The sequence below is a fragment of the Anabaena sp. WFMT genome, assembly GCF_051781005.1.
Lineage (GTDB): Bacteria > Cyanobacteriota > Cyanobacteriia > Cyanobacteriales > Nostocaceae > Anabaena.
This window is the reverse complement of the sequence record NZ_JBPWOA010000002.1, coordinates 1-57,671: the sequence shown is the minus strand read 5'-3', so window position 1 is coordinate 57,671 and position 57,671 is coordinate 1. Positions and strand designations below refer to the sequence as shown.

Genomic DNA, 57,671 nt, shown 5'->3' with positions numbered 1-57,671 from the left:
TTATAAATACCATCCTTGTATTTTTCAGATTTCTGATATTTGCCTTTATCTTTAAATCTATCACTAGCACTATGATAAGATTCTAATGCTTGTATTATATTGATAAAACCATAATTTATATATAAATTAGGAGTATAAATTGTAGTCATAAGCAGTTGAAAAACTGGAGTATATTTTTCTTGATTATTTATCCACGCCGTAAAAATTTCTCCTAATCTATCTTCCATATCATTAAACGTAAATAGCATATCATGAAGAGATAATTTCGTTTCTGAATTACTTAGATTACCTCCTAAACCAAATAATATAATAATTTCCTGTTCCTGAAATTCTTCTTTATTTATATATCTTGGAACAGGGACATCTAATTTTCCCTCAACAGAAATTATTGAAGTTGGCTTCGACATTGCAAAGCTCAAGAAATCTCTAAAATGTATAAATAAATCAATACATTCACTAAGAGATTTGTTATCATAATTACTAATTGTTAAATATGTTTTTTGTTCAATATTAATTTTATAGTAAGCAGTACCAAAATACCTGTTTTCAAATTGATTAAACATTTGAAAACAGGTAATAGATATATCTAAATCATTTATTTTAGTTAGGTAAATATTTTCAAGAGGGTGAGATTTTATTAAAACTTGATCGTCTTTTTTTATGTATGGTGTTATTCCTGATTTACCAACCCATTCTCTAAAATAAGAATATTCTATAGCAATAGACTTGAACTTGATACTCTCTTCATTTGAAATGTGAATTTTCCTCAAAATATACTTAGCGTAGAAAACTAAAGTATGTGTACTTTCAACGAAATCAAAATTTGCAATTCTACCAGAGCATTTATACAGTGTAATTTCTTCATTATTTTCAATTAAACCAAGAATGATTATTTCTTCAGGTTCGATAAATTCAAGCTCTTTCATTCCTGCTTTTAACAAATTTTCCTGATCAGCTAGAATAACGTCTGATGTTATATCTTTTTCTACAGAACTTCCATCATAGAAAGATCCCATAAGTTCAAGTCTTGCGTCCCTATCAGATGAAAAGCTTAATGTACCTGGTATTCGTACTTCTGGTTTACTAGGAATCCACCATTGACCGAAACTAATAAAATCTTGCATTGTGATTATTGAATAGAGTGAATTTATTATCAGTAGATATTATAATTTATTTTGGATATCTAAGCTAAAGTCTATTAAAAGTATAAGAGCAAGTAGTGAAGAATAAATTACCCCTCACCACTCACCCTTATCATCTAACCCAGCAAACCTACGCTCCTACAGATTCCTTAGCTGCATACAAAACTTCAGCCGAAATATCCTTAAACCCACGCTCACGGGCAAACTTTTCGGTATTTCGCTTCACTTTTCCGCGCACAAAACCAGGAATCTTATTCAATTCTGCTTGGCCATCTTTTGTCCAATTCAAACCAGATTCAGCAGAAATTCCTTTGGTAATTACTTCTTTTGTATCGTGTCCACCAAAGATTTCTAACAGGTGATCTTCCATTCCCAAAGTGAAGGAATTGTAGATTAAATCAGTGATTTGATTTGTGCCTTCATAACCCATAAATGGTTTGTAACCAATGGGGAAATTCTGCACGTGAATTGGTGCTGCAATCACACCGCAAGGAATATCCAAACGTTTCCCAACGTGACGTTCCATCTGTGTACCAAATATAGCAGAAGGTTCAACGCGAGCGATCGCATCCCCAATTTCACCATGATCATCTGTAATCAATACCTCATCGCAATATTCGCTCACCTGTTCTCTAAACCAGTCAGCATCATACTTGCAATAAGTACCAGCCCAAACCACATGAATTCCCATTTCCCGCGCCAAAATCTTCGTTAAAGCAGCCGCATGGGTATTATCACCAAATACCACTGCTTTCTTCCCAGTCAAGTTCTGACAGTCAATCGAACGGGAAAACCAAGCAGCTTGAGATACATGGAGAGTTTGTTCGTTGATGAAGTTCTCATAGTCAACTTCAGCACCTTGGGCGTTAATTACCTGCTGAATTTTGCGGATACATCTTGCAGTTTCCACAACACCCATCGGCGTAATATCTACGTAAGGAGTCCCGAATTCTTCTTCTAAATATTTAGCTGTTGTTAACCCAAGTTCGCGGTAAGGAACTAGGTTAAACCAAGCTTTTGGCATATTCTTCAACTCATGAACCGAAGCACCTTCAGGAATGACAGTATTTACCTCAATTCCCAAATCAGCCATTAGCCGTTTCAGTTCGGTACAGTCGTGGTTATTGTGGAAACCAAGAGTAGAAATACCAAAGATGTTAACTGAGGGTTTAGCAGTTTTCCCTGCTGGTAGTTCCCCACGCTTGCGGGCTTTATCAATGTAATATTGAACGATTTGTTGTAGAGTCCGGTCTGCGGCTTGTAATTCGTTATAGCGGTAATGATTCACATCCGCTAACATTACGTCCCCTTTCGCTTCCAACTGCGCTCTTTCCACAAAGTTGTGTAAGTCTTCTTGCAGAATGCTGGAGGTACAGGTGGGGGTTAAAACAATTAAATCGGGGTGTTCTTCAGCATCTTTGCGGGTGATGTTATCTACCACTTTTTCTTGAGAACCACGCGCTAAAACGTTTCTGTCAACCACACTAGTTGTCACTGGGGTGAAGTCTCTTTCCCGCGATAGCATGGAACGCATGACATTAAAGTAGTCATCACCGAGAGGTGCGTGCATGATTGCATGAACGTTTTTGAAAGAACTAGCAATCCGCAAAGTGCCAATGTGGGCGGGGCCTGAATACATCCAGTAAGCCAATTTCATCCGGTTTTCTCCCTTTACAACTCAAATAACTATAAGTGCTTGATTATTAAATCGCTTCTGATTTTCTCAAACCTACTGACTATGAACAAATAAGGTTTGTTGCGGGGTTAGTTGGAATGGGGGACGCGAAAACCTAGTTACTGACTGGGTTATGGCTGCTGAATTAAACAATATCGATGTTGTTTAAGTAAATAAATCTTAATGATTTGACAAATATTTTTATCAATCAATTTTTAGCATTAGCGTTCCGCAGTAAAGCTTTCCGAAGGAATCGCCCAAATAGAGCTTTACATGACTTCCTTGATCAGTAATTCGCTAAAATATACACCATAGGGTTAATTTCGGCTTCATTACCCATTACAAAAATTATGGTAAAAATACCCTTTCTGGCTTCGACAATTCCTCCTTTGACAAACGGCGACAAACTCACTCGTTATGAATTTGAGCGTCGATATAATGCCATCCCTAAACCTAAAAAAGCTGAATTAATCGAAGGAATAGTCTATATTATGCCTGCTGCTCTGCGTTTTAGAAGTCATGGTCAACCTCATGGTCGAATCTTAACATGGCTTGGTAATTATGAAGTTTTAACTCCCAGTGTGGCATTAGGAGTTGAACCCACAGTGCGTTTAGACTTAGATAACGAACCTCAACCTGATGCAATTCTGATTATTACACCAGAAGCAGGTGGACAAACTCGAATCAGTGAGGATGATTATATTGAAGGTGCGCCGGAGTTAGTTGTGGAAATTGCTGCTAGTAGTGTAGCTATTGACCTACATGGCAAAAAACAAGCTTATCGCCGTAATGGTGTCAAAGAATATATTGTTTGGCAAGTTTTAGACCAAAAATTGACTTGGTTTTCTCTGACAGAAGGTGAATATTTAGAACTAGTACCTGATCAAGATGGAATTTTACAAAGTCGGGTATTTCCAGGTTTATGGTTAGCGGTAAATGAATTATTAATAGGTAATATGCAAGGTGTGTTGAATGTTTTACAAGCTGGTTTACAGTCTGTTGAACACACGGATTTTATACAGAAATTAGGTACTGATTAACCTATTGTTATGTTTCATTAAAAAGGTCTAATTTTGTTTGTTTAACTTCCATTTTTTTCGATTCCATTACCTGTCAGAGACAGGTAACGAGGTGAAAGTCTCTACAAAACTAATTTAAAGCTAATTTACTCACCCAAATTAATCGCCGGATTCCTACTAAAAAACCCCCTGGGCATCAACTTAAACCCAACTTGGTGTCGTGGCATCACAGGCCAATCTTCTGGGCGGGGAACATGAGTCATTCCCATTGTGTACCACACCACAACATCTTCACCAGTTAAAGGCTCATTATCAACAATATATTTTGGTAAACCTTCGCCTGGTTTTGCTTGATTAGGATAATCTCCACCTGCATACATTTCACTAGGTTTATATTTTGTCACCCAAAGATGATGAGTTGCAAAACCAGCTTTCTCGCGGATTTTCGCACCTTCTACAGCATACATAATTGTATTTCCTCCTGGCATCAACATATATGCAGGAGGAACACCTAAATTATTCTGTTTATCTGCACTAGCAATTATCCATTCTCGACTGTGTTTGATATCTAAATCACGGACAGCAGCTTTTTCTGTTTTTAATGGCGTGTCTTCTACAGTAATGGCATTTCCCAAGGGATTTTTATCACTTATGGGCAAAGCTTCAACATTCATTTCCATCACTGAATTAGCCTGACCATCTACATCTAAATCTAGACGATAGTTGAAGAAATGCTGGTGATTTACTCCAAATATATTCTGAGCTAATAATCTGCCAAAGGAATTATTTTGAGTTTGGATTTTGGCTGCTGTTCCCTGTGCCAAGACAATACCTGTTAACTCATTTTGTACTTCCAAAGTACCATCCTGGTGAAAAATCCAATTAATGCTGTAATCATAATTATCAACAGCCGTCGTCATCTTCATTACTAATTCACGACTGCGACGAACATCATTTTTTTGGCTGTTGTATTCAAAATGTTTCCAGAGTACACCATTGTCTCTTTCATAGACACCAATCACTCCGGGCATTGTATAAGCATCTCCTTCACCATTAGCAAATACGGCATTCAGTAAAACCCCATTTTCGGGAACTTCCTCACCTATTTCCATCTTGTTTGCTAATAAACCGAGGTTATATTCTCCGACATCAAAGGCGTTACGAAATGACCAATTAGGGTTAGAATCACCATAAGGAACTGCCATTTCTGATAAACCAGCACGATATAAAATTGGTCTGTATTTTTCGCCATCTTTGTAATTAACAAGATATAAAACCAAGCCTTCACGGGGATGCATTAAATAACGAAATTTCCAACCTTGCCAACTAATTTCGTTACCTTTAATTTTGAAGGTTTGACCATGAGATTGAATAATTTTTAAGGGTTTTGGTGGTGAAAGTAATTTACTGAAGGCTTTTAGATCATAGTCCCAATTTTCTTGAGAAATAGGAACTACACCGTTATCAACAAAACTATCAATTTCACCTTTGTTTAAATTAACTGTAACCAAAACTCCTTCAATGGGACGGGCATAAAAATTCGATAGTTTCCCTTTGTAATAAGATAATGCTCGACAAAGACGATTACCTGATTTTTCTTCTGCTGAGGTGAGTATTCCTCCTGTCCAGCAACTGATTTGCACTTGGTCAAAATCTGTAATTCCCCGCTTTTGCATAGCTTTTTGCCATTGAGGATCAGATTTAATAACTTCTTTTGCTATTTCATAATCTGTTGGTAAAATCGCAGGTTGTACACCTGGTTTTTCTTGCCAGGAAGTTAAGGTTTTGGTGGTGAGATCAACTGTTCCTGTAAAAGTTTTGTTGAGTTCACGTTCATAAACTAATAAAAAAACCTGGCGTGTAAATGACTTACCAGGTGTAAAATTCAAGACTTCTTTTTTATCCGGTTCTTGCAAAGCAATCATGGGAAAAAATGCTGTATCACTCAAGGTTTTTTCCTGTTTGAGTATATCTACAGCTTGATTGATTTCTATCTCGGTTAATGGGTTTAAAGGATGGGAAATAACAGATTCCTGAGCAGATAAAATGCCCATAAATCCCAGTATGGCAGTAGTGAAAACAATGATGGCAACAACTAGCCCAAAAAACCTTAGTCTCTGAATCATTAGTTTACTTAATTTAGAACTTAGTTATTTATTTCCCAAGTGCTAATAGTAAAACCGATAGATTCAGAAACTAATTTGCAAGTAATTGGCTATGCAGTAACCAAACGCCGTAAAGATTCAGCACGACGTTTTGCAGTGGCGTTATTAGGAGCCAATTTCAGTACTTCTTCATACATTTCCAGTGCTTGAGAATTTAATTTTTTCTTCTCGTAAGCGTGTCCAAGATTATTCAGGGCTGATATATAATCTGGTTTCAATTTGATTGCTTCTTTGTACTGACGAATTGCTAAGTCATATTGCTCTTGGGCAAAATAAACATAACCCAAACCGTTGTAAACTGGGGCAATATTCTCTTCTCCCTCTTCTTCAGCAGCTTTAAGAGCTTTTTGAAATAGGGGTATTGATTGAGTAAAGACCTTTTTTTCGGAATAAATACTGGCTAATTCGTAATATTCTTGAGCCGTACCTTTTTCTTTAGTTAACTTGCTTTTCAACTTGGAAAGAGAACTTTCTAGTTTGCGAGTTTTGAAAATTTCTCGAAAAACACTCACACCTGCAAATGCGAGCAGACCAACAAAAACTGAGAGATAAACGACGGCTAGATTGTTATCCATTGCCTACAAATACAAATATAAAAAGTGCTTTCTCTATCTATTATTCAACTTTCTGGGAAAATGGGGAAATAAAAAAATAATTCGTAATTCGTAATTCGTAATTCGTAATTCGTAATAATACCTTCTTCCTTCTTCCTTCTTCCTTCGCGTCCTTCGCGCCTTCGCGGTTCATTTAATCCATATTCTGCTAGTAAGGAAGTAACCCCCAAAATTGTGCGCGTTCTTTGAGCCAACCTGTAGCTGTGTAACGTGCGATCGCTTCATTTACCTTTCGCCTTAATTCATCGTACTGCAAACCCTTGGGCATCACAACTGATAAAGGTTGGGCTGATAGCTTGGTGGGTAATAGCCGATATTGGGGATATTCTTGCACCCAACCACTGAGGACGCTGGTATCAGCCGCAAAAGCATCAGCAATGTTATTTTCGATTTTTTCTCGTGCTTCTACGTAGGAATTTACGCCTACTAACTCAGCATTGGGTATAAAATACTTTACCCTGGCGATGGTACTAGAATTGTTGAGGACTGCGATTTTACGTTTAGATAAATCTTGTAATTTTTGAATAGATGTATCTTTTGTAATTATTGCCGCACCATCAATATAATACGGAACACTGAAGCTAACTATGCGGGAACGTGATTCAGTTGCTGTAACTCTGGCAATGGTGAGGTCTACTTGATTGTTTAAAATTACAGACAAGCGATCGCTATTGGCAACCGATTTAAATCTCACCGCATCCGGCTTACCTAGCAATTCCTCTGCCAAACGCCTGGCTAAATCAATTTCTAACCCTTGTAAATTGCCGTTATCATCCTTAAATCCCAAAGGACGCAAGTTATATTTAACAGCAATATTTACATAGCCTCGTTGCTGAATTTCCGGCAACGTAGCGGCTGATGCAGTCAACGATTTTCCCCCAAAACAAAGGCAGAAAACCAAAACAAAGGTAGCGGATAATACCAGATGTAACTGATTAATTTTTGACCACCTGTTACATCCGTTATTCATCCGTTGCCACCTTTATCCTTTAACTGCGTTTGCCATTTCTGCAACTTTAGCAAAGCTTGCAGGGTCAAGAACTGCCAATTGTGCCAACATTTTGCGGTTTAGTTCAATGTTAGCTTTTTTGAGATTACCAATTAACTGGCTGTAGCTTAAACCATGTTGTCTAGAAGCTGCGTTAATACGTGTAATCCATAGACGACGGAAATCACGCTTCTTCTTTTTGCGATCGCGGTAAGAACTGCGAAGCGCCTTCATCACCTGTTGGTTAGCGGTTCTAAACAGAGTTGAGTGAGAACCACGAAAACCTTTAGCTATTTTGAGAATTTTATTGCGGCGTTTACGAGCTACATTACCGCGTTTTACCCGAGTCATATCTTAACTACCTGTGATGTTTTACAAATAAGGGAGCATCAAACGTACATTGTCTGCATCACGTTCACATACAAGTGCAGACTGGCGCAAACCACGCTTTTTATTGGAAGACTTGTGTTCCAGAAGGTGGCTTTTGAAGGCTTTGCGACGGACAATTTTACCGGTACCAGTGGCACGAAATCGCTTCGCCGCTGCTTTACGAGTTTTGAGTTTAGGCATGGGTTTGGCTATGATTCGACACAATCTATTATTATATATCAAAAAACCCAAATTAATTTTTTGTGGAGGTAGCGACTTTAGGATCTAAGACAATGCTTGCGCCGGTTTTATCTACGTGGTAAGTCCAAGATTGATTTTTCACTTTCACAGTTACTATCCAGCCTTCTACCGGGTCATACTGTTGAGTACAGACCTCCCCAAAACTGAATACGCAAGCATTACTAAAGGTTTTTTGTGTCGCTTGAGTAATTTTTATGGCGTTTTGTGGTAAACCAGAGCGTTTAGAAGCATCACTCACAACCTTATCAGCTATATCTTTTGGCAGTTGGGAAGTAGCAGATACATTCACCTTGGGGTCGAGCAGGATTTGTGAACCGGGTTGATTGACATGATAAGTCCATGATTGATCCTTTACCTGCACAACTACCTTCCAACCTCGAATAGGTCTATATTCCTTAGTGCAAATTTCTCCAAATCGAAAAATACAGGGATTTCCAAAGGTTGTAGCTGTGACTTGAGTAATTTTCAAATCAGGCATTTTTACCCCAGAACGTTTAGCCGCATCTCGTAGCACTGCTCTAGAAATATCTCTAGGTAGATTGTTTTGATTTTGAGCTAATTGTGTCTGTTCAGGACTAGGAATAGCCACAGAGGTTTTATTGTTAGAAATATCAAGTCCACAAGCCAGCAAACTGCTTAAAGCAAGGGTTAAAACAATTGATTGAGGTAATTTACCGACATTTTTCAGATGAAATGACATAATCTGTTTTCCGCTTCAACTTAAAAGGATATATAAACTTATTTACTGTTTTTAGCTTGATTTTGTTCCCAAATTGTTCCTAAAACCAGGGAATACAGAAACTATTTTGCTAATTGCTTGCAATTCCTATCAGTTGTATCTGGATAGATAAGACAATACCATCCTTAATTCAGGCGTTTTTAAATTCGTTATTGTAAATATCTTTTGCTGGCATTTTTCCCCTGTTTAATAACATTCAGGTGAGCCATCAAGACTCACCCCAATTACATTATACCAACAAAGCCTGTTCCTCCTTAGAAATCACCCTGCCCTCATCCTCAAAACCGGCAATTTGATCAAAGTTCAAATAACGATACAAATTATCAGCAAAAGGATGAATTCTCTCTGCCACAATATCCAAATATTCCTGCACATTAGGAAGCCTTCCTAACAATGCACAAACTGCGGCTAATTCCGCCGAACCTAAATACACTTGAGCGCCTTTACCCATGCGATTATTGAAGTTACGAGTCGAGGTAGAAAACACTGTTGTGTTATCATCAACTCGTGCTTGATTTCCCATACATAAACTGCATCCTGGAATCTCAGTTCTGGCATTTGCAGCTACGAAAACATCATAAACACCTTCCGCCTTTAATTGATGTTCATCCATGCGAGTTGGAGGCGCTATCCACAACCGCGCTTTTACCTCACCTGCACCTTCTAAAACCTTCGCAGTTGCTCGATAATGTCCGATATTTGTCATACAAGAACCAACAAATACTTCTTGTACAGGATCATTGGCAACTTCCGATAATAACTTAACATTATCTGGGTCATTGGGAGCAGCAACAATTGGTTCTTTGATTTCACTTAAATCAATTTCAATTATTTCTGCATATTCCGCATCTGTATCTGCTGACATTAACACAGGATTTGCTAACCATTCTTCCATTTTCGCCACTCGACGCATAATGGTTCGCTCATCGTGATAACCCCGTGCTACCATGTTTGTTAACAGGGCAATATTGGAACGCAGATATTCGGCAACGGTTTCTTCACTTAATTTAATTGTACAACCAGCACAAGAACGTTCTGCGGAAGCGTCGGTTAATTCAAAAGCTTGTTCAACTTTCAAATTTGGTAAACCTTCAATTTCCAAAATCTTGCCAGAGAAGATGTTTTTCTTGTTCTGCTTTTCTACAGTTAACAACCCTTTTTGCATGGCGACATAAGGAATTGCATTCACTACATCTCGCAAAGTAATTCCTGGTTGCAATTCTCCTTTAAATCTTACCAAAACTGATTCTGGCATATCCAAAGGCATAACACCCAATGCACCAGCAAAGGCAACTAACCCAGAACCAGCAGGAAAGGATATTCCTAATGGGAAGCGGGTATGTGAGTCTCCACCTGTTCCTACGGTGTCGGGTAACAACATCCGATTTAACCAAGAGTGAATGATACCATCACCAGGACGCAAAGCTACACCACCACGTTGAGAGAAAAAGTCTGGTAGTTCTTGGTGGGTTTTGATGTCTACTGGTTTGGGATATGCGGCTGTGTGACAAAAGCTTTGCATTACTAAGTCTGCACTGAAACCCAAGCAAGCGAGTTCTTTTAATTCATCCCTAGTCATTGGGCCTGTGGTGTCCTGAGAACCCACTGTAGTCATGATTGGTTCGCAAGATGTCCCCGGACGTACCCCTGGTAAACCACAGGCTTTCCCGACCATTTTTTGCGCTAATGTGTAGCCTTTTCCGGTGTCGGCGGGTGCTTGGGGACGTATAAATAAAGTGCTGGGTTCTAAACCTAATGCTTGACGGGTTTTGTCGGTGAGGGTACGCCCAATTAGTAGGGGAATACGTCCACCGGCGCGGACTTCGTCTAAGATGGTGTCAGGTTTGAGGCTGAAGGTGGAAATTATTTCTCCTGCGGCGTTGGTAACTTCGCCTTTGTAGGGATAAATGGTGATCACGTCACCGGTTTCCATTTTGGTGACATCGCATTGGATGGGTAATGCACCGGCATCTTCGGCTGTGTTAAAAAAGATAGGAGCGATCGCACTTCCTAATATATAACCCCCAGCCCGTTTGTTGGGAACAAAGGGTATATCATTGCCCAAATGCCATAATACAGAATTAATTGCAGACTTACGAGAAGAACCTGTACCCACAACATCACCGACGTAAGCAACGGGATATCCTTTCTTCTTTAACTCGACAATAGTTTCTAAACTTCCCGGTTGACGAGTTTCTAACATCGCCAAAGCGTGTAAAGGAATATCCGGCCGGGTTGTAGCGTGGGTAGCTGGTGATAAGTCGTCGGTGTTGGTTTCCCCAGGAACTTTAAAAACCGTAACCGTAATACTTTCTGCTAATGTGGGACGCAAAGTAAACCATTCTGCTTCTGCCCAAGAGTCTACCACTCTTTTAGCGTAGGGGTTGGTTTTCGACAATTCCAAAACATCATGGTACGCATCATATACCAACAAAATTTTGCTGAGTGCGTTGGCTGCATAAGCGGCTATGGGTTCTTTTCCCTGTCCCCCCATAACTAAAGGTGTTTCCGAAGATGTTGATACAGATGTGGCAGAAACTTGTAGTAAATCAATTAAGGATTGTACATTGTAACCGCCTATCATTGTTCCCAGGAATTCCACTGCGTCTATTGGTGAAACTAAGGGACTGGTTATTTCCTCTTTCGCAATAGCAGTCAGAAACCCAGCTTTTACATAGGCTGCTTGGTCTACACCGGGGGGAATGCGATCGCGTAATAAATTTAATAATATCTCTTCTTCGCCCTTTGGTGGATTTTTCAGTAATTCACACAATTGTGATGTTTGTACTGCATCTAACGGTAAGGGCGGAATACCAAGTTGGGCGCGTTCTACAACGTGCTGACGGTATTGTTCTAGCATTTTTATGTTCTCCACTGGTGTGTCCTCCCTTAATTATGAGCTAATTTCGGGGAGAATTTGGCTATAAAAGTTTACATTATTTTGATGATTGCAAGCATTAGTGATAAACTCTTACATTGCTGCATTAACGCACCCCACTTATTAAAATATTCAAACAGTCTATTTACGATAATCTTACGTCTGAAAACCCAAATTTCTCATCAATTCAGTCAGCGATATCCCATGCAAACGCGCCAACTCTGCTAAATATTCTAAACGATGTGCTTGCAGTTTATCTATTTGTTCACTCAGGTATAATAACTCTCCATATTCTTCATTTGTCAGTCTTTCTTCCTCTGTTTTAGTTATCAATTTGTTATGATAATTATGGTTATCACAAGAAAGATCATTATTTATTTTTAGGAATAGTTCTACTTCCTCTTTTAGCAAGCTTGCTGATTTTCTTTGAGTATGTAAAATCATAACTTGAGAGACAAATTGATCTAGTTCTGGCTGGTTTAACTGCTGAACAGCTTGGAGTAAAACTTCAGAAGATAATTGGATTTCAATTTTCACTGTTGACATTTTCTAAATCTCGCCAGCTAATTTGTTAAAATTGTATCAATAGATTAATAATAAATACAGCAGTTCTCGGTCGAATGCAATACAATCGAAGCTGGGGAAACCCAGCCCCTAAAGGCTTGGCGATGAAAAACTGTACCTCATAACATCAGGAAGTATTGTATATGTGGTCTTGAGCAACCGTACAAATACTACTTTAAAGTAAAATCAATCAAAAGGAGTTAACTCTAACCATTTTTATTGAAAAAGTATCTTTTTAATAAAAAATATTAACTTTATTATTGTAGAACAGACGTTCGTCCCTACCCATATACTTTATTTAATGTGAATTCGACAAGTTCATAGAACCCCTCTTCAAACATCTCTCCAAAGTGGAGAGGAGTTGGGGAGAGGTTCTTTGATTTATAGCGGTATGCATTTGAATGAAATACATCATAGCCCCCTCATCGCTTGCGGGGAGGGGGTTGGGGGTGGGGTTCTTGTATCTCACTCAACCGAGAACCGCTATATGTAGGGATAACGCATCAAACCTTTGATAATAGTGCGTTACGGATTTTATGCACCTACAAATATTACTATTAACAAAAAAGTATCTTCAAAAAAATTAACCAAACCAGTGAGAAGGTTGACAACCGGGTTGAACTGTTTCACAAAGGTGATTACTAATCCACTCTGATTTTTGTTGGATAATAGAGAAAATACCTTCATGAATCAAATTTTGTAGATGTAAGTGTTGCTCTAAAGGATAACGTGGTAACTTTTGGTTGAAAGAGTTATCTTTTTCGTCTTCATGTATGGGAATTTGACTATCAGGAACTGCGCTATAAAAACCAGGAAGACGATTGATAACAAAGGAAATTAGCTCTTGTCGTAAATCAGGAATTGCAAAAGCCTGTTGATAAGGTTCATACAGATATGTATCTAAAACACTTTCAATTTCACAAATGAGTGATTGGTGGGATAACTTGACTACTGTTTCCATGATTTATTATCTCCTGATTGTTAATAATTTACACAACGAAAAAGTTATTTAAATGGTGTTTTTGTCATGATAAACAGTTATGGTATTTTTAGGATTAGACCTCAGACCCCTATCTAAAAAATTTGTTTTTGGCAAAATTTTAGATATCTAACCGTGCTAATTTCAGATTAAATTTATACCCATTTGGATATAAATTTAAAAATAGTATTCATTTAATTTTTGATATTATCGGTTTATAATCCTAATTATTTTAAATTTACAATTTTTTACAAAAAACTATACAAAACGCAGCATAAACTATGAGGGATCAATTTTGGTATCATTACCCTAACCTCAACGAAGTCAGATGGGGTAGTTCATCCTATTATCGGCTGATGTTCTTCGCGCCATAACTGATATAATCGATTTGCAGGAATGGTCATATACAAAATATCTCCTGCACTCAAATTGGTATCTAACAAATCCCAACCGTGTAAAGTTTGATGATTTGTCTCTACATACAAAGGTACAAAATCAGCAGACCTAGCTACATCTTTTACCCACTGACCACAAAAAGGATGTAAGGGCGTAATCAAAGTGGCAAAAGCTACCCACAAACTATCGCCAATAATACCATTACCAATAATTCTACCTCCAAGGGCAGCAGCAGCAAAAGCCGGTGCTGCTAATTCTGCGGGACTGAGTACAGCTTCAAAATCAAATACCTGTTTTGTCATGCCGGCAAAATCAGGATCAGCATAATGAACAATCACCGGAATTTTTGGTGTTAAACCTTTAGCTTTGAGAGCAATTTCTAAATTAGTAGCATCGTTATTAGTAACAGCCAAAACAGCAGATGCGGTATCTATATTACTTGTTTGTAGAGTTGTGCGGAAACTCGCATCTGCAAGAATTACAGGAATACTCATTCCTCTGGCAGTATTGACAAATCTATTATTAGGATCTGTTTCAATTACTACTACTTCATATCCACCTGCATGAAGTTGTTGAATAATTCTAATACCAATACCACTCAAACCACAAACAATATAATGATTACGTTGGGGAATTCTGGCAGCATCCCAAAATTGTTTGAGGCGAGTACCTAAAACAAAATCGGTGAGCATAGCATACCAAATACCAAAAACTGCTGCCCCAGCCAGCATCATAAAAACTGTAAATAACTTAATGCTATTGGGTGCTTGTTCTACAACTTTGTCATTACCACCAGCACCTGTAATCATGCCCACAGCAAAATATAAAGCATCAACAAATGAGATATTTAATTTAGCCGAAACATAGGTAAATGTGGCGAGTAAAATAATGACTATTAGCGCCATCGCCATGACGACTACTGATTGGGCGTGTTTCTGAAACTGCCGAACACTTGTGAAGATTTTTAGAAATTTTCTTCCCCATGATTTACGAGGGAGATTAACACGGGGTTGAGAGCCAATAATTAATCTATCGCCTGCTTTCAACCTTTGTTCTGATAATACCGCAGATACTAAATTTATCTTCCCTAGCAATGGCAGATAATAAATTAGCATCCGGGACTTATCTTCCCACAAATCACTCAGTTTACAACCTCTCCAAGGATGATCTTCATCAATATATTCTTCCTGAATTGGCCAAGTTTGATCAAATAACTTGATTTGCCCAATTGCTTGATTTCCCAGGGCTGCAAAGGTAAATACTGGTGCTGCTAAACCAACAACACTCATACTTAAATGATCTACAAGAGTTTGATCTAGGCGTTCGCCCAAGTTCGGATTATAGAAGCGATTAATAATCCGAATTTGAGGATTCAGTATCCGCGCCTGCATCATAATTGACAAATTTAACGCATCATCAGAACTAGCAATTACTAAAGTATGTGCTTGCTCAATTCCTGCTGCTTTTAGGGTAGAAGCTGTGTATAATTCACCAATAATTACATCTCCCGCAGCTTCGCCAGGTATGGGTTTGCGATGAATACCGACAACTAAAGCACCCTGTTGTCTCAGCAAACGAAAGATTTTATATCCAGTACGTCCTAAGCCACAAACAATGATTCGAGGTTTCATGAAACAGCAGCATGATTTACAAGAAAGGCTGCATATCAGTTCTTTATTTCCATTGTTGCTCACTTGAGGGAGAGATAACTGTAGCTGAAAATACTATAAATTTAAATGAGATGTTACTTTAACAAGGGTTTTTCAGTCAAATTGCAATATTCACCCAACTTCTGCTACTCAAGCTTTGAGCCGGTTTCAATCCCTAATAGAGATTAATGAAAATTGCAATATTTGCTATTTTCTCGTTAAATTGCTTCATAAATGTTTCAATTCCTAATAGGGATTAATGAAAATTGCAATTAACAAGGCTTTGAGTGTGTTGAAAAAGTCCAAAATCCTTTGTTTCAATCCCTAATAGGGATTAATGAAAATTGCAATGCGATTCCTCTTATCTTAGCGATTTATCTCCAAAAGATAGTTTCAATCCCTAATAGGGATTAATGAAAATTGCAATCCAAAGCCTCCATCATAATATTGCTTTGGGCGACCGTTTCAATCCCTAATAGGGATTAATGAAAATTGCAATAATAATCCATAGAGCGTAAATCCAATGATAGTAAGTTTCAATCCCTAATAGGGATTAATGAAAATTGCAATAAATTGCTTATTTATCAGATAGTTGATGTTTACGCGTTTCAATCCCTAATAGGGATTAATGAAAATTGCAATTACCCTTAACGATAATGCTATGATAAACGTACCCTAATCAAGTTTCAATCCCTAATAGGGATTAATGAAAATTGCAATGATTTCATTGAGTGTGGCAATCGTTTCTTCTGTGGGGTTTCAATCCCTAATAGGGATTAATGAAAATTGCAATAGCGGGAGGCTGAAAGCCTTTGTGTATTTGATTTTCAAGGTTCGATTGCGCGGATGGGATAATCATAGTCCATTTCAGGAATTGTGTCAAGAACAAAAAACGCTGAAACCCAGTCTGTGTAAGGTGCGCGGATGGTTCATCAACATTAATAGCCGCAAAACCAAGCCCATCAAGAGATACAGCCATTTTTTGCTACTTCTAATTTTTTACACCTACCCATCCGCGCTAAAAAGCCGATGATTAATTCACCAAATCAGGGAAAACCTCTTGTACAGCGGGATGTATTAAAAGATTATTCTGTACATTCAAACCCTTAGCTAAAGCTGGATTAATATCCAAAGCCTTAATTCCCAAATTAGCTAACTGCACAGCATAGGGTAAAGTGCTGTTGTTGAGAGCTTGAGTAGATGTCCAAGGTACAGCCCCTGGCATATTAGGAACGCCATAATGTACCACACCCTCATCAATATATACCGGACTGGTGTGAGATGTAGGGTGTAATGTTTCTACACATCCACCTTGATCAACTGCAACATCCACAATCACCGAACCGGGATGCATTTGTTTAACTAAATCACGGGATACTAAAATTGGCGCTCTCCTTCCAGGGATTAAAACCGCACCAATGAGTAAATCGGCTTCTTTAACTGCGGTTTCAATATGGGCAGAGTTGCTATAAAGCAGTTCAACTCTAGAACCAAATAGAGTTTCTAAATAAGCAAGGCGTTCAACGTTGACATCTAAAATTTGCACGATCGCACCCATGCCCACAGCAATTTTAGCGGCTTCTGTGCCGACAACACCACCACCTAAAATTACTACTTTGCCAGCTTTGACACCGGGTACACCGCCTAAAAGTACCCCTTTACCACCTTGTTGACGTTCTAGGAATCTAGCTCCAAATTGTACCGCTAACCGACCAGCGATAATGCTCATGGGGGTAAGCAAGGGTAGTCTATTCGCCCCTGGTTGTTCTACTGTTTCGTAAGCGATCGCACTAATGCCACAATCTAGTAAATGTTCTGTTAATTTGCGATCGGCTGCCAAATGTAAATAAGTAAATAATAACTGTCCCTTCTGCAAAAAATTATACTCACTTACCAAGGGTTCTTTCACCTTGATAACTAACTCCCGATTCCAAGCAGCTTCGGGTGTAGAGACAATTTCTGCTCCCGCACTGCTATAGTCATCATCTGTAAATCCAGCACCAGTACCTGCCTGTGTTTGGACAAAGATACTGTGACCATTTTCCCGCAGCACCCGCACACTAGAAGGACTCAACCCTACACGAAACTCTTGATCCTTAGTTTCCTTAGGAACGCCGATTTCCATTTACAGCCTCTGATATTTTTTTATTTACTCTAGCCTGCCAGTCTCCATCTTGCTACTTCCGTATTAGAGATAGCCAATTTCTTACCTATCTCCCCTAAATCTACCTGAGAAACCGCCAACTCTTACCCTTGACTAATCTCCCAGTATTCTTACAATAGATAAAGAATCATTAAAAATTGTAAAGTCAGCTTTTGCATTGCTCTCTCCAACAAGCTGCTGTTGGACTTCTCAAGTTAAAGCACTGCAATTAGCTAAAAGCTCAATTTAAAGTTTCGTTTGCCATTAAGAAGAGAGGAAAAATTGATAATGACACAACCACAACCCAGTGTTAACCCCAAACTAGAAGATCCCAAATTTGGTTTTAATGAATATTCCGAGCGCCTAAATGGTCGGGCGGCTATGATTGGCTTTATCTTAATGGTTTTGATTGAATATCTCACCAATCAAGGCGTACTCTCATGGCTTGGTTTAAAGTAGTTCCACATGAAAGCATAGCTATTAACTAACCCAAGTTGTTCATCATCTAGTTTAGGCTGGTGATGGGTAATGGGTAATTCGTAATTCGTAATTCGTAATTTTGAAAAACTCTTACCTGTCACCTGCTATATGATTGGCAGGAAATTACTAAACATCATAGGGAATTACTACACTACCTCTCCAACTCCAAAAAACTATAATATTATATGCCTTGATAGCCTTGGATCAGAAAGGTCAATTGCCTATGAGGTATTCTAGGTTAGATTCTAGGTTAAATTTATACAAAAAGTTAACGGGAACTGAATAAGCTGTGATGAACGCTGTATTACCTCGTTTTTTGAAGTCAGCATATCGGAAAGAACCTATCATTAGTGCATTAGTCACAATGGGTGTAGTAGATGCACTGATTGGTGGTTTGGATGATAGCTGGTCGTTGTTCGCTTTTGGCTTGGGAACAACAGGAATAGCTCTGGTTTTTAAGTTATGGCGGATGCAACAGCGTCCCCCTTTACCAGAGGAGCCTGTAGTGCAACATTATTTACCTTCTAACTCCTCCAGTCCACCTTTACCAATCATGACCGTTTCCAAGAAAAAACCACGCCAGTAGGTAGTAGTGAGTACCGAGTATTGAGTATTGAGTATTGATTTAATTCAATAGGTGTCCATAGGTGAGGAGAAACTGTGAGAAGTGAAGGAAGAAGGGGAAGTAATACGGTTATTCGCTCTTGTATGAGCTTGGTATTCATGACATCTGTAGCTCTATCAATTCCTATGATTCAAGAGTTTTACAGTTATCCTGCTCATGCTGCTGATGAATTAAAGACAAAATCCCCAGATAGCAAAAGTTTTGCCAATCCCCAACTACTTCACACCTTACTCGGACATACGGGAGCTATTAAATCTCTAGCTTTTAGCCCAAATACTAAACTTTTAGTCACTGGTGGGGCAGAAAATGAGGGTATGATTCGCCTCTGGAATCCTCAAAAGGGAAAAATTTTGGGTACGATTAACAGAGCGCATCAAGGATCTGTAGACTCTATCTTGATTACTCCAAATGGTGAAACTCTGATTAGTTGTGGTAGTGACTACAGAATTAACCTTTGGAATCTCAAAAGTCTGGAGTTTAGCCGTTCTTTTGTTGGACATACAAGTCCAATATTGTCTTTAGCCGTTTCTGCTGATAGTAAAGTTCTTGTCAGTGGTGGTTTAGATGGGATTCGTTTGTGGGATTTAAAACGACAAATGCCACTAGCCACCTTGGTACGCTTTGATAATGCAATTCATACCCTAGCGCTTAGTTCTGATGGACAGACCTTGGCTAGTGGTGATAATAAAGGTGTAGTTAAGCTATGGGACTTGCGTAGTAACAAATTAATCCGAGCATTTGTGGCGCATTCTCAGATAGTGACTGGGTTAGCTTTTACACCCAATGGCGAAACTTTAGTTAGTGCCAGTCGGGATACAAGTATTAAAGTTTGGAATGTCAACAGTGGTGAACGAATCCACACCCTTAGCGGACATAATAATTGGGTGAATGCCATTGCGATTAATCCTGATGGCAAAACCCTAGCTAGTGGTGCTAAAGATGGAATTAAGCTGTGGGATTTAACTACAGGTGAGTTGAAAAATACGCTTAATAGTCAGAGTAAGTCGGTGAATGCGTTGGTGCAGCCCATTGAGGATATTGCGTTTAGTCGTGATGGACAATTTCTGTCCAGTGCTGGATTTGATGGGAAAATTAATATTTGGCGGAGTCGTTGAAAAACCTATAAAAAAACCCCCTGAGTGGGGGACTGTAAGTTATTCAAGTGGAGTGAACAACTAAGTAATTAATACTTAAAGTAGATACAGTAATCCGAACAGAATGATCCAAATTACGTCTACGAAGTGCCAGTACAGTTCAGCGGCTTCAATGCCGAAGTGCTTTTCGTTGCTGTAGTGACCAGGAGTGCGCGATCGCCACAAAACTGCTAAAATCGCCAACACTCCGATAGTTACGTGCAGTCCGTGGAAACCAGTTAAGACGTAAAACGCACTGGCAAATAAATTGGTAGTTAAACCAAATTCTAGATGGGTGTATTCATAAATCTGACCCGTTAAGAAAATTGCACCCATTGCGGCAGTAATTGCCAACCAAGTCCGCATTCCTTTGACATCATTGGTTTTGATTGCAGTATCACCTTTGTGCATGACAAAACTGCTGCTAATCAAAATAATGGTATTCACACCAGGTAACAACAGTTCTAATTCTGGTGTACCTGCGGGAGGCCAGACAGGTAACATAGAACGGAAAGCTAAATAAGCCCCGAACATCCCTACAAAAATCATCCCTTCAGCAATCAAGAAGACAACCAACCCAAACATACGATGGTCTGGATGTGCTTCGTGATGAGCTTCTACAGCTTCATGGTGATGATTCTGTTCAATTTTCGCTGGGTCAATTATCTGACTTTGCATGAATTTTTAAATGGGTAATTGGTAATGGGTAATTGGTAATGGGTAATTGGTAATTGGTAATTGGTAATTCATAATTTTCTTTCAATTACGAATTACGAATTACGAATTACGAATTATTAATTACACACCAGACTCAATGGTTGGATATGGTTCGTCAGGTTGAACGCTTAACACTGCGCTGATATCAACTTTTTTCTCTTTTACGCCATAGTCGTAAGGGCCAGTGGTCAATACGGGCAGTTTTTCAAAATTCTCAATTGCTGGTGGTGAAGTGGTCATCCACTCTAGGGTCAGTGCTTGCCAAGGATTGTTACCAGCTTTAGGTCCGTATAACCAACTCCAAATGGCATTGATAATAAAGGGTAATGTGGAAATTGCGAGAATATAAGATCCGTAAGTACAGATTTCATTTAATGATGTGAATTTGGGGTCATATTGGGCAATACGGCGATTCATACCCATCATGCCTAACTTGTGCATGGGTAAGAAGGTCATATTTAGACCAACAATGGTTAAAACAAAGTGAACCTTACCCCAAAATTCATTGATCATTCTTCCCGTCATTTTCGGGAACCAGTGGTAGATAGCGGCAAAGATCCCTAAAACGCTACCACCGAAGAGAACGTAGTGGAGGTGTGCCACGACAAAATAAGTATCGTGAACGTGAATATCAAAAGGCACGGCTGCCAACATTACGCCACTGATACCGCCAATTACAAAGGTTCCTAAAAAGCCCATTGCAAATAACATGGGACTATTGAGGCGAATTTTGCCACCCCAAATGGTTGCTAACCAACCGAAAATTTTAATGCCTGTGGGTACAGCGATGATCATTGTGGTGATCATAAAAAACATCCGTAACCAGCCAGGGATACCGCTGGTAAACATATGGTGCGCCCAGACGATTAACCCCAAAAAGCTGATAGCTAGAGACGAAAAAGCGATCGCTTTATAACCAAAAATTGGTTTGCGAGCATGAACCGGCAGAATTTCCGAAATTGCCCCAAAAAACGGCAAAATCATGATGTAAACCGCAGGGTGGGAGTAAAACCAGAACATATGCTGGTACACCACCGGATCACCACCACCAGTCGGATTAAAAAATGTTGTCCCTGCCAATAAGTCAAAGGAAAGGAGAATCAACGCCCCCGCTAAAACTGGTGTTGATATCAATACCAGTGCAGAAGTTGCAAACATTGACCAACAAAACAAAGGCAGTTGATAGATACCCATGCTGGGAACACGCATTTTCAGCAGGGTGACGATAAAGTTAATCGCCCCCAAAATCGAAGACGTACCCAACAACAGCACACTCATGATCCAAATTGCTTCTCCCACTTGACCTGTTACCAAGCTCAAAGGAGGGTAGGAAGTCCAACCGGCATCTGGGGCATCACCCACTACTAAACTAGCAATGAGCAGGATACCAGCCGGGGGAATCATCCAAAAAGCCACAGCATTCAAGCGGGGGAAAGCCATATCCCTAGCCCCAATCATCAGGGGGATGAGATAGTTAGCAAAACCCGCCCCTGCTGGCACAATCCACAGGAAAATCATGATGGTGGCGTGGAGTGTAAACAGGCTGTTATAGACTTCTGGAGTGACAAAATCTACATCTGGAGTACGTAATTCTGTCCGCACCAAATCAGCCATCACGCCGCCAATGCAGTAAAAAATAAACGAGGTGACTAGGTATTGAATGCCAATCACTTTATGATCGGTACTAAAGCCAAAGAAGTCACGCCAATGTCTTTCCCCTTCTTCTTCAATATGAGCAGGGATATTAGCAGTTTCTTGTAACTGTGCTTGTGTCATAGTCAATTAGTCATTAGTTATTTAGTCATAGGTCATTAGCCGTTAACTTCGACTATCTAACCATTGACTCATGGTGAACTTGATGTAGCATTTCTGAATGAATTCCCATGTCCTTAGTGTAGGGGGCGAGAAATTCATCTGCGGATAAATCCGTCGAGTTAACGGCAACGGCTTGATTCAGCGTTTCTTTACTAGCAACTAGTTGTTCTTGCATCCAAGTGTCATAAGCCTCTTGGGACTCTACCACTACTTGGGTTTTCATAGCTCCGTGGTAGGGTCCACAAAGTTCAGCACAAATTAAGGTATACTCACCCACCTTATTGGGTGTGAAGCGAATCTCACTTTGTCTACCGGGGATCACATCTTGTTTGAGGCGAAATTCTGGAACCCAGAAGGCATGGATGACATCGTTAGCTGTCATGTTCATTTCCACTTGTTGACCAACAGGTACATGAAGTTCACCAGTTGTCACGCCTGTATCTGGGTAGGTGAAAATCCAAGCATACTGGAGTGCGGAGACGTTAATGACTAATTGTGATGGCTTTTCCCCTTGTTGGGGAGTGACATTATCTACTTGGGCAATCAGGTTGGGTTCGGTGCTAGGAGGTGTATCGCTTAAAGTGGCAGCAATAGCTGTTCCTGGCATTGACATTGATTCTTGCATCATCGGTGTTTCTGGGGCTGCATGGACTGCATGAGGATCAAAACCACCGATTTCGTTGTAGACATCAAAGCTGTAAACAGAAATACCGAGGACGATAATTGCTGGGATCGCCGTCCAGAGTATTTCTAGAGGTACATTACCCTCAATTGCTGGTCCATCTTCATTATCACCAGCACGGCGACGGTATTTAACTGCGGCGTAAATTAAAATACCTTCAACAAGTAGAAATATACCTGTAGAAACTATCATCATCGTGTTGAATAGACCATCTACTAAGACGGCTTCATCAGATGCGGCTGTGGGTAACAGACCGTGATTTTGACCGTACCAAAGGCTGGCTAGGGTTAGCACGATGCCAATGAGTAATGTCCAGATCGAACTTGGAATTTTCACGGCTTACTTAACTGAATTTACTACGTTATTTCAAAGTCACTCACTTACTAAGGTAGTGCAGACTATAAAATATGGGGTCTTAATCTCTGAAATTTTTATTAATTTTTTTAATAAGTTGAGTAATCTTGAGTAAAAGGGATTTATGTGATATTGCTAACAAAAAATGACAATTATATAGAAGAATTTTCCGAAAATTTTAGTAAATTCTTAAGAATTGCCATTAATTAATTATTCATATCTTAAAAAATACCTAAATCTTACAGATAAAAGTACCTGAAGTGATTCAAAGTATAAGTAAAAGCGGAAGCCAATCTATAAATCTTAGCTCATACGTTAGGGTGTAGATAGGTCTGGATTGACTCAGAATAGATAATTTATAAGAATATCTACCTCAAGCGGGCGGAAGGTATCGTTGATGAACGAATTTGTCCTACAACAACAAAATGAAGCGGCAGCCCAACACAATAGCCCCAAGGAAGTAATTCGTCGCTTGGTGTGGAAGATTTGCATAGCCACCTTGATTTTGATGGCCATAGGCAGTGCCACCCGCGTGATGAATGCTGGACTTGCTTGCCCCGATTGGCCTCTGTGCTATGGGGAATTGGTGCCAGCCAAGCAAATGAATCTCCAGGTGTTTTTGGAGTGGTTTCACAGATTAGATGCAGCTTTGATTGGTTTTAGCGCGATCGCACTTTCGGGTTTATCCTGGTGGCATCGTCGTGTTTTACCCAACTGGCTACCTTGGGCTTCTACATTTGCCCTGTTTTTAATCGTCTTTCAAGGCGTTTTGGGGGGACTTACCGTCACCGAATTGTTGCGGTTTGATATTGTTACCGCCCATTTAGGAACGGCGCTATTGTTTTTCACTACTCTCTTAGTCATCGGTACGGCTCTTAGCCCATATCAAGGGACGGGAACGGTTGGTAAGCTGCCTTGGGTGGGTTTAATTGCCTCTATTTTCGTTTACCTACAAAGTTTACTAGGGGCTGTTGTCGGTTCTCGCTGGGCTGCACACCAATGTTTTGGTGATTCTCAACTTTGTGGAGTGATGTACAGCCATATTGTGGGTTTGCTACCGCCAACGGTGGCTATTTTGGCAATAGTTTTTATCTCTTGGCGGACACCCGCTTTACATCCAGCTTTGCGCCGACTGGCAAATATGGCTGGTAGCCTGTTGATTTTACAACTGCTGTTGGGAGTTGCCACTTTCCGGCTACATCTACAAGTTGAACCTCTGACTGTGACTCACCAAGCTGTAGGTGCTACTTTGCTGGGTACTTTGGTGGTGTTCACAGTTTTATCACTCCGCGACAGAACACTTAGTCACCCAAGTTGCTAGTTATGTAGTTGTGGCTGGTAATTGGTGATTGGTGATTGGTAATGGGTAATGGGTAATGGGTAATGGGTAATGGGTAAAATTCACCTCTATTCCCTATCACCTGATAATTGATAACTGAGAAAGGAAGTAGAGCCAACATGATTGAGACTAATGTCTCTCGCCACCACGATACATTTTTACAAGTAATTCAAAGCTACTACCAGCTAACTAAGCCACGGATTATTCCGTTGCTGTTAATTACCACTGCTGGAAGTATGTGGATTGCTGCTCAGGGACAAGTAGACCCTTTGCTGTTGCTAGTAACACTGATTGGTGGTACTTTGGCTGCTGCTAGCGCTCAGACGATTAACTGTATCTATGACCGAGATATAGATTACGACATGGAACGGACGCGCCATCGTCCTATGCCTTCTGGTAGGGTTCAGCCCCGTGATGCTTTAATTTTTGCGATCGCTCTGGCTGTTGGTTCTTTTACCATCCTCACAGTATTTGCAAATTTATTAGCAGCACTTTTGGCTTTTTCTGGCATTATTTTTTACATTTTGGTCTATACCCACTGGCTGAAACGCCACAGCACTCAAAATATCGTCATTGGTGGTGCTGCGGGAGCAATCCCAGCTTTAGTCGGTTGGGCGGCTGTAACAGATACTTTAAGCTGGGCGGCCTGGCTAATTTTTGCGATCGTCTTTTTATGGACTCCGCCTCATTTCTGGGCTTTGGCTTTGATGATTCGTGATGATTACGCCAAGGTGGGCATACCTATGTTACCGGTGGTAGCAGGTGATGAAGCCACAGTACGGCAAATTTGGTATTACACGGTGATTACCGTAACTGCCACAGTACTATTGTTTTATCCTTTACACGCCAGTGGTGTTGTCTATGCCTTTGTGGCTTTGACATTGGGGGGAATATTTGTTCACAAAGCCTGGCGCTTGCTGCAAAATCCCGAAGATAGGACTACAGCTAGAGAGTTGTTTCTTTATTCCATCTCCTACATGATGCTGTTGTGTCTGGCGATGGTGGTTGATAGTTTACCGATTACTCACAGTTTGGTAAGTGCTGTGGTTAATCTGTTTAGTTAGTAGGAAGAGCGATGGGCTACGCCCCGCAGGATGCGATCGCATGAAGGTAACTGCCGAAAGCGATCGCATTTCTTTGTTCTGAGGATGCGATTCCTAGGTCGCGCTACGCGCTTTTTTTAACGCAGAGGGTCGCTGAGGTTTATTTATAATTTTTACATGGGTTTGTAGAGGAAATATAACCATAGGGATCGCATTGAGAAGAGCAAATTGCTCAAAAGCCAGCATCTCAGTAGTCACAAAGCTAATTCACCACACAGATTGAAGGCTGTGATATTATGGGAGACTGCTGCATACATTTAGAAAAAATCACAATTTAATCGCTCATGGCTCTGACGCAACAGCGCAAACAAGAACTCATTTCTGGCTACCAAGTCCATGAAACCGACACCGGTTCGGCCGATGTCCAAATCGCTATGTTGACTGATCGCATTAACCGCCTCAGTCAACATCTCCAAGCTAATAAGAAAGACCATTCCTCCCGCAGAGGATTATTGAAGATGATTGGACAACGCAAGCGTCTTCTCAGCTATATCCAAAAGGACAGTCGGGAAAAGTATCAAGCTCTGATTGCTCGTCTCGGTATTCGTGGTTAGGAATTGCTGCTTATGCCTGCTGAAGAATCAGAACGTAGTCGCTTACCTTTTGAGCCAAACAAAAAGCGCCCAAAACCAGTAAAGGCTAAAACTCAACCCGCCCCCAAGCCACAGGAGTCTGGTAAACAGACGCAAAAGCAGCCACCCTTCACCAAGGAAGAAATGGCTATTCCTGAGGTTGTCAGCCAACGGATGATCCGCCGAGTGGCTGTGTTTTGTGGTGTACCCACAACTTTGGGTATTGTCAGTCTTGTTGCTAGTTATCTACTGGTCATATATGCCCACATCCAACTACCTCCCATCGCTGTGTTATTGGTGAATATGGGATTATTTGGTTTAGGGGTATTGGGGATAACCTATGGTGTTCTTTCTGCTTCTTGGGATGAAGAAAGACCTGGAAATTTAATAGGTTTAGGTGAGTTTAGTACCAACTGGGGAAGGATGATCGAGGTTTGGCGCGAAACTCGCAGCAAGAACGTCTGAGAATCGGCGCTCAGGTATCCAGATAACTGCAATATTGGGTAAATTGAAGAATGAATGTTGAAGTTGAAATTTTATCACTTCAACATCAATATTAAGAAAAATATATATCGTCTTGTTTATACCCAATATTCAGAAGAAAGTACCGAGCGCTACATTTTTTTTAATATATTTTCTCGTTTAATTATTTAGAGCTTGCTGTTCGCGTAGCGTGCCGTTAGGCATAAAAGTCTTTCCGTTAGAGCTAGGAGTCAGTGGTTCGACTTCGCTCACCAACCAGTCAGGAGTCAGGAGTCAGGAGGAAGAATTAGAAGTAGATCAGAATATTCTCAAATCTGGGTAAATGAACGGTTTTTGATGATTTCATCGCTTATTTCTTGCACCTTCTCCTACTTTTTTCAGCCTGAGACTGTTGATATATCTAGGTTTTTGGTTTATTCAGCAAGCCCTATTTAGTAATTCCACTGGGCAAAAATTAAATGCACCTCAAGTATTTAGGGACTTATAAATATAGGACTTACGCATTGACAAAATCTATCAAATATGGATTATGGATTTTATCTCTTGTAGGGTGTGGTTCGGCAAGCTCACCAACCACGTCAGACCCGAATAATTTAGCACACAACAGATTTTCTCTATCTGACGCACCGCACTAATTAGCCCGAATTTCTCACCAAAATTCTCAAACCCTTATAAAATCCGGATTCTGGAGTTTCACACTGCATCAAAAATCAACCCCGTAAAAAATGCCTGAAACCGATTCTTTATCCGGGTTATACAAATTGCGATTACATTGTTTGTGAGAAATACGGGATTAGGTTGGCGTTAAAAATTGTCGTTGGGATTCAGGCAGAGAGCTTTCTAACAGGGGGAGGAAAAAGTCGTTTTGATGCAGTGAAATTGGATAATTTATTTTTTAGTATCCCCTTAGTAAATATTCCTCTGACTCCTAAATTCTTACTAAATCAAAATTACTGAATCGCTAAATAATTTACCCAAATACATAGGAACTTTAACATGATTGTTGTTATGAAAGTTGGTTCCCCACAAGCTGAGATAGACCGTGTTGAAGAAGAATTAACTAGCTGGGGATTAACACCAGAAAAAATCATTGGCAAGCATAAGGTAGTAATAGCTCTAGTAGGTGAAACTGCTAATTTAGACCCCTTGCAAATTCAGGAACTGAGCCAATGGATTGAGCAAGTTTTACGAGTAGAAGTACCCTACAAGCGGGCTAGTCGGCAGTTCCGTCATGGGGAAGCTTCGGAGGTGGTGGTGAAGACTCCCGATGGAAATGTGGTCTTTGGTCAACATCATCCTTTGGTCGTTGTGGCAGGGCCTTGCTCTGTAGAAAATGAAGAAATGATTGTGGAGACGGCTCGGCGTGTTAAGACTGCGGGCGCTAAGTTTTTGCGTGGTGGGGCATACAAACCCCGGACTTCACCTTATGCTTTTCAAGGTCACGGCGAAAGTGCTTTGGAATTGTTAGCTAAGGCGCGGGAAGTCAGCGGACTTGGCATTATTACCGAAGTTATGGATACTGAAGACTTGGAGAAAATTGGGGAAGTTGCTGATGTCATCCAAGTGGGTGCGAGAAATATGCAGAATTTCTCCATGCTGAAGAAAGTTGGGGCGCAACCGAAACCAGTTCTTTTAAAACGAGGCATGGCGGCGACAATTGAAGACTGGTTAATGGCGGCTGAGTATATTCTGGCTGCGGGTAATCCTAATGTGATTTTGTGTGAACGGGGAATTAGAACTTTTGACCGCCAGTATACCCGCAATACTCTAGATTTGTCGGTTGTGCCTGTGTTGAGAAAGCTAACTCACCTACCAATTATGATTGATCCCAGTCATGGTACTGGTTGGTCTGAATTTGTTCCTTCTATGGCTATGGCTGCGATCGCAGCTGGTACTGATTCTCTCATGATTGAGGTACATCCCAATCCTGCCAAAGCCTTATCTGACGGGCCTCAATCTTTGACACCAGACAAGTTTGATCATTTGATGCAAGAGTTGGCAGTGATTACCAAAGTCATGGGACGCTGGCCGCAACCTGCTGCTGTAGCAGTTTAAAAAAACGAACTCGTAATTTGTAATTGGGCTAATAATTACGAATTACGAATTACGAATTACGAATTACCTTCTTCTGCTTCTACTACCAAATCCAGAAGACCGGCTACCAGAAGAACGTCCACCACTACCAAAACTACTACCAGAATTGCGACGAGGAGTAGAGTTAGAGTTACCGGAAGGACGGAGGGTACTACCACCAAAACCGGAACCAGTCGCTCTACCTGTATTTGTGCGGGGTGTCGTCCGAACCTGTCTAGAGGGATTTCTAATTGTCCCCGTAGTGCGGAAAGCAGTGCGATTTCTCACGGCTGCGGGTGGTTCATTGTAGCGAGTGCGATAGCTGGAAACCGCTTGGTCATAGGTAGAACCATATCCACCGTAACCACTCATAATCCCACCTGACTGATAAACAGGAGGCACATAGTACTGAGGTCTAAATAAAAGACTACCAATTGCTTGACCTGCGACGTTACCAGCTAAAGAAGCGGCAAAGGGTGTCCAGAAGTTAGATTCTCGGCGAACAACAACGGTTTCCTGTTGTCCTGTTTGGGGATTAGTTTTGGTTTCAGTGACGTTATGAACGTACTCAATTTTAAAATCTTCTGTCAGGTATAAAGCTGGTTCTCCTTTTTCTACTTTTAAGTAAGTTTTTTTACCCTCTTTGATTTCTTCATCAGTCAGCCGTGCCATTTGTAATTTTTCGGTAGCAAAGGTTGGGGGCTGACTATTGAGTAAAAACAGCGTATACTCCCCGTTGGCATCGTTATAAGTGGCTTGTTGTACAGGATACTGTCCATCACTTATCTTGGTAGGGGTAGCAGTTTGGCTAACATTTTTCGTTCCAGATGAAGATGTAGTTTGGTTTCCACCTCCGCAGGCGACGGTTGTTAAGCACAAGGTCAGAGATAAAAAGATGACTGTAAATTTACGTGCTATGGTCATGAGCATTACATGATTTTCCTAAAGTGATCTTTGCAGGTGGTAAATATAGACTAACCAAAAAGTTATAAGGGAATCAATTCAGGAAAATACTGCAATAACTGATCGTTAGTCAGTTCGTCTCCTAACTGGGCGGGTGAAAAATGCACTTGGATAGCTTGGAGGTTATGTTTGTAGTGCAGATTGATGATAGCTTTGAAACCTTCTTTTAATGCCTGGATGTTAGAAAGGTCCGTTTCTAATTGCGGTACTTCTCCCTCATAAGCCACTGTTAGCATGACAACTACATTGCGGGTGACAGGGATAGATAAAGGTTCATCGAAACCAGATGCCGAACTGAAATCTGGTTCACTGAGATATCTTTGGGCTGAGTCGGTAAATAATTCATTGACATAATCTCCTGCTTCTCCTTCACTCCAAAAAACATCACCTTCATTAGCTGCTGATGTCCAGTAGTCATCATATTGGAGGAGGTTTTGGCAAATTGTGACCAATTCTTCTCCCAAAACTTCCAAATCGCCTTCAGCGGCCATTGCTTGCCGTGCGGCACGATTGAGTACACCCAGAACTGGTGCTACTTCACCCCCGCTTAAGTGCAGGAATAGACGACAGACGACATAGCGAGTTTTCCCCATCATTCGATTCAAGCGATCGCGCATTTTCTTGTTCCTGTAATTTATTTATTGAGCAATTATCACCAATCACTGCTGGTTAATGACATAAAAACCTTTGACAAAATCCATTGTCATTTTTAACGAAGGCATAATATATTCTGATTCATCAGATTTATCATCATTTAAAGTAATAATAGTACGATTCACAAATCGTTTCCCAAAGTTGGGATGATCATAAACAGTCAAACATTGAGCATTAGAATTTGTTAAAATCGTCTGGGTTGGTGCTTTAAAGAATTTTAATTTCGCCGCTACTTCTAAATTTTTTTTCGTCTGTTTAATGTTTTTACATTTATGCATAGCTTCCTCTAGTAGGAAGATGAGTTTTTTAACAAGTGCTGGTGATTTAAAACTCTGGTTATTCATCGCTTCTTGACGCATCATATCTACCATCATGTAGATATTTTTTTGAGTGGCACTGGCATCTTTAAAAGGTAGAATTGCCATAAAAGCAGTTGATAATAAATTTTCGTCTCTATCTACTCTAAAAGTAAAAACGGTTCTGCGGCTGCCGTTTTCCACACTAGCTGGTTGTATCATTGCCTCATATTCTTGAGCAATTTGGTAATAAGCACCAGCGAGAACAAAATTCGCCTCATGCTCTAATGGTAAATCAACAATAATGCGAATTGTGGGTGGAGTGGCATTAAAAAAGTCTCTTGATTCATCACCATTAAAATTTTGAATGATTGTGCGATCGCCTGTAGCAGACAAATCAACCCATTCGCATTTGATACCTTCAGTTTTTAAACCAAAACGAGGGGTAGCATAAAGTTTAGAACCAGTTAAGGTACAGCCTGTTAAGTCAGCGCCCATCCATTCAACTTTAATTAATTTGGCCTGAGTTAAGTTAGCGTGTACTAAACTCGCATTTGTTAAATTAGCATTACTCAAGTCCGCCCCGGTTAAGTTAGCTCCACTCAGTTTTGCTCCGCTCAAATCCGCCCAACTCAGGTTTGCACCTCTCAAATCTGCCCAACGAAGATTTACCCCGCTTAAATCTGCTCCACTAAGGTTAGCCATACAAAAATTGGCTTGTCTGAGTTCACTGTCTCGTAAATTTGCTCCACTCAAGTCACAGGAAGTCAAATCAGAGGCGTTTAAGTTAGCCATTTCTAAATTAGCTTCTTGAAGACAAGCACCTCTTAAGTTGGCTTCACTCAAATTGGCGTAACGGAGATTCGCTTGTCGGAGTGTAGCTTCTCGTAAGTCAGCATGGTTGAGATTGGCCTCACACATATCAGCACGACTGAAATTAGTGCGAATTAACTCAGCTCGCACAAAGGAAGCATGACGTAGTTGAGTGCGACTGAGATCAGCTCGAATCAAATTGGCAACGTTGAGGCTAGAGTTGTTGAGAATAGAACCAGAAAGATTGGCGCTACTCAGTCTGGCTACATTGAACTTAGTTTCACTGAAGTTACCATCGTTGAGAGTCGCACCACTCAGGTTAGCTACGCTCAAATTAGCTTGGCTGAGATTAATGCCGGTTAGTTTAGCACCACTCAGGTTAACTTCTGGTAGGTAAGCGCCACTAAAATCTAAAACTCCCGTCGCATATTTTGCTAGTAATTCCTCTATGGTCATGAATCTACCTCTCAGATGCCAACCTTAATAGTTGGTAAAGTATGCAGAGAATAAGTCAAATTTTAGTTGTCAGCGGTAAAAATGAAAATTGGTATTTTGGGACTGGGACTGATAGGTGGCTCATTAGGATTTGATTTACGTTCCCAAGGAAATCATGTTCTAGGAGTTAGTCGCCGTGAATCAACCTGTAAAAAAGCTATTGATCTCGGCATTGTCGATCAAGCTTCAGTGGAATTGAGCCTGTTGGCTGCTGCTGATATTGTGTTTATTTGCACTCCGATAGGACTTATTGTTCCCCAAGTTGAACAGTTAATTGCTTATTTACCTGCGACTACTATTGTCACTGATGTAGGTTCAGTAAAAACACCTATAGTAGAAGCGATTTCCCCGCTTTGGAATAATTTTATTGGTGGTCATCCTATGGCGGGAAATACGGATGCAGGTATAGAAGCAGCACAACGAAATTTGTTTGTGAATCGTCCTTATGTACTGACACCAGTAGCTACAACGCCAACTGATGCAATTTCAGTTTTAGAGGAAATTGTGCGATCGCTAGGTTCTATTATCTACCATTGTCAGCCAGAAAAACATGACCGGGCGGTGAGTTGGATTTCCCATTTACCTGTCATGGTTAGTGCCTCTTTGATGGCTGCTTGTTTGAGTGAAACAGATCCAGAAATTTTTCAATTAGCCCAAAACCTAGCTAGTTCAGGATTTTGTGATACCAGCCGTGTTGGTGCTGGCAATCCAGAATTAGGAGTAATGATGGCACAATATAATCGTCAAGCATTGATTAATTCACTACATCAATATCGTCAAAACCTAGATGAATTTATTGACTTGATTTCACAAGAAAAGTGGCTTATTTTAGAAGACAAACTCAAGTTAAATCAACAAAATCGTCCTAAATTTTTGGAATAAGTAGTCAGGGCGTACTGCACTACGCCCCTACTTGCTGCATAGTGAAAGTCAAACAGTTTTAGATTGTTCAAATCCAAAATCTCAAAATACTACACAGAGTTGTGTGTCGTTTAGCGCAGATGAAGCAGGATTTTTGTATCAGTTAGACAGATCATTCTCTCCATAAAGCAATACCACCTAATAACCCGGTGATATTAGGAATTAGTTTCACGTTTAAAGGTAAATTCATGTTGACGCGCACAGCTTCACCACCACCGATGTAAAGACAATCATAGTTAAAGAGACGTTGTAAAGATGCGATCGCTCTCTGTAATCGCTTATTCCATTTTTTATCCCCAATTTTTTCTAAAGCAGCACGTCCTAGCTGTTCTTCATAGGTGTCCCCTTTGCGAAACGGATGATGTCCCATTTCCATATTCGGAACCAGCTTTCCATCTACAAACAAAGCCGAACCGAAACCAGTACCAAGTGTGATGACTAATTCCACACCTTTACCTGCAATTGCTCCTAGTCCCTGCATATCTGCATCATTAATCACTTTCACAGGTTTATTTAGCCGTTCAGATAGTGCTGTTGCTAAATCAAATCCAATCCAATCAGCATTCAAATTCACCGCTGTTTCTGTGACTCCACTGCGAACTACACCGGGAAAACCTACTGAAACCCGATGATATTCACCTTGAGATGCAGCTAACACAGCAATGGCATTAATCACCACTTCTGGTGTCGCGGGTTGGGGTGTTTCTAACCTTCCCCGTTCTGTTAACGGTTTCCCGGTGATATCCAAAACCATAACTTTGACACCACTACCCCCAATATCTACTGAGAGTGTGCGAACTGAACCGTTATCTTCCACCATTGGGTTTTTCCCTCCTGCTGCAACTTCTTTCGATATTATGCGCTGCTAAATTCCAGTCAGTAGGATATTTTTTCAGAGTCTTCAGCTTTTAATTGACAAACTTCCAAATAAAAAATATCCCGTACTCAATACTCAATACTCGGTACTCACCCATTACCCATGACTATAAATCTCTATCGTCACTCTCATCTAGATTTGCTAGTGTAGAGGTAGTGCAAAAATGCCTGATAGTAGCATAGCTCTCTATTAAAATTCTTATCAGAGAAAGCATTATGACGACCTTTGAATCTAACAGTCTGCGTTCTTATAGCCAAGAAGAGGTACAGCAAATTCTACAACTAGCGATCGCTCGTCAAACCAATGATCGTGATCAAGAATTTTCCTATCAACAAATTATAGAAATTGCTGCTGAGTTACAAATATCACCAGATGATGTAAAACAAGCACAAATTGACTGGATAGCCCAACAAAGCCAAGTACAACAACGTCAAGCTTTTGACCTTTACCGCCGCAGTAAATTTCAAAAACGTTTGGGTAATTATGCCATTATCAACGGATTTTTAATACTAATTGACTTCGTTGGCGGTGCTAGTCTTTCTTGGTCATTGTACATTTTATTATTCTGCGGACTAGCGATTTTTCTTGATATCTGGAATACCTTTCAAAGTAAAGGTGAAGAATATGAAATCGCTTTTCAAAAGTGGAATCGTAAGCATCAAATCAAACAAACTCTGAATACAGTTTTGAATAAATGGTTTAAGGCATTCCAGACATATTAAAATAATTCGTAATTCGTAATACCGCTACGCAGCAGAAACAGGACTAACGCACTGAAACAGAGAACTGTCATTCTGAGCGCAGCGAAGAATCTCTCCAGAAGTTGAAACGCCTATTCTACCGTTCTCAACTTGGCTGAGTGCGTAAGTCCTAAAAAAGTTACGTAATTAATTTTGTCATGGAAATTTATACCTCTACAATTAATTCACAATATTCAGTTGCAGAAAGATTTATAGCGGTATTCATATCAGTGATGTACAGTTCGCCAAGCCTGTAGGGCGGGGTTTCCCCACCCTTTATCGTCTTGCATCCAACCAATAACCGCCATATCACATAATTATAGTAGTTTTTATAACAAAATCTAGTTGAGAATTACATTTAAAAATCAAAATTTCCATGAATATTGTTTGTTGATAAATCATTAACATATACATCAAATATTGTCTTGGCAATTTGACCAGTTTTTAAATTATGGTTGTTGTATGATCGTAAAACAATTAATTTTATGGCTCTTGTTGTTTTTCCATATTGAGAAAAACAGATGAAAATTTACGAATGTTGAATATAATAAGTAATTCCCCAATCCCCCAGCAGGTTTATCTACCGTCCAAGTATGCAAGAGTCTATTAAATGTAGGGAAAATGCGGAATAAACTTAGCATTATTTATCATGCAGTCACTTCTCTTTGCTCATGATCTGCTGTTTAAATCCCGATTGTCAAAAACCTCAAAACCCAGATGGAAAACAGTTTTGTCATAGTTGTAATACCCCACTATTACCACTGTTGAGAAATCGTTTCCGTGTCATCCGTGTGCTGTCAGATGAAGGGGGATTTGGTAGAACTTATCTTTCCGAAGATACCGATAAATTAAATGACTGTTGTGTAGTTAAACAGTTAGCACCAAAATTTCAAGGAACTTGGTCACAAAAAAAAGCAATGGAGTTGTTTAGCGAAGAAGCAAAGCGACTTCGAGAACTAGGAGAACACCCACAAATTCCTACTCTATTAGCTTACTTTGAGCAAGATAACTGTTTGTATTTAGTACAACAGTTTATTGATGGAAATAATTTATTAAAGGAGTTACAGTTACGTAAAACCTATAGAGATTGGGATATTCAATCTATTTTGCTGGATTTATTACCTATTCTCAAATTTATTCATAGCCGAGGAGTTATTCATCGAGATATCAAGCCAGAAAATATCATTCGGCGTAAAAGTGATGGCAGATTAACTTTAATTGATTTTGGTTCTTCTAAACAATTAACAGCCAGAGTTCAGAAAAAAAATGGTACTTCAATTGGTTCGCATGGTTATTCTTCAATTGAACAAATCAGAGATGGTAAAGCCTACGCTGCTAGTGATTTATTTAGTTTGGGGGCTACCTGCTTTCATTTGCTCACGGGAATTTCTCCTTTTCAATTGTGGATGGAACATGGGTATAGTTGGGTAAAAAATTGGCAAGATTATTTGCGATGTCCGCTGAGTCATGAATTAGCACAAATTATTGATAAGCTGTTACAAATAGATATTCAAAATCGCTATCAATCGGCTGATGATGTCATCAAAGATTTGAGTAAACAATATACACATTTATTAGCACCAGCTAGTAATTCATTTTTAGCCGTACCCGCTAAAAAAACAGGTGCTTATCCACAAAAATATATTTTTCTGAGAAATTCATTTTTAGTAGTTGCAACAATTTTATTTTTGGGTTTGGGAGAATTTGGTTATAGACATTTTCACCAACTACAAACTGCTATTTTGGCTAGATTTATTTCATCGCCAAATAGTAATGCTACTAATGATGCAATTTTCTATCAATCTCCACAGGAATCTTCAGAAAAATTTTCTTTAGTAAAAACTATTTCCGAACCAAACAACTCAGTTTTATCTGTTGCTATTAGTCCAGATTCTCAGACTATTGCTAGTAGTGGTAATGGCATCATTAAATTATGGAATATTACTACAGGTCAAGAAGTTACATCTCTACCAGGACATACACGAAATGTAAATGTAGTAGCTATTAGTCCAGATGGCAAAAATCTGGTTAGTGGTAGTGATGACAAAACAATTAAAATTTGGAATTTAAGCACAAAAAAGTTAAGTTATACCCTAAAAAGTCATACTGATTCAGTTCATGCTTTAGCTATTAGCAAGGATGGAAAAACTCTGGTAAGTGCTAGTGATGACAAAACAATTAAAGTCTGGAATTTAGCTACAGGAAAGCTAATTCGCACTCTCAAAGGTCATTCTTACTGGGTGCGATCTGTGGCTATCAGTCCCAATGGTGTCACCCTAGCAAGTGGTAGTTTTGATAAGACGATTAAACTATGGAATATTACTCAAGAAAAGTCAATTCATCAATTAACCCCAAATTCGCAAACGGTGACATCTCTAGCTTTTAGCCCAGATGGTAAAATTCTTGCTAGTGCTAGTCGCGATCGCAAAATTAAATTATGGGATATTGGTACAGGTAAGGTAATTCATACTCTCACAGGACCAGATCACAATGTGACTACTGTCGCTTTTAGCCCAGATGGTAAAATTCTCGCTAGTGGCAACCGGGATTGTCTGGAGTGCGATACCTTGAATCAACCCATTCATGATAATATTAAACTATGGGATGTCGTCACAGGCAAGGAATTAACCGCATTGACAGGACATATTAATACAGTCACATCTCTGGCTTTTAGTGCTGATGGTAAAACCTTAGTCAGCGGTGGCGAGGATAATAAAATTAAGATTTGGCGTTTTTCTCAGTAACATTTCCTGCGGAAACGCTAGGTAATTAAAAATTAATCAAAACTACTGAAATTTATCGCGTTCCCAATCATCAATCACTTTTTGCAAATACCATTCCTCTGACATCCCTGGATAAACATCTTTTTTTTGTTGAATTAATCTTTGTGCCATTTCCCAATATCCACCAACCATGCGTAACAGTCTTTGACGTAATAGGTTATATGTGGCTTTATTTGTTTCTGGGATAGACGACTTGATTTTTTGTAGGCTATTTAATACTTGTTGATAATTCTGCCAATCTTCTTGTTCACAATAGATACTAGCTGCTTTCTGATAATCTGCGATCGCATTTTGCATTTCTTCTAAAAAAGTGTAAGCAATACCACGATTGTAGTAAGATAATGCGTCATCAGGATTAATTTTTAAGGCTTGGGCATAATCTTGAATTGCCCCTAAGTAGTTACCCATTGACCGATAAATATTTCCCCTAGCAACATATCCTAAAACATCTTCAGGTTGCATTTTCAGGGCTTGATTCATATCAGCTAATGCCCCTTGATGATCTCCTAATTGAGAACGGGCTTTGCCACGATTTCGATAAACAACAGCATCTTGAAAATTTAGTTGTAATGCTTGATTAAAGTCGGCAATTGCTTCCCGATAATTACCAATTTTACAATATACAACTCCACGACAGCAATAAGCTTGGGCATCTTGGGAATCAGCTTTTAATATCCAGTTTAAATCAGCAATTGCTTCTCGTGTATCTCCATGTTCTGCTTTTTCTAATAATTGCGTGAAGTAATCCTTAGTGGATATAATTGGTGCAGGTTTTGAATTAACTGGATTTGTTACAGGTTGTGGTTTTGGTTGTAGCTGTTTAATTTTTTCTAAACAGAGACGACAATTTTTTGTATTTTTTTGTTCTAAATATAATTCTGCGGCTTTTTTAAAATTAGCGATCGCATTTTGAATATTTCCCTGTTTGCGCTGCACTATACCCCGTAAGTCATAAGCAGCAGCATAATTAAGATTAAGCTGAATCGCTTTCTCTACATCTTCTAAAGAACCAGGTAGATTTTTTAGTGTTAACCTTGCTAAAGCACGACAATAATAAGCTTCTCCATTTTTAGGATCTAGCTTGATAGCTTCAGTATAATCAGAGACGGCTTGAAGAATTATACCTGAGTCATAATATGCCAAACCTCTTTTTACATAAACTGAACTAAAGTAAGGATCATCTTGTATAACAAGATTAAAATCCTCTATCGCACCAGCATAATCTTTTTGTTGAGCTTTTTCTAAGCCTCGATTATAAAATTCCTGATTCATAGGTTTAAAATCATGCAATGTATATGTAGCTTTTCCTAGTCTAATGAAGTACAAAAATATCTGCGTTTATTTGCGTCCATCTGCGTTTAATTATTACTGTGTCTACCTCACTTGAATGGGAATTGCTATAAGTCAGCTAACGGGAAATTTGGGAATTTAGTATTTTTGAGATATTTGAATTTGCATATAAACCTCACATTTTGGGTTCAATTACCGAGGATAATGCTTTGCTAAAAACTCTCGTGCTTCCGCTTCATCCTTAATAATACCATCTAGAGTAGCACTGAGTAAATCATCAAGAATTTGCTTATATAATGGACTAGGTTTATAACCTAACTGTTTTAAGTCATTGCCATTTAACAAAGGTTGTTTGTTTGCTAAAGTAGTTAAAAAATACCAAATCTTCCGTCTAATTTTTCTGGGACTTTTGGCAGCGATTAAAATCAAAGTTTGTATATCATATTTTTGCAGTAAATTGACAACTTGACTAGGAAATTGTAAATTCGGCAAAAATGTCATTACCGTTGTTTGCATTTCTGCTAAATTCTTTAATCTGGCAATACTATCATCCCCTAATTGTAGATTTTTAGCTACCTTTGCTCTATATTTTGGTTCTAAGTGAGCTATTAATACTTCTAAGCGCAGTTGCCAATGATGTAGATTATATTGTTTGTCAAATTTTCGCAAACAAATTTTTAATAAATGTAATTCTTGTAAAATAGCAGCATCTAATTTTAGGCTAGAATGGATACATTGCAATGCCCCTAAATTATCTAATAACTCTAAAGCTGATTGCCAATAGGGGGCTTCAAGGATATGTTTTAGTTCTGTTTTTAACCGAGTTTGCAAAGCGGGTGTTTTAGTATTTTCTTGGGAAGTTCGATCATAAACACCGCTATTGATTGCATAGCGAATATATTCTTCAGTCCGCTGTTCAATTGCAAATCCAAATCGCACTGCAAAACGAACACCACGATAAATACGAGTAGGATCTTCTATAAAACTATTAGCGTGTAAAGTCCGAATTTGCTTTGCTTGTAAATCTAGTAAACCACCAAAAAAATCAAGTAATTCACCAGCACGGGGAGATGTTAGCCTTAATGCCATAGCATTAATAGTAAAATCCCGACGATATAAATCTTGACGAATTGAACTGGCTTCTACTTCTGGATTTGCGGCTGGGTAGGGATAAAATTCTGTTCTAGATGTGGCAATATCTATCCATAATGAGTCTAATTCTGGGTCTTTATGCCACAATAATGCAGCAGTTTGAAATGCACCATGAATTTCTAAACGGGCATTGGTGTAAATCTGTTGGAGTGCTTTTGCTAATTCCACACCTGCACCTACATCTGCCGATTTATGAAAACCATCAACTACTAAGTCAATATCATTAATCATCAAAGTGCCGGTTTCTGCTTCTGCTAATAGCAAATCTCGCACTGCACCACCAACTAAATAAAGATGCCAACCGCGTTTTTCTGCTTCTTTTGATGCGGTAGTTAGTAGTTGCCAAAGTTGGGGAGCTAGTTTATTTTGTAATTGTGGCAGATTAATATTAATTTCACCATCTTTTTGTATTTCCCCATCAACCACATCTACTTGATGTAATTCCCTTAAAACATCGGTACGGGTGACAATGCCAACGAGATTTTCGTTTTCTAATACTGGTAAACGTCCAATATCATAAGTCACCATCAAGGACTCAATTTGTGGCAAGGTGGTATCTGGGGTGATGGTTTTTAAATTGGTTGTCATGTAGCCTTTAACTGGTGCATGACTAAAGCCGTGATGCAATGCAATATCTAAGTCACGCCGAGAAATTATACCAACTAATTGCCCGTGAGGATTGACGACAGATAAACCAGAATGTCCGTAACGCAATAAAATTCTTTGCGCTTCAGCTATTGTGGTTTCAGGACGAATGGTGCGGACTGGGGAAGACATTAAATCTCTGGCTGTGGGGGGATGGGGAATTTGTGCTTTTAACCCATCTAGGAGTTGCTGTAAGATTGGCTGTGAGTCTTTCGTGCGAATATTTAGGGAAGCGGCTTGAGAATGTCCACCACCGTCAAATATTTGAAATAAAAGGTTGAGATTTGTACCGGAAATGTGCGATCGCCCAATTACCGTTAATCGCCACTCATCATCGTCACCCAAAGCATATTCATTTGCCAACAATATGGCATCAATTTCTGTTAATTCGACCAATTCTGAAGCTAAACTTGATAACCCCGGCACAAAGCAATCTGTTCTTAATGTCACCCAAGCGATAGTATATCCCCGTAGACAAATATAATCTAAAGTTTCTAAAGCCTGAGTTAATAATTGTTGTAATTGTGGCGATAAACCAGGATCACGATAAGTGGAAATTACTGATAAACTCGCTCCCTGTTGCATCAACCACGCTAACGCTAAAGCATCTCTGGGTGTAGATTGGTCATAGGTTAACGAACCTGTATCGACATGAATACCCAAAGCCATCACAGTTGCTTGGGACGAATTTAAAGAAATATGACGTTTTTGTAATTCTTCCACCATTAAGGTAGTCGTAGCACCCACCTGATCAACATATAATTGCGTCGTGGGAATATCGCTATCTTGTCCGAGGTGATGGTCATAAACTATAATTTCTTGGACATTGGGTAAATCGAACCATTCAGCAGCTTTGCCCAAGCGATCGCGCTGTTGAGTATCCACAACCCTCAAAGAACGAATCTTTTCTGGATTTACCGCACGTCTTTCAATCAGCGGATACTCATCCCGATGCAACGCTAAAAAATCTCTCACAGGTGGATGCGCTCCCCCAGTTAGCACAATCTTACTACCTGGTAGCAGACAAGTTAACCCAACAGCCGCCCCCAAAGCGTCAAAATCAGCAGTTGTGTGGCAAAGAATCAAATCCATAATTATTATTAAATTTTGTAACGGTGATTTAAACCCCCAGAATTAGTTAAACTCCCGAACTCCTTTCCCTCAGCACACTTCTCTATGGTAAAATGCACTTGCTGCAAAGCACAGAAAAATTAGTTTCGTTGAATAATTTTACAAAAAAGCTCCTAGGGCATAGGACTTTAAAGCTCAGTTAATGTCTTCAAAGAAGAGTCGCCCAGATGCCCACATTCACCGGAAATCGAGTCTGTGGAGTATATCACGCATCAGAAAGACTTAAAATATAAAGTTATCAGGAAACACCTAGTGATTTCACATGGGTAACTGATACACCTAATCAGTCCATTATGGAACAGGATTGGGAAATGCCACAATTTAGCTATTTTGGGGAAAGTAAAAATGACCTTAGTATTCCAATTTGCTTTAGTATCTCTAGTTCTGATGTCTTTTGTCCTAGTTGTTGGTGTACCTGTTGCTTACGCTACACCTCAAAATTGGGTTGAATCTAAAAAACTGCTGTGGGTTGGTTCTGGAGTCTGGACTGTCTTAGTGCTTTTAGTCGGTATATTAAACTTTTTTGTGGTGTAGGCGACGGCTGCAAACAGGCACAAGCACATAACATAAAAAACTAGAGGGGCAGAAAAGTTAACGTAGAAGGTTAGAGAAGAAAAAGAGAAATTTTCTTTTTCCTTATGCCTTTTTCCTGAGCGTGCTTTCCTGCTCCTCTATCTTGAACACAGAAAAGTGTATTGGCTAAGAATTTATAGTTAATTTAAGAGGCAGTCATGGCAGTTTTTGAGGGAAATTTTACTCAAACAGAGCCTTTGCGGTTTGCAATGGTGATTGGTCGATTCAATGACTTAGTTACTCTCAAACTGGTGGAAGGATGTCAAGATTGTCTAAAACGTCATGGTATAAATCCTGATCCTCAAGGCAATCAAGTAGACTATGTTTGGGTTCCAGGAAGTTTTGAAGTTCCTACCGTAGCTCGTCAATTGGCACTCTCCCAACGTTATGATGCCATAATTTGCCTGGGTGCAGTTATTAAAGGACAAACACCCCATTTTGATTATGTATCATCTGAAGTAGCTAAGGGTATTGCTGCTGCGAGCTTTCAAACTGGTGTCCCCGTGATTTTTGGCATTTTGACAACGGATACAATGCAGCAGGCATTAGAGCGAGCAGGAATTAAAAGTAATCATGGCTGGGATTATGCCATGAATGCCATAGAAATGGCCAGCCTGATGCGTAATTTACGCTCTAACCTAGCAGAACCCTATGCTCGTAATGCCCAATCTTTACCAGCCGCAATACAAAACCCTGTTGGTTCAGAGGTGGTTTAGGGACTAGCCCTATGGCTAACGCCACGCTACGCTATCGACTTTGTGCAGGGTGCAGGGTGCAGGGGGAGAATTATTATCTATAACCCATTACCCATTACCCATTACCAAAAAAAATAAATTTAGGGGTTGACAAACTGGGATAAAGCTGAGATACTGATATTAATGTGAAAGTTGCGGGTATAGCTCAGTGGTAGAGCGCAACCTTGCCAAGGTTGATGTCGCGCGTTCGAATCGCGTTACCCGCTTTTAGAATTATTAATATCAAAGTAAAACTCAGGTTGTTTGACATCTGACCTAGTTTGTCTAAATCACAGAAAAGCAATAGGCAAGGTAAATTTGATGTGTTGTCTTGTAGCGCCAGCATATTCAAGTTGTACGAGGATAGCAGTGTAGCTGAATTTTTTCAGGTTGGGTATTTTGTCAAGTTAAAAATAGCGACTTCAAGGCAGCCAGAAATATACTATAAGTAGTCCTAACTGTGGCTATATCCACTACGACTAAAACTAACTTATGAAAGCAGCGCTGAACGAGGTGAGGTTTTCCTTCTGGCAGCAACTGCTGTGGAGAACTCCGCTAATGACGCTGATTTGTAGAAATAAGTAATCCAAGAAGCAATTCTGGGAATCACTACCAAAAACTGTTAAGAAAAACTCGCTCAAGTTATTTATATCGCTTGTGCCATCTCAAAAACCTGAAAAAATAGATTTCAATACGGAGTATAGCTGTCCTTGCCGTCGCCGGGGACAGTTAATACCGATTACGCTGACAGAAGCATTTGGTTGCGATCGCTGTCAGCAAATATTCGTTGTCGAAGATAATGGCTATAGATTGGAGCAACTTTCCACCACCTATCCCTATAAAAGGGCTTGGCGCTGGACAGGGAATAGCTGGAATGTGATCCAACCCAGGTTGGGAGAAAGCTATCTACCGATAGCTTTAGGCATTATTTTTGTGCTAGTGATTATATGGCTACCATTAGCACTACGATTGGCAAATGGCTCTAGCATTATTGCTTGGGCGATAGTGGCTGTGCTATTGGCTATTTTGCCAGCAATTATGGTCTGGCTTACCTACAGACGTTAACTCAATGACCGTTGAAGCTTTTGATGATTGCCCCGAACCCATGAACAGCGCCAAACGCGCTTATCAAGCTTCCCTGAAGTTAGGGATTACCAAAGGGGCAGACCGGAGTCGTGCTGTGCTGGCAATGGCACAGGCGTTAGAATATTCATTCGACGATATTCTCGAAGCCAATACGTTGGATTTAGAAGCAAGTCGAGAAATGGCGGTTTCAGAATTGATTTTGGATTGGTTGAAGTTAACTCCCTCAAGGTTAGAGAATACAGTGGCGATTCTTCAACGGTTGGGGGAATTATCAGATCCGCTACGACGGGTGAGAACTGCTGATTATCAACAAGAAGATTCTCAGAGTTATACCCAGTTGATGCCTTTGGGCGTAATTGGATTTATTTATGAGGCTTTTCCTGATTTGGGTGCGATCGCAGCTGGGTTTTGTATTAAAACTGGTAATAGCGTGATTCTCAAAGGCAGTACAGAGGCTAGTCATTCCAATGCTGCGATCGCAGAAGTACTGCAAAATGCTATTACTGATATTGGTTTACCAGCAGGTTGTATAGAATTAATCACAACTGAACATGGTACTTCGATTCGAGATTTAGTTACTCAAGACCAATATTTAAGCTTAGTCATTCCTTACGGACGTTCTAGCTTAATCCAGCAGGTGGTAAGACAAGCAACTTGTCCAGTTTTAAAGTCAGCGATGGGTAATTGTTACCTGTACTGGTCGCTCAATAGTAGCTTGGAAATGGTGCGCTGGATGATTCTCGATAGTCATGAGAGTGAACCAGATCCGGTAAATGCGATTGAAAAGGTGCTGATTCATCGTCAAGCTTTACCATCTTCCTTGTCTGTGTTGTGGAATAGCTTAAAGGACAAAGGCTTTGAACTGAAAGCAGATGCGGAATTGGTAGAAGCTTTTCCCCAGTTACAGTTAGCGAAAGATGGAGAATGGGGAACGCCGTATTTAACGAAAACAGTAGCTTTTAAATTGGTGGATAGCTTAGAAAGTGCGATCGCTTGGATTAATCAATATAGTAGCAGTCATGCTGATTGCATCGTCACAGAATCTTATCAAGAAAGTCGCCAATTTGCTTTAGGAGTAAATAGCGCCTCCACCTACATCAACGCATCCCCGCGTTTTGCCCGTAACTCCTCACGGGGAGACGCAGTATTTTTGGGAATGTCCAATCAAAAAGGACATCGCAGGGGATTTATTAGTTTGGAGACTTTGACAACAGTGAAGCACATCGTTCAGGGTAATGGGCGGTTTTAAAACAGGGAACAGGTAGGAAGTATAAAGAAACAACTAACTATCTGTGTATCTATCCTGGAGTTTGCTGTTTTGTGTATTCCCTCTCTTTCTAAATCCTTGCAGCTATTGTTTTATTTGTGATCTTTAAGTAAATACTCTAAAACAAGATTAACTATACTGCACTACATAAAACTATGCTAGTGTTAGTATAATTGCTTTAGTACTATTTATGACTAAACCTAATACTACCGGGCTGAGGAACCAAACGCCAAACAAATTCAACTGGCCTGTCTGGTTTCCATATCCTAGTTCTTGGTTAAAAGCCTTTGTTCTAGCTTTATTTTTAAGAATAATTTCATTTGTATTTACTAATACTGGCAAGTTCGGCTATAAAATTGCCTATTTTACTAATAGCCCAGAGTTGTTGATGGTATTTGCAATCTTAGCAATAATATCGCCAATTTTTGTAATTACTTATACTCATCACATATTTCATACTATTATCAGTCAATTTTTCCCTAAGATACAAGCTCTAGAGATAGGAAATCCGAAAGGATTAATACCAGGAATAGTAAGTATTTGGGAAGGTTTATATGGTTGGCTGGTTATTTGGTTATCAACACTAATATCATGTTTAGTTTTGATTATTGTATTTCCTATATCTAATCTAAATTTTCCTCAATCATTTGAGTTTTATACAGATTTAGAAAAAATTATAGTAGCGATAATTATATGTATTTGGATTTTCGCTGGAGCTTTATTTTACCAAGTTGATTTCTTATTTAAAAGGCGGCTATTATCTATATCATCATCGGGAACTCATAACCAAGAAAATAATTTAACGTCACCACCAAATATACAGACTCATGCAAAAACTGATCATCTTGATTCTGTAAATTTAGAAATGGATAAATTGCGCGGTAGTATGGGTTTAACTCAAATGAAAAGTGGTAATAAATCACCTACAACTTCTCAAGTATTTAATGATTTAACAGCAGATGATAACTTGCAAAAAGCGGCTAAATTAGCTAAGAATGCAGCACAACTAACGCGAATAGCGAAAACAAAAGCAGAGTGGTATCAGGTAGGTATTGAATGGCACAAAACTATAGAAATGCTAAAAAATGTACCAATTTCTCATCATAATTATGCAGTCGCACAACACAAAATTATTGACTATCAAAAATATATTAACTACGCTCAAAAAATCGTTAATAGTAAAAATATCAGCAACTAAAATAACTCTTTACTTTCCTCTGTTTGCGCCTCGTATCTTGTTATTCTTTATCCTGTCAATCCTTAAATCCTACCAATCCTGATTCAGACACTCTTTTATTTATTCTACCAGCGATTATTATCAATAATATCAAACAAAAAAAGCCCGCCGACGCGGACTTTTTTTATCTCAATAATCTACAGATTACTTCACATTCTGACTCTTAGAAGTGTAGTAGACCTTATTTCCCTTATCTGGAACAAAATGACAACTGATAGCAGAACGCCATAAAGACTTCCAAACTGGCTCTTTGGACTCGAAAAAGTACTCACCCATAATCGGTTTAATCGCCTTAGTTGCCTTCAATAAATTGTAATGAGGCATATTTAGGAAAATGTGGTGAGCAACATGAGTACCGATATCGTGATGGATATGATTAACAAAACCGTAATCTCTATCAATACTAGAAATCGCACCTTTCAGGAAAGTCCATTCTTCCCCACGATACCAGGGAATACCTGGCTCAGTATGATGTAAAAATGTCACCAAATCCAGCCAAATGATAAACACAATATATGGAGCAGCGTAGTATTTTAACAACCACATCCAACCCCATTGGTAGGTAAGGAAACCTAACAAAGCTACAAAGCCAATCCAGAGTGTTGTGCTAGTGATGATATCCCATTTTTCCGAAGGTTTGAAAAGCGGGCTACTGGGTGAAAAGTGAGAGCCTTCCTTACCTGGAGAACGCTTAAACAAATACACTGGATAAGCCAATAAGAACACATAAAAACGCCCTATTCTTTGTAATAAAGGCATCTCGTCGTATTCTGATTCAGATACAGGATACCAACTTTCATCATTCTCCAAGCTGCCCGTATTTTTGTGGTGAGTTCTGTGACTAATCCGCCAGCCGTGATAAGGAACTAGAATGGGAGTGTGGGAGAGATGACCAACCAAATCATTTAGCCATTTATGCTTAGAAAAAGATTGGTGTCCACAGTCATGACCGACTACAAATAAAGCCCAAAACATTGTTCCTTGCATGACCCAGAAAATTGGCCAAAAATACCAAGAATCTAGATAATTAGCAACTGCATAAAGCAGACCGATAATCAAGATGTCACGAAAGAAATAATAAAGTGATTTAATCACACTAGGCTGAAAACATTCAGCAGGAATGGCAGCTTTTAAGTCCTGAAGGGTAAAGGGTAACTTAGTTGTTTCCTCAGATGATTCAGAGTTATTTGGCTGGTTGAGATTGATTGTATCTAGTTGCACTGGATTTGGTGATTTGATGTAAAGCGGAACTTGTTTTGATGGTAATTGATATTACCTTAATCTATGCCAAATTGGAGAAAATTTTAAGAATTCACAAACTTAAAAGCAGGTAAAAGCTGGCAATTTTCTTCAGAATATTTCTGCATGAAAAATTGCCATAAATAAATTCAAGAGGATAAAAGTTAAAGTCTTAACTCATCCTGAATTATTAATTATTTACCTGCATAATGTTCTGAGAAAGTCTTATAGCCCACATCAGTTGTGTAAAGTTGACATTCGTCTGTAATTTGCTTCATTAAAGACCAAGAAAACTTACATTCATCATGTAGATAACTGCTCCAATTTTCTTTAATGCTGCTGTAAGCCAACCGCAAATTATAAGAAGGAATGGCAGTAGAAATATGATGGGGAACGTGAACGTTGATATCGTGGCAAAGAATTTCTACCCAACGAGGGTAATCGCAGTGAATTGTACCAAATAGCTGTGCTAGAGCTTCATTCCACTTGTCAGCCGTTACAAAAGGTACATCTGCGGTTGTATGGTGAACAATTGTGAATGTACTCATCCAGAAATGGTAAACCATCCAGGGTATAAACCAGAATTTTATAAATCCCCAAATACCAGTTGTAGCAATGAGTGTGGGGAAAACGATAGCTGCAAATATGATAACGACAGCTACAGAAAGCTTGACGCTAGATTGTTCTTTTGGTTGAAATTTGCGTGCGTCAAAATGCACAACAGCCCAATGTCCAATAGAACCTACCCACCACAGGCGTTTCTCCATGAACAATACAAAAGCTGACTGTCTGGTTTTATCCCAACTTTCAAAAACTTCTGGTCTAATGGGATGCCAAGCGTTATCTTCATCCAGCTTGTTTGTATGTTTATGGTGATAATTATGTTTAATGCGCCAACTATGGAATGGGTAAATTAAGAACATCATGAAGAAATGTCCGACTAAATCATTTACCCAACGACGGTTGGAAAAAGAACGATGACCGCAGTCATGTCCGATAACAAAAAAACCTGTTAAAGCAGTTCCTGTAAAAATCCAAGCTAGAGGTAACAGAAACCAAGGAGAAATCGCCAGGAAGAAGTAACCTAAGCCAACCATCGATAGACTAAGTACTACTTGTGTCCAAGCCTTGCGACTATTTTTCTGAAAACATTCTTTTGGCAGACTTTTGATAATATCTTTAAGCTTCAGGTCGGAATTACCAAGGTCTGTAGAAACGTTATTTATCTGGCTGTTAATTGTTGTAGTCATGAATACCTGAAAAAGAACAAAAATTCCCTACAAAGCCACTAAAAAGTAACTAGTCGCAAAGTTTTGTAACATTAATTCTTCGGATTATAGCAAGCTAAGTTACACTAACGCACTTGTAAAAAAAAATTTGCTAAATTTTCCGAATTTGCAAAAAAAGTTTTGGTGAAAAATATCAATACTCACAAGTTAAAAGCCAATAATCGCAAGTCAACAAATAATTGACTATATGACTATTGACTATATGAATATTGACTATGATTTACTGCCTGCGATCAGCCAGCTTCACATTTGTAGCTAGGCCAAGTAATTGCAGTAATTGAATTGTCATCCAAGTCATATCAATTTCCCACCATTCTAAGCCATGACGGGCTGAGTATTGAAAGGCGTGGTGGTTATTGTGCCAGCCTTCCCCAAATACTAGTAGGGCTACCCACCAGCAGTTGGTGGATCTATCACCAGATTCATGACTGCGATAGCCAAATTTATGGGTAGCACTGTTAACCAACCAGGTACAGTGGTAAACCCAAACAATACGAAAGAAAATTCCCCAAACAACAAAAGACCAGCCACCTAAGAAAAATAGTGCTAAACCCAAAGCAATTTGTAAGAAAATGAAATTTTTCTGTAAAAACTGATAAACTGGGTCATCGATGATGTCTTTAGTGAAACGGGGAACTTCATCGTGAGCCGGAGCGAAGTGAATCATCCAGCCCATGTGGCTCCACCAGAAACCTTTATTTGAATCATGGGGATCTTTTTCTGTATCCGAGTGCAAGTGATGGATACGGTGTGTACCTACCCACTCAATCGGTCCGCCCTCACAGGAAAGTGTCCCAAAAATAACTAGGACATACTCTAACCATTTGGGTGTTTGAAAACTACGGTGGGTAACAAGACGGTGATATCCGAGGGTAATGCCTAAACCACCAGTCACCCAGTAGAGAAATAATGCAACACCAACGGCGTTCCAGCTAAAGTTACTAGGAACCAAAGCGAACAAAGCGCCGACGTGGAGTCCAACGAAAAATAGGGTGTTAACCCAGTTAATTTGAGGTTTAGAAGTAGCAATTGTCATGCAATATCCTGAATAGAAAATTGTTTAGCCCCGTCTGCGCGATCCGTTCGAGTAGCTAGGCGCTACGCGCCATAAATCCGCATATCTATATTTTTTTGAATGAGGAAACAATGAACAGCTTAGAAAAGCTGCGGCAAGCAGAACAGGCACTATTAGAGATTTTTTCTGGTATTGACGCTCAGGTCAAGCATAATCTTAAACGAGTACTAGATGGTTTTCGTAATCACCGTGTGGGCGCACACCATTTTGCTGGTGTAAGTGGTTATGGACACGATGACTTAGGGCGAGAAACTTTAGATAAAGTATTTGCCGAGGTGATGGGTGCCGAAACTGCGGTGGTGCGAGTGCAGTTTGTTTCGGGAACTCATGCGATCGCCTGTGCGCTGTTTGGTGTACTCCGTCCTGGAGATGAAATGTTAGCAGTAGCTGGTTCTCCCTACGATACGCTTGAAGAGGTGATTGGCTTGAGAGGACAAGGCCAAGGTTCCCTAATTGATTTTGGCATAAATTATCGACAATTGGAGCTAAATCCTGAAGGAATCATAGACTGGCAAACGTTAAGCACTAGCATTACTGATCATACAAGGTTAGTGTTAATCCAGCGTTCCTGTGGTTATTCTTGGCGGCCGAGTTTGTCAATTGCGGATATTGCTAAGATTGTCCACCTAGTCAAACAGCAAAATCCGCACACCATTTGTTTTGTAGATAACTGCTACGGCGAATTTATTGAAACCCAAGAACCGACAGCCGTAGGTGCTGATTTAATGGCGGGATCATTAATTAAAAATCCTGGTGGAACTATCGTCAGTGCTGGTGGGTATATTGCAGGTAGGGCTGACTTGGTGGAAGCTGCGGCTTGCCGCTTAACTGCTCCTGGTATTGGTAGTGCTGGGGGTGCTACCTTTGATCAAAATCGCCTCTTATTCCAAGGATTATTTTTAGCACCGCAGATGGTGGGTGAGGCCATTAAGGGAACATACCTCACAGGTTATGTATTTGACAAACTCGGTTATCCCGTTAACCCTGCACCCTTAGCACCACGGGGGGATGTGATTCAAGCGATTAAACTTGGTTCTGCTAAAAAGCTAATTGCCTTCTGTAAAGCCATCCAACAGTCTTCACCCATTGGTTCTTATTTAGACCCCGTTCCTGATGATATGCCGGGGTACGAGAGCCAAGTGGTGATGGCTGGGGGGACATTTATTGAGGGGAGTACGTTGGAGTTATCAGCAGATGGGCCTTTGCGTGAGCCTTATATTGTGTATTGCCAGGGAGGGACTCATTGGACTCATGTTGCGATCGCTCTCCAAGCAGCTATTGAGGCTGTGGGGGAAGGTTAAGAAAGGCTCACGCAAAGGCGCAAAGGAAAGAGGTGGATATGAATGAAAATGAGATTGCAAAAGAGGTTGTTGATGCTGCGTTTAAGATTCACACAAGGTTGGGTCCAGGGTTGCTAGAATCTGCATATCAGGCAATTTTGGAATATGAGTTACGGAAGCGAGGATTGCAGGTAGAATCGGAGAAACCCATACCTGTAGTTTATGAAGGTGTGTTTTTGGAGGCAGGTTTTCGAGCAGATTTGATAGTTGAAGATAAAGTTATTATTGAACTCAAATCAGTAGAAACTATCCATCCTGTACATAAAAAGCAACTCTTCACTTATCTAAGTCTTGCTGACAAACGCCTTGGCTTACTCATCAACTTCGGAGCATTCCTGATCAAAGATGGTATTTCTCGCGTTGTCAACAACTTATAAACTCACACCAAAGACGCAAAAACAACCCTTCTTACCTTTGCGCCTTTGCGTGAGCTATCATTCCGGTAACTTATACTGTCCCACTATCCGCTTCGCAAACTCCGGTACATGAGCTTCTAATTTCTCCCCATGATTTCGCTTCACATATAAATAATTTCTCGCAAAGTGAGAATCTATAGAAAAACGTGCATATTCCAGCCCTTTGGGTCCAATTTTATCTATCACTACTCCCATCAATTTTGCAGCCCACATCGGTAAGGTAACGGCTTGGTCGTAAGCTGGTATGCTTTGTTGTACGGCAGGTTTGCGATCGCCTTTAGACATAACAGGCTGGGTGTCGATTTGGTCTTTCACTAATTCCAGCATTTCTTTGCCTGTATCATTTCTGACTACAATCCATTGCCATTTGAAGGGTGCGCCCATATACCCAACGACGATATCAGCGAGGGAGTTGACGTAATCAAAGCAACTCATACAGGATGGGGCAAAGATGTCTTTGAGGACGTTGGTTTTTAAGCCGAAGAAGGGGACTGTTTCTTCTGAACCGTCTTCGTGTTTGAAGTGTACCCGGAAGTCTTGCATGAATTCGTAACTAACCACTGTTTCAGGGGATCTGCTGGTGGTTTCTAGAAATTTTTGCAGTCCAGCGCGGGTAACGTTATCTACACAGGGTGTTCCCAGTACATAGAGTTTTTCTAAACCGAGTTTTTTCTCTACGGCGCGTAATGCTTGGATTTGACAACCTACACCGATGACTAATAACCGCTTCATTCCTGATTTTTCGATTTCTTCTAATACGGATAGGTTGGGGGATAGGGTAGGTTTATTGACTTTGGCTGCTAGTATTTCTGCGGGGGTGCGGGCGATGATTGGCATGGGTTGAAAGCGGTCTTCTTTAGTGTTTTGTACACAGACTACGCCTTCTACTAAGCCGCGATTGAGCATTTCTATAGCTATGCTGCTAACTATACCTGTCCATTGTGCGCCTTCTATGGGTTCTTGTTTTCTAGCGGACATCATTTCTTGATGAACACCAAAATATAGTTCGTTTTCGTCTTCGAGGTTGCGGGGGCGCTTATGGGTGCTGGTTTCTAGTTCGTCTATTCTTTGGGTAATGAAGGCGCAAGCTTCTTTGACGTAGTGGATATAGTAGGTGTCGCATAGTCCGCATTCGCTACAAAGTTCTTTGGCGGGGCGCACGCTTCCGGGTTTGAGGGCTTTGGCTTTTTTGTGGGAATCTATGGATGTCATTTATTTTGTTTATTTTTACTAAATATGGCTTTTATTACGATACCGTTAGGGGTTGTGAAGTTGGCGTTTTGAGTTGGATAAGAGTTTTGTTTCACGCAGAGACGCAGAGGCGCAAAGAAGAGCGCGGAAGGAATAATTTTTGACTTATCTGAACAGTGGTAATTAAGTTTAGTTATTTGATTTCTTGATTTAAACTTCATAAAACTTTTATCTAAAATTTATGAATTAATTCTGTAAATATACGGTTGTGTGAAGTTATAATAAGCTTAAATTTTTTCACATTTCAACTAAAACGGAGAATAAAAGTGATGATAATTGAGCATTTACTCAAAAACATCTCTTTAGTTGCTACTGCCACAGCAACAATAGGTATTTTTGCAAACTCAGCCAGTGCTTTAACTTTAAATAGTTCTTCTGGTACTTGGAGTAATACAGTAGGAGGTTCAGGTATAGTTACTCAGACGGTAGCTGGTGAAAATCAAGTTCGTTGGGGGACTCCAACAACAAGTAATGGTAAATCTGGTTTAGGATTTACTGGGGTTGGTACTACAACTTTTAATCCTGGCGACACTTTTTTACTAGGTACACTTCGCCATTTCAATAATGCCCTTTTCGCGGGAACTGCGGCAAGTCAAACAAAACTGAATGTTAACTTAAATTTTAGCTCCCCTCTTACTACTGAAGCATTTGGTTTTGATTTAGCTATTGATGAAACACTCAACGTAGGACTTGCAAGTAATTGTCCTTATACCAGCACGACTCCTTGTTCTGATAAAATTTCTTTCCCTAATGCTTTCCCAGGAAACACTTTCAATATTGATGGTACAGATTATACACTGAAATTACTAGGTTTTAGTAATACTCTTGGTGGTAATTTAGTCCAGGATTTCATTTCTCAAGAAGGTGGTACAAATAGTGCTTATCTGTATGGAAAACTTACATCTGTAACACCTGTATCAGTTCCTGAGCCTAGTAGTGCTGTGGCAGTTTTTGCTTTGGGTGCTTTGGGTGCTGGACAAGCCATCAAACGTAAAAAAGTAATCGCTTAATAATCTGGTGTTGATAACATTTACAAACTCTTTGCTTTGAATGCAATCGTGCTAAGGGTACATGGACTATGAAATAAATTGTCAAATCTTTATTAATAAGCCTTCGGTTAAGTTATCGAGGGTTTCTTGCTGTTAATATACATCTGAAATTATCCCACCAAACCTCTTCAGAATGAATTCTGAGTCAATAGCCAAAGTTTGTTAAAACAGATTAAATAAATATCAAGATTGATTCAGCTTTAGCTAAATTTTACTATTAGCGAAGAAATTCATTTCTTGGCGGTTTCTCAATACACAAAAAATCAACTTAGAATTATTATTTCAATAACCGAATATAACCAGCTTGTTCAAAATGATGATCTGTAGTTAATGCTTCTTGAATATCAAATTTTTTCATAACTATAAAAGATGTACTATCTACCAACGACCAAGTTTTATCCTCCCTTGTTTTCAGTAAATCCCAAGCTGCTATATCAATAGATATATCAATATGAATTAAGTGAATATAAGAAGCAGTTCTCACAGCATCCACATACTGAAATAACTGTGAACGCTGTACACGCAAAGGACTATTCAACAATGCAACTAATTCAATAACGACATAATTAGTTGTGATCATTTGTAAATTTTGTCTTCGTGCTTCTTGAAACCACAATTTTGCTTTTTCATGGTAAGACTCAGTAGCAACAAATAAATTAGCCCATCCTGAAGTATCTATAAAAACTTTATTTGTCAACTTTTAACTCCTGTTATAAATTTTCTGTAAGATAATGATCATGATTCTCCCCAATATCAGAATTTTCAAATCTTAATGTACCCAATAAAGGTAAAATAGGATCATCTACATAGCTATCTATTAATTTTATTGATTTAGCTAGTGATTGTAAAATTAATTCTTCTAAAGATAAATTGAGCTTTTTAGATTGAATTAATAACTTTTCTTCTAGCTCATCTGATAACTGAATTGTTAATGTTTTACTCATAATATTTTACTTGACCTCCATTTTTAAATCAAAACTTGAGAGTTAGTAATTTTGCACTAAAAAATAATTTTACATAAAAATACTCAAATACACTACTTATAATTCTATCATAATTAATATTCTATATGCACGAATTATTGTCAAGGAATTTCATAAAGGAAAGCCAAAATCAATATCTTCTTTCCTTTGCGCCTTTGCTCTTACCCTGCGGGATCTCCTGACGGAGATTGCAGGAAACAAAATTAATATATATTTACTTCATTTGCAACTTATCCAACAACCATTTAACAGCACTTTCTATATCTGCAACTTGTTCCCCCGCTGGGAAAGGTGGACGTTTAACTATCACCACCTTTATTCCCATTTCTCGTGCTGCAATAATTTTAGGATAAGTAGCATTTCCACCGCTATTTTTACTAACAATAGTATCTATATGATAATTAGTTAAAATTTCCCTTTCATCCTCTAAAGAAAAGGGTCCTCTATCAAATAACACCAACCCAGGAGGTATCACAGCATCAGAATTTGGTGGATCTATCATTCGCATTAAAAACCACATTTCTTGCAAATGGGAAAAAGCAGAGATTTCTTGTCTACCAATAGTTAAAAAAACCCGTTGTGCTGCGTTTTTTAAAGCTGCGGCTGCTTTGGTATTATTTTCTGCTTCAATCCAAATATCACCTTCTTGTTTTTCCCAAGGGGGACGATTTAGTAATAACCGTGGAATACCCGCTTTCTCTGCTGCTGCGGCTGCATTCCAGGAGATGTGATTGGCGAAAGGATGAGTAGCATCAATTAACACATCTATTTGTTGATGTTGTAAATACTCAACCAAACCTGTTACACCGCCAAAACCACCAACGCGGAAATTACCAACAGGGGTAGAAGGTTCACGGGTACGACCGGCTAAAGATGCGATCGCATCCACACCACTAATATTAGCCACTTTAGCAGCTAATTCAGCAGCGTCACCAGTTCCACCCAGAATCAAAACACGCAACATAGCAATTCTCGATCATCTTCGTTTGAAGACTTATCATATCTGTTAGGGCTGGTAATAGGTAATTGCTAATGGGTAATTAGATAAAACAGTAGCCCCCTCTTCCGTTTACGGAGAGGGGGTTGGGGGAGAGGTTCTTCTACCCACTGGAAAAGTCCCATATTCTTTAAGCAATTCCTGGAATCCTGGCTAAAATGCCTTTTTTTAAAGGTTCTGGGCGTTCTGACCAAGGTAGGATACCATCAGGCTGAGAGTAGTATTTACTGGCACATTCCAGCACAGCCTCAGCACAACCCTCAACCGGCAAATCACCGAATAGATAAGTTAACTTGCCTTCACCAGCAAAAGCGACGACACAGGAACGGTTACAAGCACTCATACATTCAACTTCTTTGATGGGGAAATCATCGCGTAAATCCCAATCTTGGGCGAGTTGTTGAATTTCTTGCAAAAGTTTTTGACCACCGCTTTCACCGACACGCTTACCATCTTGCCAAACACTGGCGCAGGTTTTGCAAACAAAGAGACTATGAGAAGCTACACCAGTGTCATTGGTAGGGGAAATTGGAGAAATATTCACAGCAGCAGTCATCTGTATCCTCGCTGATTTGCACAATTTCTAATTATACTGCGAGGATTTTGACTCACACAGCTTTTGATGATATCAGCTGTTGTCACACGGTGCTGGAATCTGTGTCTGTGTTCAATTTCGTTAAATCTTTACCTTCTAGAATAGTTCCTCTAAAATTAGCCCCTTGAAGATACGCCCCTCGAAAATCAGCCTCTTGAAGATTTGCCCCTCGAAAGTCAGCTTCTTGAAGATTTGCCCATTGAAGATTCACACCCTGAAGATTTGCCCCTCGAAAATCAGCCTCTTGAAGATTTGCCCATTGAAGATTCGCTCCCTGAAAATTTACCTGTCGCAGATTCGCCCCTTCAAGATTAGTCCATTCAAGATTTGCCCCTCGAAAATCAGCCTCTTGAAAATTTGCCCCCTGAAGATTTGCACCTCCAAAATACGCTCGTTGAAGATCCGCGCCTCCAAGATTTGCCCCTCGAAAATCAGCCTCTTGAAAATTTGCTCTTTGAAGATTTGCTCTTTGAAGATTTGCTCTTTGAAAATTTGCTCTTTGAAAATTTGCTCTTTGAAGATTTGCCCATTGAAGATCCGCATTGTAAAAATCTTGAAAACCGAGAATACAGTTTTGTAAATCTAAAAAATTCAAGAATCTTAAACAAAATACCTCATTATTCAATCTTTGCCCACGTAAGCGAGAAATCCACACACCAAAATCTTCAGAAGAATGCCATTTAATCTCCGAGACTTTTTTTGTCACTCTAGCACAAGCATTCAAGACAACTAATAAAGCCTCTTCTGCATTTCGTGCTTGCCGATTTTCTTCATAAAAATTAGTTAACTCTAATTCTTCCATCGGCATCCCCTCACGTAACAT

Annotated in this window: 52 protein-coding genes, 1 tRNA gene and 1 CRISPR repeat array (1 of these 54 running past the window's edge); of the genes, 22 read left to right on the top strand and 31 right to left on the bottom strand. The window is 39.6% G+C overall.

The features are described from left to right. Positions 1-1,124 carry the 5' portion of a HEPN domain-containing protein gene (locus ACSQ6I_RS00500; RefSeq protein ID WP_438888266.1) on the bottom strand. The gene continues 430 nt to the left of window position 1, outside the view, so 1,124 of the gene's 1,554 nt are visible here — the first part of the coding sequence; the start codon lies at positions 1,122-1,124; its stop codon lies beyond the left edge, outside the window. A 148-nt stretch (positions 1,125-1,272) separates the two neighbouring features. Further along, entirely contained in the window at positions 1,273-2,799 is a 1,527-nt protein-coding gene (bchB, locus tag ACSQ6I_RS00495) for a ferredoxin:protochlorophyllide reductase (ATP-dependent) subunit B (protein ID WP_438888265.1), read from the bottom strand. Between the two features lie 368 nt (positions 2,800-3,167). On the opposite strand from bchB, the gene ACSQ6I_RS00490 reads away from it, so the two are divergent. Beyond that, positions 3,168-3,857 carry a Uma2 family endonuclease gene (locus ACSQ6I_RS00490; RefSeq protein ID WP_438888263.1) on the top strand — a complete coding sequence of 230 codons (690 nt, stop codon included), beginning with the start codon at positions 3,168-3,170 and terminating at the stop codon, positions 3,855-3,857. A 125-nt stretch (positions 3,858-3,982) separates the two neighbouring features. Here the strand turns inward: ACSQ6I_RS00490 and ACSQ6I_RS00485 are convergent, their stop codons facing one another. The 11 genes from ACSQ6I_RS00485 to ald all read right to left on the bottom strand — a co-directional run bounded on the left by ACSQ6I_RS00485 (position 3,983) and on the right by ald (position 17,563). After that, positions 3,983-5,962 (bottom strand): primary-amine oxidase, encoded by a 1,980-nt coding sequence (locus ACSQ6I_RS00485; RefSeq protein WP_438888262.1) that lies wholly within the window; start codon positions 5,960-5,962, stop codon positions 3,983-3,985. Between the two features lie 89 nt (positions 5,963-6,051). Next, a complete protein-coding gene (locus ACSQ6I_RS00480; RefSeq protein WP_438888261.1) occupies positions 6,052-6,576 on the bottom strand; it encodes a tetratricopeptide repeat protein in 525 nt (174 codons plus the stop codon). Positions 6,577-6,763: 187 nt separating this feature from the next. After that, entirely contained in the window at positions 6,764-7,585 is an 822-nt protein-coding gene (locus tag ACSQ6I_RS00475) for a transporter substrate-binding domain-containing protein (protein WP_438888260.1), read from the bottom strand. A gap of 12 nt (positions 7,586-7,597) precedes the next feature. Beyond that, the gene (rplT, locus tag ACSQ6I_RS00470; RefSeq protein ID WP_015217013.1) at positions 7,598-7,954 is read right to left on the bottom strand and encodes a 50S ribosomal protein L20; all 357 of its coding nucleotides are present in this window, start codon (positions 7,952-7,954) and stop codon (positions 7,598-7,600) included. A 21-nt stretch (positions 7,955-7,975) separates the two neighbouring features. Beyond that, on the bottom strand, positions 7,976-8,173 hold the full coding sequence (rpmI, locus tag ACSQ6I_RS00465; RefSeq protein WP_015217014.1) for a 50S ribosomal protein L35: 198 nt from the start codon (positions 8,171-8,173) through the stop codon (positions 7,976-7,978). A gap of 52 nt (positions 8,174-8,225) precedes the next feature. Beyond that, positions 8,226-8,933: a hypothetical protein gene (locus ACSQ6I_RS00460; protein ID WP_438888259.1), complete on the bottom strand. Its 708-nt coding sequence runs from the start codon at positions 8,931-8,933 to the stop codon at positions 8,226-8,228. Between the two features lie 268 nt (positions 8,934-9,201). Then, entirely contained in the window at positions 9,202-11,832 is a 2,631-nt protein-coding gene (gene acnB, locus ACSQ6I_RS00455; RefSeq protein ID WP_438888258.1) for a bifunctional aconitate hydratase 2/2-methylisocitrate dehydratase, read from the bottom strand. A 174-nt stretch (positions 11,833-12,006) separates the two neighbouring features. Beyond that, positions 12,007-12,396, bottom strand: a complete 390-nt coding sequence (locus ACSQ6I_RS00450) for an STAS/SEC14 domain-containing protein (protein WP_438888257.1) — start codon at positions 12,394-12,396, stop codon at positions 12,007-12,009. Positions 12,397-12,997: 601 nt separating this feature from the next. Continuing rightward, the gene (locus tag ACSQ6I_RS00445; protein ID WP_438888256.1) at positions 12,998-13,375 is read right to left on the bottom strand and encodes a hypothetical protein; all 378 of its coding nucleotides are present in this window, start codon (positions 13,373-13,375) and stop codon (positions 12,998-13,000) included. A gap of 356 nt (positions 13,376-13,731) precedes the next feature. After that, entirely contained in the window at positions 13,732-15,420 is a 1,689-nt protein-coding gene (locus ACSQ6I_RS00440) for a potassium channel family protein (RefSeq protein WP_438888255.1), read from the bottom strand. Positions 15,421-15,603: 183 nt separating this feature from the next. Further along, positions 15,604-16,231: direct repeats of the CRISPR family, unit length 37 nt; unit sequence GTTTCAATCCCTAATAGGGATTAATGAAAATTGCAAT. A gap of 240 nt (positions 16,232-16,471) precedes the next feature. After that, positions 16,472-17,563, bottom strand: a complete 1,092-nt coding sequence (gene ald / locus ACSQ6I_RS00435) for an alanine dehydrogenase (RefSeq protein ID WP_438888254.1) — start codon at positions 17,561-17,563, stop codon at positions 16,472-16,474. Positions 17,564-17,869: 306 nt separating this feature from the next. On the opposite strand from ald, the gene ACSQ6I_RS00430 reads away from it, so the two are divergent. The 3 genes from ACSQ6I_RS00430 (at position 17,870) to ACSQ6I_RS00420 (ending at position 19,801) form a co-directional block, all read left to right on the top strand. Then, positions 17,870-18,040 carry a hypothetical protein gene (locus ACSQ6I_RS00430; RefSeq protein WP_015217022.1) on the top strand — a complete coding sequence of 57 codons (171 nt, stop codon included), beginning with the start codon at positions 17,870-17,872 and terminating at the stop codon, positions 18,038-18,040. Between the two features lie 313 nt (positions 18,041-18,353). Beyond that, the gene (locus ACSQ6I_RS00425) at positions 18,354-18,647 is read left to right on the top strand and encodes a hypothetical protein (protein WP_438888253.1); all 294 of its coding nucleotides are present in this window, start codon (positions 18,354-18,356) and stop codon (positions 18,645-18,647) included. 137 nt (positions 18,648-18,784) lie between these two features. Then, positions 18,785-19,801, top strand: a complete 1,017-nt coding sequence (locus tag ACSQ6I_RS00420; RefSeq protein ID WP_438888252.1) for a WD40 repeat domain-containing protein — start codon at positions 18,785-18,787, stop codon at positions 19,799-19,801. Between the two features lie 75 nt (positions 19,802-19,876). Here the strand turns inward: ACSQ6I_RS00420 and ACSQ6I_RS00415 are convergent, their stop codons facing one another. The 3 genes from ACSQ6I_RS00415 to ACSQ6I_RS00405 all read right to left on the bottom strand — a co-directional run bounded on the left by ACSQ6I_RS00415 (position 19,877) and on the right by ACSQ6I_RS00405 (position 23,369). Further along, a complete protein-coding gene (locus ACSQ6I_RS00415; RefSeq protein ID WP_438888251.1) occupies positions 19,877-20,497 on the bottom strand; it encodes a cytochrome c oxidase subunit 3 in 621 nt (206 codons plus the stop codon). Positions 20,498-20,617: 120 nt separating this feature from the next. Further along, complete coding sequence (gene ctaD / locus ACSQ6I_RS00410; RefSeq protein WP_438888250.1) at positions 20,618-22,312, bottom strand: cytochrome c oxidase subunit I; 1,695 nt, start codon at positions 22,310-22,312, stop codon at positions 20,618-20,620. Positions 22,313-22,364: 52 nt separating this feature from the next. Then, complete coding sequence (locus ACSQ6I_RS00405; RefSeq protein ID WP_438888249.1) at positions 22,365-23,369, bottom strand: cytochrome c oxidase subunit II; 1,005 nt, start codon at positions 23,367-23,369, stop codon at positions 22,365-22,367. Between the two features lie 415 nt (positions 23,370-23,784). Here ACSQ6I_RS00405 and ACSQ6I_RS00400 point away from each other — a divergent pair, with 415 nt between their 5' ends. The 6 genes from ACSQ6I_RS00400 to aroF all read left to right on the top strand — a co-directional run bounded on the left by ACSQ6I_RS00400 (position 23,785) and on the right by aroF (position 28,939). Next, a complete protein-coding gene (locus ACSQ6I_RS00400; RefSeq protein ID WP_438888247.1) occupies positions 23,785-24,708 on the top strand; it encodes a COX15/CtaA family protein in 924 nt (307 codons plus the stop codon). A gap of 137 nt (positions 24,709-24,845) precedes the next feature. After that, positions 24,846-25,790 (top strand): heme o synthase, encoded by a 945-nt coding sequence (locus tag ACSQ6I_RS00395; protein ID WP_438888246.1) that lies wholly within the window; start codon positions 24,846-24,848, stop codon positions 25,788-25,790. 323 nt (positions 25,791-26,113) lie between these two features. Beyond that, positions 26,114-26,383, top strand: coding sequence for a 30S ribosomal protein S15 (rpsO, locus tag ACSQ6I_RS00390; protein WP_438888245.1), 270 nt, complete (start codon positions 26,114-26,116; stop codon positions 26,381-26,383). Positions 26,384-26,395: 12 nt separating this feature from the next. Next, positions 26,396-26,866: a PAM68 family protein gene (locus ACSQ6I_RS00385; protein ID WP_438888244.1), complete on the top strand. Its 471-nt coding sequence runs from the start codon at positions 26,396-26,398 to the stop codon at positions 26,864-26,866. 208 nt (positions 26,867-27,074) lie between these two features. After that, the gene (locus tag ACSQ6I_RS00380) at positions 27,075-27,206 is read left to right on the top strand and encodes a hypothetical protein (protein WP_438888243.1); all 132 of its coding nucleotides are present in this window, start codon (positions 27,075-27,077) and stop codon (positions 27,204-27,206) included. 674 nt (positions 27,207-27,880) lie between these two features. Then, positions 27,881-28,939, top strand: a complete 1,059-nt coding sequence (aroF, locus tag ACSQ6I_RS00375; protein ID WP_438888242.1) for a 3-deoxy-7-phosphoheptulonate synthase — start codon at positions 27,881-27,883, stop codon at positions 28,937-28,939. A 63-nt stretch (positions 28,940-29,002) separates the two neighbouring features. Here the strand turns inward: aroF and ACSQ6I_RS00370 are convergent, their stop codons facing one another. The 3 genes from ACSQ6I_RS00370 to ACSQ6I_RS00360 are packed head-to-tail and all read right to left on the bottom strand — an operon-like array spanning position 29,003 to position 32,139. Continuing rightward, complete coding sequence (locus tag ACSQ6I_RS00370) at positions 29,003-29,887, bottom strand: hypothetical protein (protein WP_438888241.1); 885 nt, start codon at positions 29,885-29,887, stop codon at positions 29,003-29,005. 56 nt (positions 29,888-29,943) lie between these two features. Then, a complete protein-coding gene (locus tag ACSQ6I_RS00365; RefSeq protein WP_438888240.1) occupies positions 29,944-30,537 on the bottom strand; it encodes a DUF1517 domain-containing protein in 594 nt (197 codons plus the stop codon). 42 nt (positions 30,538-30,579) lie between these two features. Further along, positions 30,580-32,139 carry a pentapeptide repeat-containing protein gene (locus tag ACSQ6I_RS00360; RefSeq protein WP_438888239.1) on the bottom strand — a complete coding sequence of 520 codons (1,560 nt, stop codon included), beginning with the start codon at positions 32,137-32,139 and terminating at the stop codon, positions 30,580-30,582. Positions 32,140-32,220: 81 nt separating this feature from the next. On the opposite strand from ACSQ6I_RS00360, the gene ACSQ6I_RS00355 reads away from it, so the two are divergent. Beyond that, positions 32,221-33,060, top strand: coding sequence for a prephenate/arogenate dehydrogenase (locus ACSQ6I_RS00355; protein ID WP_438888238.1), 840 nt, complete (start codon positions 32,221-32,223; stop codon positions 33,058-33,060). Positions 33,061-33,211: 151 nt separating this feature from the next. Here the strand turns inward: ACSQ6I_RS00355 and ACSQ6I_RS00350 are convergent, their stop codons facing one another. Further along, positions 33,212-33,919: an ROK family protein gene (locus tag ACSQ6I_RS00350; RefSeq protein ID WP_438888237.1), complete on the bottom strand. Its 708-nt coding sequence runs from the start codon at positions 33,917-33,919 to the stop codon at positions 33,212-33,214. A 272-nt stretch (positions 33,920-34,191) separates the two neighbouring features. Here ACSQ6I_RS00350 and ACSQ6I_RS00345 point away from each other — a divergent pair, with 272 nt between their 5' ends. Next, positions 34,192-34,698, top strand: coding sequence for a 2TM domain-containing protein (locus ACSQ6I_RS00345; protein WP_438888236.1), 507 nt, complete (start codon positions 34,192-34,194; stop codon positions 34,696-34,698). Positions 34,699-35,387: 689 nt separating this feature from the next. Then, positions 35,388-37,460 (top strand): protein kinase domain-containing protein, encoded by a 2,073-nt coding sequence (locus ACSQ6I_RS00340; protein ID WP_438888235.1) that lies wholly within the window; start codon positions 35,388-35,390, stop codon positions 37,458-37,460. A 42-nt stretch (positions 37,461-37,502) separates the two neighbouring features. On the opposite strand, the gene ACSQ6I_RS00335 is transcribed toward ACSQ6I_RS00340, so the two are convergent. Together ACSQ6I_RS00335 and ACSQ6I_RS00330 are read right to left on the bottom strand one after the other, a co-directional pair. Then, on the bottom strand, positions 37,503-38,771 hold the full coding sequence (locus ACSQ6I_RS00335) for a tetratricopeptide repeat protein (protein WP_438888233.1): 1,269 nt from the start codon (positions 38,769-38,771) through the stop codon (positions 37,503-37,505). A gap of 210 nt (positions 38,772-38,981) precedes the next feature. Beyond that, positions 38,982-41,678, bottom strand: coding sequence for a CBS domain-containing protein (locus ACSQ6I_RS00330; RefSeq protein ID WP_438888232.1), 2,697 nt, complete (start codon positions 41,676-41,678; stop codon positions 38,982-38,984). Between the two features lie 384 nt (positions 41,679-42,062). On the opposite strand from ACSQ6I_RS00330, the gene psbZ reads away from it, so the two are divergent. The 6 genes from psbZ to ACSQ6I_RS00300 all read left to right on the top strand — a co-directional run bounded on the left by psbZ (position 42,063) and on the right by ACSQ6I_RS00300 (position 46,575). Continuing rightward, positions 42,063-42,251, top strand: coding sequence for a photosystem II reaction center protein PsbZ (psbZ, locus tag ACSQ6I_RS00325; protein WP_015216746.1), 189 nt, complete (start codon positions 42,063-42,065; stop codon positions 42,249-42,251). Between the two features lie 197 nt (positions 42,252-42,448). Then, positions 42,449-43,006, top strand: a complete 558-nt coding sequence (ribH, locus tag ACSQ6I_RS00320) for a 6,7-dimethyl-8-ribityllumazine synthase (RefSeq protein ID WP_438888231.1) — start codon at positions 42,449-42,451, stop codon at positions 43,004-43,006. Between the two features lie 173 nt (positions 43,007-43,179). Then, positions 43,180-43,251, top strand: a tRNA-Gly gene (locus ACSQ6I_RS00315). 430 nt (positions 43,252-43,681) lie between these two features. Continuing rightward, complete coding sequence (locus ACSQ6I_RS00310; RefSeq protein ID WP_015216744.1) at positions 43,682-44,089, top strand: hypothetical protein; 408 nt, start codon at positions 43,682-43,684, stop codon at positions 44,087-44,089. A 4-nt stretch (positions 44,090-44,093) separates the two neighbouring features. Beyond that, positions 44,094-45,359: a glutamate-5-semialdehyde dehydrogenase gene (locus tag ACSQ6I_RS00305; protein ID WP_015216743.1), complete on the top strand. Its 1,266-nt coding sequence runs from the start codon at positions 44,094-44,096 to the stop codon at positions 45,357-45,359. A 208-nt stretch (positions 45,360-45,567) separates the two neighbouring features. Then, the gene (locus ACSQ6I_RS00300; RefSeq protein ID WP_438888230.1) at positions 45,568-46,575 is read left to right on the top strand and encodes a hypothetical protein; all 1,008 of its coding nucleotides are present in this window, start codon (positions 45,568-45,570) and stop codon (positions 46,573-46,575) included. A gap of 183 nt (positions 46,576-46,758) precedes the next feature. Here the strand turns inward: ACSQ6I_RS00300 and ACSQ6I_RS00295 are convergent, their stop codons facing one another. The 3 genes from ACSQ6I_RS00295 to ACSQ6I_RS00285 all read right to left on the bottom strand — a co-directional run bounded on the left by ACSQ6I_RS00295 (position 46,759) and on the right by ACSQ6I_RS00285 (position 50,178). Further along, complete coding sequence (locus ACSQ6I_RS00295; RefSeq protein WP_438888228.1) at positions 46,759-47,835, bottom strand: fatty acid desaturase; 1,077 nt, start codon at positions 47,833-47,835, stop codon at positions 46,759-46,761. 212 nt (positions 47,836-48,047) lie between these two features. Further along, positions 48,048-49,103 (bottom strand): fatty acid desaturase, encoded by a 1,056-nt coding sequence (locus tag ACSQ6I_RS00290; protein ID WP_438888227.1) that lies wholly within the window; start codon positions 49,101-49,103, stop codon positions 48,048-48,050. A 259-nt stretch (positions 49,104-49,362) separates the two neighbouring features. Further along, complete coding sequence (locus tag ACSQ6I_RS00285; protein ID WP_438888226.1) at positions 49,363-50,178, bottom strand: acyl-CoA desaturase; 816 nt, start codon at positions 50,176-50,178, stop codon at positions 49,363-49,365. Between the two features lie 110 nt (positions 50,179-50,288). On the opposite strand from ACSQ6I_RS00285, the gene ACSQ6I_RS00280 reads away from it, so the two are divergent. Continuing rightward, positions 50,289-51,518 (top strand): aminotransferase class I/II-fold pyridoxal phosphate-dependent enzyme, encoded by a 1,230-nt coding sequence (locus ACSQ6I_RS00280; RefSeq protein ID WP_438888225.1) that lies wholly within the window; start codon positions 50,289-50,291, stop codon positions 51,516-51,518. A 38-nt stretch (positions 51,519-51,556) separates the two neighbouring features. Further along, positions 51,557-51,934, top strand: a complete 378-nt coding sequence (locus tag ACSQ6I_RS00275; protein WP_438888224.1) for a GxxExxY protein — start codon at positions 51,557-51,559, stop codon at positions 51,932-51,934. Between the two features lie 57 nt (positions 51,935-51,991). Here the strand turns inward: ACSQ6I_RS00275 and ACSQ6I_RS00270 are convergent, their stop codons facing one another. Further along, positions 51,992-53,185 carry a Coenzyme F420 hydrogenase/dehydrogenase, beta subunit C-terminal domain gene (locus tag ACSQ6I_RS00270; protein WP_438888223.1) on the bottom strand — a complete coding sequence of 398 codons (1,194 nt, stop codon included), beginning with the start codon at positions 53,183-53,185 and terminating at the stop codon, positions 51,992-51,994. 308 nt (positions 53,186-53,493) lie between these two features. On the opposite strand from ACSQ6I_RS00270, the gene ACSQ6I_RS00265 reads away from it, so the two are divergent. Then, positions 53,494-54,234: a THxN family PEP-CTERM protein gene (locus ACSQ6I_RS00265; RefSeq protein WP_438888221.1), complete on the top strand. Its 741-nt coding sequence runs from the start codon at positions 53,494-53,496 to the stop codon at positions 54,232-54,234. Between the two features lie 316 nt (positions 54,235-54,550). On the opposite strand, the gene ACSQ6I_RS00260 is transcribed toward ACSQ6I_RS00265, so the two are convergent. From ACSQ6I_RS00260 to ACSQ6I_RS00240, 5 genes are all read right to left on the bottom strand, one after another. Continuing rightward, positions 54,551-54,970, bottom strand: a complete 420-nt coding sequence (locus tag ACSQ6I_RS00260) for a type II toxin-antitoxin system VapC family toxin (RefSeq protein WP_438888220.1) — start codon at positions 54,968-54,970, stop codon at positions 54,551-54,553. Between the two features lie 13 nt (positions 54,971-54,983). Next, complete coding sequence (locus tag ACSQ6I_RS00255) at positions 54,984-55,217, bottom strand: hypothetical protein (protein ID WP_438888218.1); 234 nt, start codon at positions 55,215-55,217, stop codon at positions 54,984-54,986. Between the two features lie 253 nt (positions 55,218-55,470). Further along, the gene (locus tag ACSQ6I_RS00250; protein ID WP_438888216.1) at positions 55,471-56,220 is read right to left on the bottom strand and encodes a cobalt-precorrin-6A reductase; all 750 of its coding nucleotides are present in this window, start codon (positions 56,218-56,220) and stop codon (positions 55,471-55,473) included. Positions 56,221-56,383: 163 nt separating this feature from the next. Then, positions 56,384-56,809: a DUF1636 domain-containing protein gene (locus ACSQ6I_RS00245; RefSeq protein WP_438888215.1), complete on the bottom strand. Its 426-nt coding sequence runs from the start codon at positions 56,807-56,809 to the stop codon at positions 56,384-56,386. 82 nt (positions 56,810-56,891) lie between these two features. Then, on the bottom strand, positions 56,892-57,671 hold a 780-nt coding region (locus tag ACSQ6I_RS00240), incomplete at its 5' end, for a pentapeptide repeat-containing protein (RefSeq protein WP_438888214.1).

Excerpts from the sequence above, each read along its gene's own strand:
- ribH (WP_438888231.1), top strand. The coding sequence starts at position 42,449 with ATGGCAGTTTTTGAGGGAAATTTTACTCAAACAGAGCCTTTGCGGTTT.
- ACSQ6I_RS00330 (WP_438888232.1), bottom strand. The coding sequence starts at position 41,678 with ATGGATTTGATTCTTTGCCACACAACTGCTGATTTTGACGCTTTGGGG.
- rpmI (WP_015217014.1), bottom strand. The coding sequence starts at position 8,173 with ATGCCTAAACTCAAAACTCGTAAAGCAGCGGCGAAGCGATTTCGTGCC.
- ACSQ6I_RS00305 (WP_015216743.1), top strand. The coding sequence starts at position 44,094 with ATGACCGTTGAAGCTTTTGATGATTGCCCCGAACCCATGAACAGCGCC.
- ACSQ6I_RS00345 (WP_438888236.1), top strand. The coding sequence starts at position 34,192 with ATGACGACCTTTGAATCTAACAGTCTGCGTTCTTATAGCCAAGAAGAG.
- ACSQ6I_RS00430 (WP_015217022.1), top strand. The coding sequence starts at position 17,870 with ATGACACAACCACAACCCAGTGTTAACCCCAAACTAGAAGATCCCAAA.
- ACSQ6I_RS00385 (WP_438888244.1), top strand. The coding sequence starts at position 26,396 with ATGCCTGCTGAAGAATCAGAACGTAGTCGCTTACCTTTTGAGCCAAAC.
- ACSQ6I_RS00440 (WP_438888255.1), bottom strand. The coding sequence starts at position 15,420 with ATGAAACCTCGAATCATTGTTTGTGGCTTAGGACGTACTGGATATAAA.
- ACSQ6I_RS00460 (WP_438888259.1), bottom strand. The coding sequence starts at position 8,933 with ATGTCATTTCATCTGAAAAATGTCGGTAAATTACCTCAATCAATTGTT.
- ald (WP_438888254.1), bottom strand. The coding sequence starts at position 17,563 with ATGGAAATCGGCGTTCCTAAGGAAACTAAGGATCAAGAGTTTCGTGTA.
- ACSQ6I_RS00270 (WP_438888223.1), bottom strand. The coding sequence starts at position 53,185 with ATGACATCCATAGATTCCCACAAAAAAGCCAAAGCCCTCAAACCCGGA.
- ACSQ6I_RS00300 (WP_438888230.1), top strand. The coding sequence starts at position 45,568 with ATGACTAAACCTAATACTACCGGGCTGAGGAACCAAACGCCAAACAAA.
- ACSQ6I_RS00425 (WP_438888253.1), top strand. The coding sequence starts at position 18,354 with ATGAACGCTGTATTACCTCGTTTTTTGAAGTCAGCATATCGGAAAGAA.
- bchB (WP_438888265.1), bottom strand. The coding sequence starts at position 2,799 with ATGAAATTGGCTTACTGGATGTATTCAGGCCCCGCCCACATTGGCACT.
- ACSQ6I_RS00445 (WP_438888256.1), bottom strand. The coding sequence starts at position 13,375 with ATGGAAACAGTAGTCAAGTTATCCCACCAATCACTCATTTGTGAAATT.
- ACSQ6I_RS00485 (WP_438888262.1), bottom strand. The coding sequence starts at position 5,962 with ATGATTCAGAGACTAAGGTTTTTTGGGCTAGTTGTTGCCATCATTGTT.
- ctaD (WP_438888250.1), bottom strand. The coding sequence starts at position 22,312 with ATGACACAAGCACAGTTACAAGAAACTGCTAATATCCCTGCTCATATT.
- ACSQ6I_RS00350 (WP_438888237.1), bottom strand. The coding sequence starts at position 33,919 with ATGGTGGAAGATAACGGTTCAGTTCGCACACTCTCAGTAGATATTGGG.
- ACSQ6I_RS00340 (WP_438888235.1), top strand. The coding sequence starts at position 35,388 with ATGATCTGCTGTTTAAATCCCGATTGTCAAAAACCTCAAAACCCAGAT.
- psbZ (WP_015216746.1), top strand. The coding sequence starts at position 42,063 with ATGACCTTAGTATTCCAATTTGCTTTAGTATCTCTAGTTCTGATGTCT.
- ACSQ6I_RS00255 (WP_438888218.1), bottom strand. The coding sequence starts at position 55,217 with ATGAGTAAAACATTAACAATTCAGTTATCAGATGAGCTAGAAGAAAAG.
- ACSQ6I_RS00415 (WP_438888251.1), bottom strand. The coding sequence starts at position 20,497 with ATGCAAAGTCAGATAATTGACCCAGCGAAAATTGAACAGAATCATCAC.
- ACSQ6I_RS00365 (WP_438888240.1), bottom strand. The coding sequence starts at position 30,537 with ATGCGCGATCGCTTGAATCGAATGATGGGGAAAACTCGCTATGTCGTC.
- ACSQ6I_RS00250 (WP_438888216.1), bottom strand. The coding sequence starts at position 56,220 with ATGTTGCGTGTTTTGATTCTGGGTGGAACTGGTGACGCTGCTGAATTA.
- ACSQ6I_RS00280 (WP_438888225.1), top strand. The coding sequence starts at position 50,289 with ATGAACAGCTTAGAAAAGCTGCGGCAAGCAGAACAGGCACTATTAGAG.
- ACSQ6I_RS00265 (WP_438888221.1), top strand. The coding sequence starts at position 53,494 with ATGATAATTGAGCATTTACTCAAAAACATCTCTTTAGTTGCTACTGCC.
- ACSQ6I_RS00335 (WP_438888233.1), bottom strand. The coding sequence starts at position 38,771 with ATGAATCAGGAATTTTATAATCGAGGCTTAGAAAAAGCTCAACAAAAA.
- ACSQ6I_RS00290 (WP_438888227.1), bottom strand. The coding sequence starts at position 49,103 with ATGACTACAACAATTAACAGCCAGATAAATAACGTTTCTACAGACCTT.
- ACSQ6I_RS00395 (WP_438888246.1), top strand. The coding sequence starts at position 24,846 with ATGATTGAGACTAATGTCTCTCGCCACCACGATACATTTTTACAAGTA.
- ACSQ6I_RS00285 (WP_438888226.1), bottom strand. The coding sequence starts at position 50,178 with ATGACAATTGCTACTTCTAAACCTCAAATTAACTGGGTTAACACCCTA.
- ACSQ6I_RS00450 (WP_438888257.1), bottom strand. The coding sequence starts at position 12,396 with ATGTCAACAGTGAAAATTGAAATCCAATTATCTTCTGAAGTTTTACTC.
- acnB (WP_438888258.1), bottom strand. The coding sequence starts at position 11,832 with ATGCTAGAACAATACCGTCAGCACGTTGTAGAACGCGCCCAACTTGGT.
- rplT (WP_015217013.1), bottom strand. The coding sequence starts at position 7,954 with ATGACTCGGGTAAAACGCGGTAATGTAGCTCGTAAACGCCGCAATAAA.
- ACSQ6I_RS00475 (WP_438888260.1), bottom strand. The coding sequence starts at position 7,585 with ATGAATAACGGATGTAACAGGTGGTCAAAAATTAATCAGTTACATCTG.
- ACSQ6I_RS00490 (WP_438888263.1), top strand. The coding sequence starts at position 3,168 with ATGGTAAAAATACCCTTTCTGGCTTCGACAATTCCTCCTTTGACAAAC.
- ACSQ6I_RS00420 (WP_438888252.1), top strand. The coding sequence starts at position 18,785 with ATGACATCTGTAGCTCTATCAATTCCTATGATTCAAGAGTTTTACAGT.
- ACSQ6I_RS00480 (WP_438888261.1), bottom strand. The coding sequence starts at position 6,576 with ATGGATAACAATCTAGCCGTCGTTTATCTCTCAGTTTTTGTTGGTCTG.
- rpsO (WP_438888245.1), top strand. The coding sequence starts at position 26,114 with ATGGCTCTGACGCAACAGCGCAAACAAGAACTCATTTCTGGCTACCAA.
- ACSQ6I_RS00245 (WP_438888215.1), bottom strand. The coding sequence starts at position 56,809 with ATGACTGCTGCTGTGAATATTTCTCCAATTTCCCCTACCAATGACACT.
- ACSQ6I_RS00275 (WP_438888224.1), top strand. The coding sequence starts at position 51,557 with ATGAATGAAAATGAGATTGCAAAAGAGGTTGTTGATGCTGCGTTTAAG.
- ACSQ6I_RS00355 (WP_438888238.1), top strand. The coding sequence starts at position 32,221 with ATGAAAATTGGTATTTTGGGACTGGGACTGATAGGTGGCTCATTAGGA.
- ACSQ6I_RS00400 (WP_438888247.1), top strand. The coding sequence starts at position 23,785 with ATGAACGAATTTGTCCTACAACAACAAAATGAAGCGGCAGCCCAACAC.
- ACSQ6I_RS00370 (WP_438888241.1), bottom strand. The coding sequence starts at position 29,887 with ATGCTCATGACCATAGCACGTAAATTTACAGTCATCTTTTTATCTCTG.
- aroF (WP_438888242.1), top strand. The coding sequence starts at position 27,881 with ATGATTGTTGTTATGAAAGTTGGTTCCCCACAAGCTGAGATAGACCGT.
- ACSQ6I_RS00360 (WP_438888239.1), bottom strand. The coding sequence starts at position 32,139 with ATGACCATAGAGGAATTACTAGCAAAATATGCGACGGGAGTTTTAGAT.